The sequence below is a fragment of the Paenibacillus athensensis genome (assembly GCF_004514475.2).
GTDB lineage: Bacteria > Bacillota > Bacilli > Paenibacillales > NBRC-103111 > Paenibacillus_AL > Paenibacillus_AL athensensis.
In genome coordinates, this window is the sequence record NZ_MYFO02000002.1 from 403,701 (window position 1) to 461,152 (window position 57,452).

General features: G+C 57.3%; 54 protein-coding genes (2 of these 54 cut by a window edge). 38 read left to right on the plus strand and 16 right to left on the minus strand.

Annotated elements, in window-relative coordinates; genetic code table 11:
- The 3 genes in view from B5M42_RS05760 to ssuC are tightly spaced (at most 38 nt apart) and all read left to right on the plus strand, a layout consistent with a single transcriptional unit that may run on beyond the window.
- Positions 1-870, plus strand: the 3' portion of a protein-coding gene (locus B5M42_RS05760; protein ID WP_134751915.1) for a sulfonate ABC transporter substrate-binding protein. Its footprint begins 210 nt before the window's first position; the window shows 870 of its 1,080 coding nt (coding positions 211-1,080); its start codon lies beyond the left edge, outside the window; the stop codon is at positions 868-870.
- Positions 871-908: 38 nt separating this feature from the next.
- The gene (ssuD, locus tag B5M42_RS05765) at positions 909-2,108 is read left to right on the plus strand and encodes an FMNH2-dependent alkanesulfonate monooxygenase (protein ID WP_134751917.1); all 1,200 of its coding nucleotides are present in this window, start codon (positions 909-911) and stop codon (positions 2,106-2,108) included.
- The gene (gene ssuC / locus B5M42_RS05770) at positions 2,077-2,859 is read left to right on the plus strand and encodes an aliphatic sulfonate ABC transporter permease SsuC (RefSeq protein ID WP_134751919.1); all 783 of its coding nucleotides are present in this window, start codon (positions 2,077-2,079) and stop codon (positions 2,857-2,859) included. Before ssuD ends, ssuC begins: the two co-directional genes overlap by 32 nt.
- A 320-nt stretch (positions 2,860-3,179) precedes the next feature.
- Here the strand turns inward: ssuC and B5M42_RS05775 are convergent, their stop codons facing one another.
- On the minus strand, positions 3,180-4,226 hold the full coding sequence (locus tag B5M42_RS05775; RefSeq protein ID WP_134752171.1) for an LLM class flavin-dependent oxidoreductase: 1,047 nt from the start codon (positions 4,224-4,226) through the stop codon (positions 3,180-3,182).
- A gap of 424 nt (positions 4,227-4,650) precedes the next feature.
- On the opposite strand from B5M42_RS05775, the gene B5M42_RS05780 reads away from it, so the two are divergent.
- From B5M42_RS05780 to B5M42_RS05800, 5 genes are all read left to right on the plus strand, one after another.
- Positions 4,651-6,804 carry an AMP-binding protein gene (locus B5M42_RS05780; RefSeq protein WP_209280686.1) on the plus strand — a complete coding sequence of 718 codons (2,154 nt, stop codon included), beginning with the start codon at positions 4,651-4,653 and terminating at the stop codon, positions 6,802-6,804.
- A 6-nt stretch (positions 6,805-6,810) separates the two neighbouring features.
- Complete coding sequence (gene lplT, locus B5M42_RS05785; RefSeq protein WP_134751921.1) at positions 6,811-7,980, plus strand: lysophospholipid transporter LplT; 1,170 nt, start codon at positions 6,811-6,813, stop codon at positions 7,978-7,980.
- Between the two features lie 468 nt (positions 7,981-8,448).
- Positions 8,449-9,249, plus strand: a complete 801-nt coding sequence (motA, locus tag B5M42_RS05790) for a flagellar motor stator protein MotA (protein WP_134751923.1) — start codon at positions 8,449-8,451, stop codon at positions 9,247-9,249.
- On the plus strand, positions 9,246-10,082 hold the full coding sequence (locus B5M42_RS05795) for a flagellar motor protein MotB (RefSeq protein ID WP_134751925.1): 837 nt from the start codon (positions 9,246-9,248) through the stop codon (positions 10,080-10,082). Before motA ends, B5M42_RS05795 begins: the two co-directional genes overlap by 4 nt.
- A 118-nt stretch (positions 10,083-10,200) precedes the next feature.
- Complete coding sequence (locus tag B5M42_RS05800) at positions 10,201-11,895, plus strand: methyl-accepting chemotaxis protein (protein WP_134751927.1); 1,695 nt, start codon at positions 10,201-10,203, stop codon at positions 11,893-11,895.
- 134 nt (positions 11,896-12,029) lie between these two features.
- Here the strand turns inward: B5M42_RS05800 and B5M42_RS05805 are convergent, their stop codons facing one another.
- Complete coding sequence (locus B5M42_RS05805; RefSeq protein ID WP_134751929.1) at positions 12,030-13,133, minus strand: aliphatic sulfonate ABC transporter substrate-binding protein; 1,104 nt, start codon at positions 13,131-13,133, stop codon at positions 12,030-12,032.
- Between the two features lie 393 nt (positions 13,134-13,526).
- Between B5M42_RS05805 and B5M42_RS05810 the strand changes: the two genes are divergently transcribed.
- From B5M42_RS05810 to B5M42_RS05825, 4 genes are all read left to right on the plus strand, one after another.
- Positions 13,527-14,744: an LLM class flavin-dependent oxidoreductase gene (locus B5M42_RS05810; protein WP_230632715.1), complete on the plus strand. Its 1,218-nt coding sequence runs from the start codon at positions 13,527-13,529 to the stop codon at positions 14,742-14,744.
- A gap of 385 nt (positions 14,745-15,129) precedes the next feature.
- A complete protein-coding gene (locus B5M42_RS05815; protein WP_230632758.1) occupies positions 15,130-15,939 on the plus strand; it encodes an ABC transporter permease in 810 nt (269 codons plus the stop codon).
- Between the two features lie 23 nt (positions 15,940-15,962).
- Positions 15,963-16,403: an OsmC family protein gene (locus B5M42_RS05820; protein WP_134751933.1), complete on the plus strand. Its 441-nt coding sequence runs from the start codon at positions 15,963-15,965 to the stop codon at positions 16,401-16,403.
- Between the two features lie 103 nt (positions 16,404-16,506).
- Complete coding sequence (locus B5M42_RS05825) at positions 16,507-17,535, plus strand: aldo/keto reductase (RefSeq protein ID WP_134751935.1); 1,029 nt, start codon at positions 16,507-16,509, stop codon at positions 17,533-17,535.
- 178 nt (positions 17,536-17,713) lie between these two features.
- Here the strand turns inward: B5M42_RS05825 and B5M42_RS05830 are convergent, their stop codons facing one another.
- The gene (locus B5M42_RS05830) at positions 17,714-19,165 is read right to left on the minus strand and encodes an MFS transporter (protein ID WP_167689791.1); all 1,452 of its coding nucleotides are present in this window, start codon (positions 19,163-19,165) and stop codon (positions 17,714-17,716) included.
- Between the two features lie 104 nt (positions 19,166-19,269).
- Positions 19,270-19,578: an ArsR/SmtB family transcription factor gene (locus B5M42_RS05835; protein WP_134751939.1), complete on the minus strand. Its 309-nt coding sequence runs from the start codon at positions 19,576-19,578 to the stop codon at positions 19,270-19,272.
- A 231-nt stretch (positions 19,579-19,809) separates the two neighbouring features.
- Here B5M42_RS05835 and B5M42_RS05840 point away from each other — a divergent pair, with 231 nt between their 5' ends.
- Positions 19,810-21,555, plus strand: coding sequence for a methyl-accepting chemotaxis protein (locus B5M42_RS05840; protein ID WP_167689793.1), 1,746 nt, complete (start codon positions 19,810-19,812; stop codon positions 21,553-21,555).
- Between the two features lie 653 nt (positions 21,556-22,208).
- Here the strand turns inward: B5M42_RS05840 and B5M42_RS05845 are convergent.
- Entirely contained in the window at positions 22,209-23,120 is a 912-nt protein-coding gene (locus B5M42_RS05845; protein ID WP_134751945.1) for a helix-turn-helix transcriptional regulator, read from the minus strand.
- Positions 23,121-23,220: 100 nt separating this feature from the next.
- On the opposite strand from B5M42_RS05845, the gene B5M42_RS05850 reads away from it, so the two are divergent.
- The 13 genes from B5M42_RS05850 (at position 23,221) to B5M42_RS05910 (ending at position 31,426) form a co-directional block, all read left to right on the plus strand.
- Positions 23,221-23,685, plus strand: a complete 465-nt coding sequence (locus B5M42_RS05850; protein WP_134751947.1) for a VOC family protein — start codon at positions 23,221-23,223, stop codon at positions 23,683-23,685.
- Positions 23,686-23,779: 94 nt separating this feature from the next.
- On the plus strand, positions 23,780-24,349 hold the full coding sequence (locus tag B5M42_RS05855; protein ID WP_134751949.1) for a YdeI/OmpD-associated family protein: 570 nt from the start codon (positions 23,780-23,782) through the stop codon (positions 24,347-24,349).
- Positions 24,350-24,581: 232 nt separating this feature from the next.
- Positions 24,582-24,905: an ArsR/SmtB family transcription factor gene (locus B5M42_RS05860; protein WP_134751951.1), complete on the plus strand. Its 324-nt coding sequence runs from the start codon at positions 24,582-24,584 to the stop codon at positions 24,903-24,905.
- Between the two features lie 77 nt (positions 24,906-24,982).
- Positions 24,983-25,459 carry a phage tail protein gene (locus B5M42_RS05865; RefSeq protein WP_134751953.1) on the plus strand — a complete coding sequence of 159 codons (477 nt, stop codon included), beginning with the start codon at positions 24,983-24,985 and terminating at the stop codon, positions 25,457-25,459.
- A 151-nt stretch (positions 25,460-25,610) separates the two neighbouring features.
- A complete protein-coding gene (locus B5M42_RS05870) occupies positions 25,611-27,362 on the plus strand; it encodes a hypothetical protein (RefSeq protein WP_167689795.1) in 1,752 nt (583 codons plus the stop codon).
- A 15-nt stretch (positions 27,363-27,377) separates the two neighbouring features.
- The gene (locus tag B5M42_RS05875) at positions 27,378-27,806 is read left to right on the plus strand and encodes a hypothetical protein (RefSeq protein WP_134751955.1); all 429 of its coding nucleotides are present in this window, start codon (positions 27,378-27,380) and stop codon (positions 27,804-27,806) included.
- A 140-nt stretch (positions 27,807-27,946) separates the two neighbouring features.
- Positions 27,947-28,144 (plus strand): helix-turn-helix domain-containing protein, encoded by a 198-nt coding sequence (locus B5M42_RS05880; RefSeq protein WP_134751957.1) that lies wholly within the window; start codon positions 27,947-27,949, stop codon positions 28,142-28,144.
- A 71-nt stretch (positions 28,145-28,215) separates the two neighbouring features.
- Positions 28,216-28,434: a helix-turn-helix domain-containing protein gene (locus B5M42_RS05885; RefSeq protein WP_134751959.1), complete on the plus strand. Its 219-nt coding sequence runs from the start codon at positions 28,216-28,218 to the stop codon at positions 28,432-28,434.
- Between the two features lie 18 nt (positions 28,435-28,452).
- Complete coding sequence (locus B5M42_RS05890) at positions 28,453-28,590, plus strand: hypothetical protein (RefSeq protein ID WP_167689797.1); 138 nt, start codon at positions 28,453-28,455, stop codon at positions 28,588-28,590.
- 240 nt (positions 28,591-28,830) lie between these two features.
- Positions 28,831-29,577 (plus strand): hypothetical protein, encoded by a 747-nt coding sequence (locus B5M42_RS05895; RefSeq protein ID WP_134751961.1) that lies wholly within the window; start codon positions 28,831-28,833, stop codon positions 29,575-29,577.
- Positions 29,574-29,864 carry a hypothetical protein gene (locus B5M42_RS05900; protein WP_134751963.1) on the plus strand — a complete coding sequence of 97 codons (291 nt, stop codon included), beginning with the start codon at positions 29,574-29,576 and terminating at the stop codon, positions 29,862-29,864. The genes B5M42_RS05895 and B5M42_RS05900 overlap by 4 nt, the downstream gene beginning before the upstream one ends.
- Positions 29,865-29,896: 32 nt before the next feature.
- A complete protein-coding gene (locus tag B5M42_RS05905; protein ID WP_167689799.1) occupies positions 29,897-30,343 on the plus strand; it encodes a GNAT family N-acetyltransferase in 447 nt (148 codons plus the stop codon).
- Positions 30,344-30,511: 168 nt separating this feature from the next.
- Complete coding sequence (locus tag B5M42_RS05910) at positions 30,512-31,426, plus strand: AraC family transcriptional regulator (protein ID WP_230632717.1); 915 nt, start codon at positions 30,512-30,514, stop codon at positions 31,424-31,426.
- 85 nt (positions 31,427-31,511) lie between these two features.
- Here B5M42_RS05910 and B5M42_RS05915 read toward each other — a convergent pair whose 3' ends face one another.
- Positions 31,512-34,223, minus strand: a complete 2,712-nt coding sequence (locus B5M42_RS05915; RefSeq protein WP_134751967.1) for a discoidin domain-containing protein — start codon at positions 34,221-34,223, stop codon at positions 31,512-31,514.
- A gap of 425 nt (positions 34,224-34,648) precedes the next feature.
- Between B5M42_RS05915 and B5M42_RS05920 the strand changes: the two genes are divergently transcribed.
- The 5 genes from B5M42_RS05920 to B5M42_RS05940 all read left to right on the plus strand — a co-directional run bounded on the left by B5M42_RS05920 (position 34,649) and on the right by B5M42_RS05940 (position 40,210).
- The gene (locus tag B5M42_RS05920) at positions 34,649-36,247 is read left to right on the plus strand and encodes a DEAD/DEAH box helicase (protein WP_134751969.1); all 1,599 of its coding nucleotides are present in this window, start codon (positions 34,649-34,651) and stop codon (positions 36,245-36,247) included.
- 271 nt (positions 36,248-36,518) lie between these two features.
- Positions 36,519-36,854, plus strand: coding sequence for an ArsR/SmtB family transcription factor (locus B5M42_RS05925; protein WP_134751971.1), 336 nt, complete (start codon positions 36,519-36,521; stop codon positions 36,852-36,854).
- Positions 36,855-36,870: 16 nt separating this feature from the next.
- A complete protein-coding gene (locus B5M42_RS05930) occupies positions 36,871-37,353 on the plus strand; it encodes an SRPBCC family protein (RefSeq protein ID WP_134751973.1) in 483 nt (160 codons plus the stop codon).
- 149 nt (positions 37,354-37,502) lie between these two features.
- On the plus strand, positions 37,503-38,420 hold the full coding sequence (locus B5M42_RS05935; RefSeq protein ID WP_134751975.1) for a DUF4180 domain-containing protein: 918 nt from the start codon (positions 37,503-37,505) through the stop codon (positions 38,418-38,420).
- A 449-nt stretch (positions 38,421-38,869) separates the two neighbouring features.
- Positions 38,870-40,210, plus strand: coding sequence for a glycoside hydrolase family 30 protein (locus tag B5M42_RS05940; protein ID WP_134751977.1), 1,341 nt, complete (start codon positions 38,870-38,872; stop codon positions 40,208-40,210).
- A gap of 277 nt (positions 40,211-40,487) precedes the next feature.
- Here the strand turns inward: B5M42_RS05940 and B5M42_RS05945 are convergent, their stop codons facing one another.
- Positions 40,488-41,393 carry a LysR family transcriptional regulator gene (locus tag B5M42_RS05945; RefSeq protein WP_134751979.1) on the minus strand — a complete coding sequence of 302 codons (906 nt, stop codon included), beginning with the start codon at positions 41,391-41,393 and terminating at the stop codon, positions 40,488-40,490.
- Positions 41,394-41,519: 126 nt separating this feature from the next.
- On the opposite strand from B5M42_RS05945, the gene B5M42_RS05950 reads away from it, so the two are divergent.
- Positions 41,520-42,596 carry a branched-chain amino acid aminotransferase gene (locus B5M42_RS05950; protein ID WP_134751981.1) on the plus strand — a complete coding sequence of 359 codons (1,077 nt, stop codon included), beginning with the start codon at positions 41,520-41,522 and terminating at the stop codon, positions 42,594-42,596.
- 156 nt (positions 42,597-42,752) lie between these two features.
- Here the strand turns inward: B5M42_RS05950 and B5M42_RS05955 are convergent, their stop codons facing one another.
- From B5M42_RS05955 to B5M42_RS05970, 4 genes are all read right to left on the minus strand, one after another.
- On the minus strand, positions 42,753-43,439 hold the full coding sequence (locus B5M42_RS05955; protein ID WP_134751983.1) for a class I SAM-dependent methyltransferase: 687 nt from the start codon (positions 43,437-43,439) through the stop codon (positions 42,753-42,755).
- An 82-nt stretch (positions 43,440-43,521) separates the two neighbouring features.
- On the minus strand, positions 43,522-44,568 hold the full coding sequence (locus B5M42_RS05960) for a MerR family transcriptional regulator (protein WP_134751985.1): 1,047 nt from the start codon (positions 44,566-44,568) through the stop codon (positions 43,522-43,524).
- Between the two features lie 139 nt (positions 44,569-44,707).
- Positions 44,708-45,598 (minus strand): alpha/beta hydrolase, encoded by an 891-nt coding sequence (locus B5M42_RS05965; protein WP_230632719.1) that lies wholly within the window; start codon positions 45,596-45,598, stop codon positions 44,708-44,710.
- A gap of 144 nt (positions 45,599-45,742) precedes the next feature.
- A complete protein-coding gene (locus B5M42_RS05970; RefSeq protein WP_167689801.1) occupies positions 45,743-47,740 on the minus strand; it encodes an ABC transporter ATP-binding protein in 1,998 nt (665 codons plus the stop codon).
- Positions 47,741-47,845: 105 nt separating this feature from the next.
- Here B5M42_RS05970 and B5M42_RS05975 point away from each other — a divergent pair, with 105 nt between their 5' ends.
- From B5M42_RS05975 to B5M42_RS05980, 3 genes are read left to right on the plus strand one after another with little or no spacing between them, the layout of a single operon-like run.
- The gene (locus B5M42_RS05975) at positions 47,846-48,835 is read left to right on the plus strand and encodes a helix-turn-helix transcriptional regulator (RefSeq protein WP_134751989.1); all 990 of its coding nucleotides are present in this window, start codon (positions 47,846-47,848) and stop codon (positions 48,833-48,835) included.
- Entirely contained in the window at positions 48,807-48,932 is a 126-nt protein-coding gene (locus tag B5M42_RS25265) for a hypothetical protein (RefSeq protein ID WP_268999084.1), read from the plus strand. Before B5M42_RS05975 ends, B5M42_RS25265 begins: the two co-directional genes overlap by 29 nt.
- 53 nt (positions 48,933-48,985) lie before the next feature.
- A complete protein-coding gene (locus B5M42_RS05980; protein ID WP_134751991.1) occupies positions 48,986-49,345 on the plus strand; it encodes a hypothetical protein in 360 nt (119 codons plus the stop codon).
- 283 nt (positions 49,346-49,628) lie between these two features.
- Here the strand turns inward: B5M42_RS05980 and B5M42_RS05985 are convergent, their stop codons facing one another.
- The 5 genes from B5M42_RS05985 to B5M42_RS06005 all read right to left on the minus strand — a co-directional run bounded on the left by B5M42_RS05985 (position 49,629) and on the right by B5M42_RS06005 (position 54,208).
- Positions 49,629-50,141, minus strand: a complete 513-nt coding sequence (locus B5M42_RS05985) for a hypothetical protein (RefSeq protein ID WP_134751993.1) — start codon at positions 50,139-50,141, stop codon at positions 49,629-49,631.
- The gene (locus B5M42_RS05990) at positions 50,131-50,790 is read right to left on the minus strand and encodes a DUF3990 domain-containing protein (protein ID WP_167689803.1); all 660 of its coding nucleotides are present in this window, start codon (positions 50,788-50,790) and stop codon (positions 50,131-50,133) included. Before B5M42_RS05990 ends, B5M42_RS05985 begins: the two co-directional genes overlap by 11 nt.
- Positions 50,791-51,193: 403 nt before the next feature.
- Entirely contained in the window at positions 51,194-52,123 is a 930-nt protein-coding gene (locus B5M42_RS05995) for an ABC transporter ATP-binding protein (protein WP_134751997.1), read from the minus strand.
- A 19-nt stretch (positions 52,124-52,142) separates the two neighbouring features.
- Positions 52,143-53,204, minus strand: coding sequence for a FecCD family ABC transporter permease (locus B5M42_RS06000; protein ID WP_134751999.1), 1,062 nt, complete (start codon positions 53,202-53,204; stop codon positions 52,143-52,145).
- Entirely contained in the window at positions 53,201-54,208 is a 1,008-nt protein-coding gene (locus B5M42_RS06005) for a FecCD family ABC transporter permease (RefSeq protein ID WP_134752001.1), read from the minus strand. The genes B5M42_RS06000 and B5M42_RS06005 overlap by 4 nt, the downstream gene beginning before the upstream one ends.
- A gap of 226 nt (positions 54,209-54,434) precedes the next feature.
- Here B5M42_RS06005 and B5M42_RS06010 point away from each other — a divergent pair, with 226 nt between their 5' ends.
- From B5M42_RS06010 to B5M42_RS06020, 3 genes are all read left to right on the plus strand, one after another.
- The gene (locus B5M42_RS06010; protein WP_230632721.1) at positions 54,435-55,436 is read left to right on the plus strand and encodes an ABC transporter substrate-binding protein; all 1,002 of its coding nucleotides are present in this window, start codon (positions 54,435-54,437) and stop codon (positions 55,434-55,436) included.
- 388 nt (positions 55,437-55,824) lie between these two features.
- Positions 55,825-57,189, plus strand: coding sequence for a diaminobutyrate--2-oxoglutarate transaminase (locus B5M42_RS06015; protein WP_134752003.1), 1,365 nt, complete (start codon positions 55,825-55,827; stop codon positions 57,187-57,189).
- Positions 57,186-57,452 carry the 5' portion of a pyridoxal phosphate-dependent decarboxylase family protein gene (locus B5M42_RS06020; protein WP_134752005.1) on the plus strand. 1,269 nt of this gene lie beyond the right edge of the window, so the window shows 267 of its 1,536 coding nt (coding positions 1-267); the start codon lies at positions 57,186-57,188; its stop codon lies off the right edge, out of view. The genes B5M42_RS06015 and B5M42_RS06020 overlap by 4 nt, the downstream gene beginning before the upstream one ends.

Consider the following 57,452-nt stretch of genomic DNA (forward strand, 5'->3'; position numbering starts at 1 on the left):
ACGGTGCGTATCGGCTTTCAGAAATACGGCACGATGAATTTCCTCAAAGCGAACGGAGAGCTGGACAAAGCGCTGCAGGCCAAGGGCTATGCCGTGCAATGGACCGAATTTCCCGGCGGTCCGCAGTTATTGGAAGCGATGAACGTTGGCAGTGTCGATATCGGGCATACGGGCGAAGCGCCGCCGATTTTTGCCCAAGCCGCCGGAACGCCGCTTGTTTACTTGGCTCACGAGCCGGCCAGTCCCGAGAGCGAAGCGATTCTGGTGCCCGCAACCTCGCAGCTCCAAAGCGTAGCGGAACTCAAGGGGAAGAAGGTCGCGCTCAACAAGGGCTCCAATGTTCACTATTTGCTGGTGAAGCAGCTGGAAAAAGCCGGGCTGAAATATGAGGATATCCAGCCGGTATTTTTGCCGCCGGCCGATGCACGGGCCGCCTTCGAGCGCGGCAGCGTCGACGCTTGGGTGATCTGGGATCCGTTTTTTGCCGCTGCTCAATCGGCGACGAAGGCGCGGGTGCTTGCTGACGGTAAGGATGCCGTAGCCAATCATGAATTTTATTTGGCCAGCCGCGCGTTTGCCGAAGCGAATCCGGTTGTGATCCAGACTTTGCTGGAGCAGCTCGGTCGCGTCGATACGTGGGCCAAGGATCATAACAAGGAGCTGGCTGAAACGCTGTCGCCGCAATTGGGCATTGACGTTCCTTCGCTGGAAACGGCGGCGAAGCGCCGGGCTTACGGCGTCGTGCCGATCGATGACGAAGTGCTGGCGGCGCAGCAGCAAATTGCCGATACCTTTCATCGCCTGGGGCTCATTCCCAAGCCAATTTCCGTTAAGGACGCCCGGCTGAAAACAGACGCGGCTGCGAAATAACATACTTTATCCTGCAGAGGCAAAGGAGCTGGATCATCATGGAGGTTTTCTGGTTTATTCCGACCCACGGCGACGGCCGATATTTGGGCACAAGTAAAGGGGCGCGAGCAGTCAACTATGCCTATGTGCGGCAAATTGCCCAAGCCGCCGACGAGCTGGGCTTTGGCGGCGTGCTGCTGCCGACCGGGCGCTCCTGCGAGGACGCTTGGGTGGTGGCATCGTCACTGATTCCGGTGACGGAGCGGCTCAAGTTTCTCGTTGCCATCCGTCCCGGCCTGATGTCGCCGACGCTTGCGGCGCGCATGGCAGCAAGCTTCGACCGCTTATCCGGCGGACGGCTGCTCGTCAACGTTGTAACTGGCGGCGATCCGCAGGAAATGGAAGCGGACGGCTTGTTCCTCAATCATGACGAGCGATATGCGCTGACCGACGAGTTTCTGGACATATGGCGTCGGGAGTTGTCCGGCGAGCAGGTCGACCATGAGGGCGAGCATTTGCGCATCAAGGGCGGCAAGGTGTTGTATCCGCCGCTGCAAAGCCCGTATCCGCCCTTGTATTTTGGCGGCTCGTCGCCTGCGGCGATGGACGTAGCGGCTTCCCATATCGACGTGTATTTGACGTGGGGCGAACCCCCGGCGTTGGTTGCGGACAAAATCGCGCGGATGCGCAAGCGGGCGGCGGAGCAGGGACGCATGCTGCGCTTCGGCATCCGGCTGCACGTCATTATTCGCGAGACAGCGGAAGCGGCTTGGCTTGCAGCCGATGAATTGATCTCGCAGCTCGACGACGCAACGATTGCGGCCGCGCAGCAGATTTTTGCCCGGATGGACTCGGAGGGACAGCGGCGTATGGCCGAGCTGCATAACGGCGACCGTTCGAAGCTGGAGATCAGTCCGAATTTGTGGGCCGGCATCGGGCTGGTGCGGGGAGGAGCCGGGACTGCGCTGGTCGGCGATCCGCAGACGGTAGCGGCACGGATGAAGGAATACGCCGAGCTTGGCATCGAGACGTTCATTCTTTCCGGATATCCGCATCTGGAAGAGGCTTACCGCACAGCAGAGCTGCTGTTCCCGCATTTGCCGCTGGCTCAGCCGCACGGCAAGACGGCTGCCGGCAGCGGTTCGGGGGAAACGACCTTCATCAGCCCGTTTGGCGAGCTGGTGGCGAACACCGAGCTGCCCAAGGCGCAGAAAGCGGGGCTGGCCCATGACCACGAGACGGCCCAAGCGGCTTTATAACCAGTTGCTGCCCTGGGCGCTGCCGGCCGTTATCATTGTCGTGTGGCAGTTGCTCGGTCAATATGGCTTCATCTCCACGCGGATTTTGCCAACGCCGTTGTCCGTAGTCAGGGCTGCATGGCATCTGGCGCAAAAAGGCACGCTGCTGACCTACATCGGCATCAGCACGAAGCGGGCGTTCATCGGCTTTGCCATTGGCGGCGGGATCGGCTTTGCGATCGGCCTGGTCAACGGCTTGCTGCCGATCGCCGAGAAATTGACCGATACCTCCATGCAAATGCTGCGCAACATTCCGCATCTGGCGATGATTCCGCTGGTCATCCTCTGGTTCGGCATCGGCGAGGAAGCGAAGCTGTTTCTGGTGGCGCTTGGCGTATCGTTTCCCATTTACCTCAACACGTTCCACGGCATCCGCTCGGTCGATCCGGGGCTGGTGGAAATGGGCAAGGTGTACGGCCTGCGCGGTCTGCGCCTGTTCTGGAAGGTGATTCTGCCCGGCGCGTTGCCGTCGATTCTGATCGGCGTCCGCTTCGCGCTTGGCATTATGTGGATTACGCTGATCGTCGCCGAGACGATTTCGGCCGATTCCGGCATCGGCTATATGGCGATGAATGCGCGCGAATTTATGCAGATGGACGTCGTCGTGCTTGGCATCGTCATCTATGCGCTGCTCGGCAAGCTGTCCGATTACATGGCCAAGGTGCTGGAGCGGCGCTGGCTCGGCTGGCATCCGAATTATTTAAACCAATAGGCGGCTTTGAAAAAAACAAACAAACACGGCTCGGCGGTTGTATCTTCCGCTCGTGCCGTGTTTGTTTGTTTCAAAGCGGCATGCCTGCCGCTGCCTGGCTGCCGTTCGCCAGCGGCTTGGCTTGTCGGATGCCGGACTGCCGCTCTGTTGACGCTCGATTGTCGCTTGGCTTACCGGATTGTTCTCGATTGTCGCTTGGCGTACAACCTGCCGCTCGCCTGTCGCTCGAACGTCACTAACTACCTTCTTGCTTGCGACCTGCTACTGCCCCATACGGCCCGACTTCGGCTGTTCGCTTGAGCAGAGATGCAAGGCGAGATTCAGGCCCGCGCGGCCCGCTCCAGCTCCTTGCGCACAATAGGCGCGACCTTGGTGCCGAGCAGCTCAATGGCGCGCAGCACCTCGCGGTGCGGCATCGTGCCGACGTTGATGTGGAGAAAAAAGCGCGTCACGCCGAGGTTTTGGCGCAGCAGCACGATTTTCTCCGCGACAAACTCGGGATCGCCGACATACAGCGCGCCGCGCAGACTTCGCGCCGCGTCGAAGGCGCTGCGGTCGTAAGGTGGCCAGCCGCGCTCGCGGCCGATCACGTTCATCTGCGCCTGCATCGGCGGCCAGAACAGCTCCGCGGCCCGTTCGCTAGTCTCGCCGACGAAACCGTGCGAATGCGTGGCGATTTGCAGCTTGGCCGGATCGTGACCAGCCTTGACCGCCGCTTTCTTGTACAGCTCGACGAGCGGCGCAAAGCGCTCCGGCATGCCGCCGATAATCGCAAAAGCGATCGGCAGGCCAAGCATCCCGGCGCGCACCGCCGACTCCGGATTGCCGCCGCTGGCAATCCAGACCGGCAGCGGGCTTTGTACGGGACGCGGGTACACGCCGAGATCGCGGAACGCCGGACGGTGACCGCCGCGCCAGCTCACGCGCTCGGACGCCTGCAAGGCGAGCAGCAGCTCCAGCTTTTCCTCGAACAGCTCATCGTAGTCGTCCAGACTGTAGCCGAACAGCGGAAACGATTCGATGAACGAGCCTCGCCCGGCCATAATTTCCGCACGTCCGTTGGACAGCCCGTCCAGCGTCGAGAACGCTTGATACACGCGCACCGGATCGTCCGAAGACAGCACCGTCACCGCGCTCGTCAGGCGAATGCGCTTCGTTTGCGTCGCGGCTGCGGCCAGCACAACCGCCGGGGCGCTGGCCGCATAGTCGGCGCGATGATGCTCGCCGATGCCGTACACATCGAGCCCGACCTGATCGGCGAGCACGATTTCCTCGACCGCATCTCGCAGCCGCTCGGCGTGGCTGATGGCCTGCCCTGTCGCCGGATCAGGCGTTGCTTCCAAAAAAGTGCTGATGCCAATTTCCATCGCTGCAGCCGGAGCTTGCATGGTGGAACGCCTCCTTTGCGTCATTTGCTTATTTTTTTAAAGTATATCATGAATAGTAAGTAAAGGGAAGCGTGTGCAGGAGGAGGTCTTGGCGGGTGGGGCTGCGGAGGGGTTCTCCTGATTTGGACAACAACTTGACAGAAAGGCCATAAGGTTTGTCCACACGGATACGCAGTCCTGTGCGAGCACAAAATTAGCTTTTCCATCAGATTTTTACTTGTTACGGATTCCAACTCAGCTTTGCTCCCGTCCCCAAGCACCCCGCAGGGTGCTTATTTGTTTGCCCACGCCATACAGTGGTACTACAAGAAGTTAGTACTAGGGCCGATCGGCCGATCCGCATACAATACATTTAGGAGCAGGTATTAAGAGAAGCTGCTGCTAAACAGGAGGTAACGCCGTTATGCGAACGAAGCTGCTGCGTTTATGGATCACCGGAATGGCCGCTTTGCTGCGGCCGCTTTTGTGCGCGCTGTTCCGCCTGCGGATCAGCGGGCTGGAGAAGCTGGATTTCTCCCGCCCCGCGGTGCTGATTCCCAACCACGTTTCGCTGCTGGATGCGCTGCTGCTGGCGCTTTATTTGCCGCAGGAGGTCGCATTTGTCATCAATACGCAAATGGCCCGGCGCATCCGTTGGGTCGGCTATCTGCGAAAGCTGATCCCGGTCGATCCACTGAACCCGTATGCGGTGCGGACGATGCTGAAAACGGTCGTGAAAGGCACGCCGCTGGTCGTATTTCCCGAAGGGCGGGTCACAACGACGGGCAGCATGATGAAGGTGTACACTGGGATCGGCTACATCGCGTTAAAATCGCAGGCGCAGCTGTTCCCCGTAGCCATCGACGGGCTGGAACGCTCCCGGCTCTCTTATATGAAGGGCAAGCTGCGGCAGGTAGGGTTCCCGCGCACGCGCATCGCCATCGGCACGCCGTTTCAGGTCGAGAAACGGGAAGGGGTTTCGATGCGCGTGCAAAAAGAGCAAGCGACCGATGTCATCCGCAGCCGGATGACGGAGCACCTGCTTGCGAGCCGCCTCCCGCTACAGCTCAATTTGTACAATGAGCTGCGCGACGCGGCCGGCCGTTACGGCCGCTCGTTTGTCGTCTGCGAGGACGCAGTCGCGCAGACGAAGCTGACCTACAAGCAGCTGCTGCTCGCTGCTTGCGTGCTCGCGGAGCGGCTGGCCGCCGAGCTCCGCGGCGAGCGCCGGGCAGCCGTGCTGCTGCCCAATACCGCGGCCCATGTCGTCACCTTGTTCGCCATGTTCCGCAAGGGCCTGACGCCGGCGCTGCTTAACTACTCCGCCGGCGCTCAAACGATGCTCGACGCCTGCGAGACGGCGTCGGCGACCACGATCGTCACGTCGCGGACGTTCGTGGACAAGGCGCAGCTCGGCGATTTCATCGCCGCCGCCGCTGCGCGCAACCAGCGCATCGTCTATCTCGAAGACGTGCGCAAGCAGCTCGCGCCGGCCGACAAGCTGCGCGGCTGGCTCGCTTACGCGCTGCGCCGCGGCGGCCCGCTGGAGGACAATGAGGTGATCCTGTTCACCTCGGGCAGCGAAAGCAAGCCCAAGGGCGTCGTGCTGACGCACCGCAGCTTGTATGCCAACGTTCAGCAGGCGCGGCTGGTCATTGCTTTTAACCAGACGGATTCGCTGCTCGGCGCGATGCCGATGTTCCACTCCTTCGGGCTGACGGCGGGTACGCTGCTGCCGCTATTGTCCGGGATGAAGGTTGTGCTGTATCCGAATCCGCTTCATTATAAAGTCATTCCCGAGCTGACGTATGACCGCAACATTACGATTTTGTTCGGCACATCGACGTTTCTGGCGGCTTATGGCCGCACCGCGCATCCGTATGATTTTGCCCATTCGCTCAAATATGTCGTGGCCGGGGCCGAGCGGCTGAAGGACGAGGTGCGTCAGCTGTGGATGGACAAATTCGGCATCCGCATTCTGGAGGGCTACGGCACGACGGAAACCGCGCCGGTCATTTCGCTGAACACGCCGATGTATGCCAAGCGCGGTTCGGTGGGCCGCCTGCTGCCGGGCATCGCGTACAAGCTGGAGCCGGTGGAGGGCATCGCTGAAGGCGGCAGCCTGCTAGTCAAGGGGCCGAATGTGATGAAGGGCTACCTGCTGCACGGCAAAGGCTTCGAGCCTTGTCCGGAGTGGTATGCGACCGGCGATATTGTGCGGATCGACGAACGCGGCTTCCTGACGATTCAGGGCCGGGCGCAGGCATTTGCCAAAATCGGCGGGGAAAAAATTTCCCTGACCGTCGTCGAGGAATTGGCCGCCTCGGTCATGCCGCAGGCGCTTTGCGCAGCTGTCGCTGTTAGCGACAAGCGCAAGGGCGAGCGCATCGTGCTTTATCATAATGCTCCGGCCGCGTCGCTCGCCGCGATCAAGGACGCCGTCCGGCAGGCCGGACATTCTCCGCTCTATGCGCCGTCGGCGCTGCGTTATCTCGACAAGCTGCCGCTGCTGGGCAGCGGTAAAATCGACTATCCGGCCTTAAAATCCATCGCCCAACGGGCGGACGAAGAGGAGTGAAGCCGCATGAAGCCGCTTCAAACGTTATATTTTACCCAGTTTATTTCCGCTTTTGCCGATAATATGATTTTGTTTATTACGCTCGCCCTCATTCAAAACAAGCAGCTGCCGGACATGTACATCGGCGTCGTGCAGGCGTGCTTTCTTGTCGCCTTTGTCGTGCTTGCGCCGTTCGTCGGCGCGTTTGCCGACAAACATAGCAAGTCCAACGTGCTGCTGATCGGCAACGCAGTCAAAGCCGTGGGCATCGCGATGCTGCTGCTCGGGCTTGATCCGGCAGTCAGCTACGCGGTCGTTGGCATCGGCGCGGCGCTGTATTCGCCGGCGAAATACGGCATTCTCCCGGCGCTGACCCACGACGAGCATGAACTGCTGCGGGCGAACGCGCGCATTGAGGGCTACACGATTTTTGCGATCCTGCTCGGCTCGGTGGCCGGAGGGCTGCTGGCGAAATGGTCGCTGCTCGGCTCAATGGCCGTCTGCCTTGTTTTTTACCTGTTATCTCTTGCGTTGACGCTGCGCATTCCCCGTATGGCGGGAAACAGCTCCATCCGCTACGGCCGCGAAATGAGGCGCTTTTTCCTCGATTTCGCCCGCCTGCTGAGCGATCGCACCACGCGATTCTCGCTGATCGGCACAGGCTCGTTCTGGATGACCTCGGCCGTAGTGCGGCTCGCCGTGCTCGCGTGGATTCCCGCCCATCTTGGCTTGACCTCTGTGGATCAAATTTCGCTGCTCGTCGCTGTGATCGGCATCGGCATTATGCTCGGCGCGTTCCTGACGCCCAAGCTGCTGCCCGCGGGCAAATATTACAATTCGCTCGTATTCGGTCTGTTGCTGCTGCTGACGCTGCTTGCGTTCCCGCTCGTATCGAGCCTGCCGGTGACCGTAGCGCTGCTGCTCGTGGTCGGCTTCTGCGGCGGTGTGTTCATCGTCCCGATGAATACCGTGCTGCAGGATGAAGGGCAGCGCAAGGTCGGCGCGGGCAAAACGATTGCGATTCAAAATTTCGTGGAAAATCTGCTGATGCTGCTCGGCGTCGGCGGCTACACGCAAATCTCGGCGCACGGCTTTTCGACAGACGGCTCGCTGATCGCGATTGCTCTGATTCTCGCGTTGTTCGTCGGCTATCTGGCGCTGCAGCGGCGCAGGCTGCTCGGCGGCGCAGCGGCATAGGGCAAGGGAGCGCCGCCGGCCGGAGCCGGGGTCGTCATCTTCCTCAATGCGGTCCGAGGTCAGGACGCTGCGGCAGGCGCGCTTTATTTTCACACACTGGCTTATCGGAAGCACAACGCGTATCGCGACGATGCGCGTTTTTTGCTTTGCCACCGCCAATCCTGCTGTCATCTCCGCGCGCCCCCGGAGCCCATCCTTCAGGCGGCATTCCACGGCCAGCCGGAGCACCCATCGCTCCGGTCATGCCCGGACCGCGCATCTTCTCGCCGGTCGCTGCCCGACTGTCCGACTGCCATCCATTTTTTGTCCGTTGCCGCAAAGGAAGCGCGCGTTTTATGATGAAAGCGCATAGCTATTTTTTTCGACAAGCGGGACTGTTGTTGTTCCGTGTCGGGTACATAGCCAACGCGAGGCAGCGCGTTTGACGGGGGACGCCGCGTGTATTTTACGGGAAGAGGGGCTGGACAAATGGAAAAATCTTCGATTATCGGCATCGTGCTGGCTGTCGTCTCAATCGGCGTCGGGATGGTGCTCAAGGGGGCGAGCCTGGCGGCGCTGCTCAATCCGGCAGCGTTTCTGATCATTTTCGGGGGGACGGCGGCGGCGCTGTTCATTGCGTTTTCGATGGAAGAGATGAAGCGGTTTCCGAAGCTGATGACGATTGTATTCACCCAGCAAAAGCTGGCCACCAAAAAAGAGCTGATCGACATGTTCGTCGACTGGATTTCAATTACCCGCCGCGAGGGGCTGCTGTCGCTGGAGGCCAAGGCCGAGGAGCTGACCGATCCGTTTCTCAAAAGCGGCATGCGGCTGATCATCGACGGCAACGACCACGAATTCGTGCGCGATGTGCTGCTGGAGGACATCTCGGAGATGGAGGAGCGGCACCGCAAGGGCGCGCTTATCTTTACCCAGGCGGGTACATACGCACCAACGCTTGGCGTGCTTGGGGCGGTGGTCGGGCTGATCGCGGCGCTTGGCAATCTCAACGAGATCGAGAAGCTCGGTCATTTGATTTCAGCGGCTTTCGTGGCGACGCTGCTGGGGATTTTTAGCGGCTATGTGCTGTGGCATCCGATTGCCAACAAGCTGAAGATGAAGTCGAAGCGCGAGGTGGAAATCAAGCTGATGATGGTCGAGGGGCTGCTGTCGATTCAATCCGGCGTGTCGGCCAATTCGGTCCGGCAAAAGCTGCTGATTTTCATTCCTAACGCCAAACGAGCTGAATATAGCGATACGCCGCCTGCCAAGGACGGTGGGGACCAGTGAGCAAGTCCAAAAAACACGATCATGAAGAGCATATCGACGAGTCCTGGCTGATCCCGTACGCCGATCTGCTGACGTTGCTGCTGGCGTTGTTCATTATTTTGTTCGCTTCGAGCCAGATTGACGCCAAAAAATACGACACGGTGATGAAATCGCTTAACGCGGCGTTCACCGGCGGGGCCGATCCGTTCGAAACGTCGACGCTTGTGCCGATCAACGATGAAGCGAACATGACGACGAAGGCGAGCAGCAAGCCGGACGGCTCGCAGAAGCAGACGGGGACGGGCAGCGGGGCAGCGGCGGGCAGCGCCGGCACGGGTGCTGCGACGGATGCGGCAGAAGCGCAGCGCCGGAAGGAAGAGGAGGATTTGAGCCGGCTCAAGGTCAGTCTGGATCGTTTTATTGCCGACAATGGGCTCAGCGGCCAGTTGACGACGAATTTGTCGAGCGAAAAGCTGATGGTGACGATCAGCGACCGTGCGTTGTTCGATTCCGGCTCGGCGACCGTGAAGACGAATGCCAAGGCGCTGGCGCAAGCGATGGCCGGCATGCTCGGCGAATATCCGGGCTACCGGATCGAGGTGGCCGGGCATACGGACAATCAGCCGATCCGCAACGCCGAGTTCGATACGAATTGGGATTTGAGCGCGAAGCGGGCGCTGAATTTTATGAAAATTTTGCTGGATAAAGGGAAGATCGATCCGTCGCTGTTCTACTCCGTCGGCTACGGCGAATATCATCCGGTGGCCGATAACGGCACGGCCGAAGGACGCGCGGCGAATCGGCGCGTGGAAGTCAGCATTTTACGCCATCTTTCCGCAAAAGAAGGCGGCTGACAGCCGCCGCACGGTCGGCCTTGCGCTGTTGCAGTCGCACGGGCCGAGAACTCCTTATCGCAGATTTTGTCGAATTGTGGTATATTTTGTGGAAATACATCTGCAGGGAGTGGACATCTTGAAATTGAAAACGCGGGTGATTGTTTGTTTTACCGCCAGTATTGTGTTGATGATGATTGCCGGGGCTGTAGCTATGGTATCGAATCATCAAATGCGCACTCATTACGAAAGCATCGTACAAAAGGATGAGAACGTCCGCTTTTTACTGAAATCCATACAATTCCGTTTGGCCGGCTTGTCTAACGACGAGCGCGGTTACCTGTTGACTGGCGATGCAACGTTTACCGGGGAGATGGACAGCAAGAGGGCCGATATCGACAGTTATTTGAAAACGCTCGCTGCGCTGCCGCTGTCGCCGGAGGAGCTGAAAATCAAGGAAACGATCGACGCGAATTACAGCGCTTACGTGCAGGCGAGCGAGCTGGCGCTGCAGCTGTATGCGCAAGGCGCCAAGGCGGAGGCGCAGCAGCAGCATCTCGGTCCGGAGCGAACGGCGCGCAAGGCGCTGGACCCGCTGATCACCGCATATCTCCAGCAGCAGGAGCAGCGGCTGAACGGCGATGTGGCGTCGATTGAGCGCGAGGCGTCGCGCAGCAACTACGTGCTGGAGGGCTTGATGGCGCTGACGCTGATCGCAGGGGTAGCGATGGGCTTTGTGCTGCTGCGCTCGCTGCGTCCGTTGACGGGCATCAACCGCCAGCTCAAGGAAATCGCCGAAGGCAGCGCCGATTTGACGCGGGAGATCGTGGTCAAGTCAAAGGACGAGATTCGCCAGCTCGCCGACAGCTTCAACGCGATGCTCCGCAATTTGCGCGGCGTGATTGGCGAAGCGCAGGGCTCGGCGCTGCATGTGGCGTCGTCTGCGGAGCAGCTGGCCGCAGGCGCGCTGCAGGTGCGGCGCTCGGCCGAGCAGATCGCGGCGCGCAGCCAGATGCTGGCTGAAGGCGCGGAGCAGCAGCTGGCCGAGACGGAGCAAAGCGCCGATATCATCGGCCGGATGAATGAGGGGCTCGGCCAGCTCGGCGCAAGCAGCCGCGATGTGAAGCGGCTGGCCGGCGACGCCTCCGAAGCGGCGTCGCAGGGCGGCGAAGCGCTGGTTGAGGCGCTGGAGCGCATGGAAGACGCCGACCGTTATGTGCAGAGCGGCTTTACGCTCGTGCAGAAGCTGAGCTCGCGCTCGGAAGAGATCGGCGGCATTGCCGGGATGATTCAGGGGCTGGCGAATCAGACGAATCTGCTCGCGCTGAATGCGGCGATTGAAGCGGCGCGCGCCGGGGAATCCGGTCGCGGCTTTCAGGTCGTGGCGCAGGAGGTGCGCAAGCTGGCCGAGCAGTCGCTGCTCTCGGCCGGTCAGATTAGCGAGCTGATCGAAGAGGTGCGCCAAGCGACGGCGGAAGCGGTTGAAGCGATGCAGCTCGGCAGCGGTGAAGTCCGCACGAGCGTTGGGCAGACGCGGCGCGTCAATGATATTTTTGAAGGGCTGCAAGCGCTGTTTGGCGAAGTGTCGGGCAAAATCGGCGAGGTTTCCGATTCCATCGCTTTGCTTGGAGAAGGCAGCGGCTTGATCGGCCGAATGTCGCAGGAGCTGAGCGGGCAGGCCAAAGCCGGGGCGGCGGCAAGCCAGGAGATGTCTTCCTCCAGTCAGGAGCAGCTGGCTTCGATGGAGGAAATGATGACGTCGATTCAATCGATGGCGGATACGGCCGACAAGCTGTCGGCGTTGCTCAGGGAGTTTAAAACCGGCGGGCGTTAAGCCTTCCAGACACAGCAAATCCCTCCTGTCGGCGGCTGCCGGGGAGGGATTTTTTTGTCGGATGCACGTGGTAGCGTGCAGGGGCGGACAGCCGGCTTGCATCCTGTGGCGTTGTGACGAACGTGGATTAAGCGTTACGGTTGGCCCCCCAGCTCCTTGAGGGCTTGCTCGACGAACGTATTGTCCAGGACTTTGGAGGTGTCGAGCTGCTTGTTGATAGCGCCGGCTTTGTAGAGGAAGTCGGCTTGCTCCTGATGAGCCTTGGCAAATTCCGGCGTTGTGGGCGAGAGGATCGGGTCGGCGTTTTTCAGGACGGTCGTAATGATTTGCTTGTCGAGCTTTTGCGTTTGCACCAGCTCATTGGCGACCTCGTCTTGATGCGCGACATAGTAACGGCGAGCTTCTTCATAGGTTTTCAGGAACAGCACGGTCAAATCGGGATGCTCATGCGTGAATTTGGTGCGGGCGATCAGGAAGCCCGGCGCGTTGATGTTCAGGTCTTCGCCGGAGACGAGAATTTTCGCGCCGGCCTGGAAGACGGCGGTGGTAGCGTAAGGCTCCCAAATCGACCAAGCGTCGACGGCGCCGCTATCGAGCGCGGGGCGGGCTTCGTCGGGCTGAAGCTGGATGACTTTGACGTCATCGCCCTTCAGACCCGCTTTGTCGATGGCCAGATAGAGGAAGTTGTAGGCGCTGCTGCCTTTGGCCACGGCGACCTTCTTGCCCTTGAGGTCTTTAAGCTCCTTGATCGGGCTGGTCTTGGGAATCACGATCATATTGCCTTTGCGGCCGTCGCTGGTAACGGCGATTGCGCGAAAATCAACGCCGCCGACCTGACCGGCGACGACGGGCGTGCCGCCGGTGCCGCCAAAATCAAGCCGGCCGGCAGCCAATGCTTCAAAATGCGGCGGGCCGCTGGCGAATTCGTTCCATTTGACCTCGGCGCCGACGGCTGCGAACGCTTTTTCAAAGTAACCTTTTTCCCGGGCGTAGACGAGGATGCCGGTTTTGCCCTGTACACCGATGTTGACGACAACTTTGTCTTTGGCAGCAGCCGGGGAAGCCGGGGGGGACGCTTCGGCTGCCGATGCGGTCTGCGCGGCGGCGGGAGAAGCTCCGGCCGGGGCGGCCGAGCCGGCTTGGCTGCAAGCGGTGAGGATGCCAAGCAGCAGGATTGCCAGCAGGGCGGGTAAGACGGAGAAAACGGATAAGGGCGTGTACAACGTGTTTCTTTTCATGGGTGATGCCTCCTTTGGGATATGCAGGTTGTTTGCGTCAGCGCTTGGCAAGCCGGGGAACGAAAAAAGACTCCGCGAGCCTACCGGAATGGAGTCCGGCAGCCGGGAGCCTTTGGTGAACCAATGGGCGCTGTAGCTGTTTGATTAGTCATGTTAGCATGTTTAATCCGACTATTCAAGTGGGTATAGTGAATTATGAATCGGTTTTTTTTGCCAAGTGAGGGTTGACGAGGAAAAAAACAGGTGCTATGATCGTTCTATATCCGAGTAATTCGGTTTGTATTATTGGTTTTATTTCGTCTACCGGTTCACTGGAGACTTTCTTTTTGTCCGCGAGGGATGAGAAGAAGGTCTTTTTTGCTTATCCAAAATGGAGTGAGGAGCTGATTGCAGGTGGCAGAGCAGCGCAAGCAAGCGGGAGATGTGGATCATGAGGTGGAGTTCGGCTGGTTTATTCCAACGACGGGCGACGGCAAATACATCGGCGTGCCGCCGGAGCGGGAATCGACGAGCGCGTATATGATTGAGGTTGCGCAAGCGGCTGAGCGGGCGGGCTTTACATTCGCGCTGATTCCGACGGGCGGCAATTGCATCGATGCGTGGATCGTCGGCTCGACGATTGCGTCGCATACGAAGACGCTGAAGCCGCTGGTGGCGATGCGGCCCGGGCTGATTGCTCCGGTGCTGGCGGCGCGGATGGCCGCTTCGCTGGATTATGTCAGCGGCGGGCGGGCGCTGATTAATGTGGTGACCGGGGGCAGCCCCGGCGATTTGACGGCGACCGGCGATCCACTGGCGCATGCGCATGATGAGCGGTATGAGCGGACGCGCGAGTTTTTGCAGATCGTCAAGCAGGTCTGGACGAATGCGCAGGGAAAAACCGCGAAGTTCCTGGCCGGGAACCAGACGTATGCCGATACGGAGAAGGTGCATTTTCACGGAAAATATTACGATATCGAAGGCGGGGCCAGCTTCCCGGCTCCAGTTCAGCAGCCGCATCCGCCGCTGTATTTTGGCGGAAGTTCGCCTGCGGGCAAGCGAACGGCTGCGGAGACGGCCGATGTGTACCTGCTGTGGGCCGAGCCGCTGGACTGGATCTCCGGGCAAATCGCCGAGCTGGAGCAGCTGCGCGCCGAGCTGAAGCGCGATCAGGGGCTTGACCGTCAGCTGCGATACGGTCTGCGGGCTCAGGTGCTCGTTCGGGAGACCGAAGAGGAGGCTTGGCGCGAGGCGTGGGACATCATCAGCAGGGTGGACCGCGAGGCGCTGGAGTATTCCGGACAGCGCTTTACGCAGACGGATGCGACGAACCAGAAGCGGCAAAATGAGCTGCGCGAGCTATCCCGGTCGAATGATTATGTGCTGGCGCCGAATCTGTGGGCCGGTCTATCGATTGTTCGCGGCGGCGGCTCGATGCTGCTGGTCGGCACGCCGGAGCAGGTATCGGATCGGCTGCTGGAATACGTCGATTTGGGCATTTCATCGTTTGTGCTGTCCGGTTATCCGAATCTGGAGGAGTCGCAGTATACCGGCGAGCTGCTGCTGCCGCTTGTGAAGCGGAAGCTGGCCGAGCGCAAGCAGCTGCGGGCGGCAGCTGGCAGTACAGTTTAGGTTAAGCGAATAGGTGACCCGATAAACCGCCATGCGGATATAAAGGAGATATGAGATGAGTCCATCAGAGGTGATTACGGGAAGCCAGCCGGTGGCAGCTGCGGCGCGCAGGCCGGCTGCAGCGCCGCAATCTGCGACAGACGCCGAAGCAGCGGCTGCGAGCGGAGCGTTGAGCAGGCCGGACGACGGGGAATCGGAGAAGACGGGCGTCTTGGCCGAGCGTGCGCAAGAACAAGCGGAACGAAAAGAAGCGAGGGAGTCCGGTGGTTCGGCGCAACAGGTGGAGGTGCGGGCAGAGCGAAGAGAAACAGAGCAATCCGGTGTCTTGCGGGAGCGCTTGGAAAAGCGCCCAGAGCCAAGGCGGGCGAAGGAGTCCGCCGTCCCGGTGGAGCGCGCGGAAGAACGCGTCGAGCCGCGCAAGGCGGGAGCAGACAGCCGATGGGCGGCGATAGCACGCGGTGCAGTGCTGCCGATCGTCGTAGTCGCAGTGTGGCAGGCGTTAGGCACGCTTGGCGTTGTATCCTCGACGATTTTGCCGACGCCGCTGGATATTGCGCGCGCTTTCTACGATTTGACCGTCAGCGGGGACATTTTCAAGCATTTGCGCATCAGCTTGTGGCGGGCCGCAATCGGTTTTGCGCTAGGCGGCAGTCTGGGTCTGCTTTTTGGCGTGTTGGTCGGTCTTTTTCGCAGATTCGAGCAGTCGTTGGATCCTTCCGTGCAGATGCTGCGCACGATTCCGCATTTGGCGGTGACACCGCTGTTTATTTTGTGGTTCGGATTTGGTGAATTTTCTAAAATTTTACTGATAGCCAAGGGAGCTTTTTTCCCTTTGTATGTGCAGACGTTTCTCGGCATCCGCAGCGTCGACGCGAAGCTGTTTGACGTGGCCCGGGTGCTGCAGTTCAGCCGCTTGCAGCAGATTACGAAGCTGGTGTTGCCGGCGGCGCTGCCGAATATTTTGCTTGGACTGCGGTTGTCGATCGGGGTAGCCTGGTTGGGGCTTGTCGTCGCGGAGCTGATGGGCTCCAGCGAGGGTGTCGGTTATTTGATTCTCGATGCCCGGCAATTCTCGCAAACGGCGATTGTGTTTGTCGGGATTGTGATTTTTGCCGTCGTGGGCAAGGGCTCGGATTCGCTGGTGCGGTATTTGGAGAAGCGGCTGTTACAGTGGCGTGACAGCTTTAACGGATAACGGAAAGGGATGGTGGGAGCGAAATGAAGATTGCGGTCCATTCGATCGGGAAGAAAAGTGTGCTGGCCGTGGCCGGCACACACAGCGTCGTGCTCGACCAAGGCGTGGAGCGGGGCGGCGAGAATATCGGCTTTCGGCCGACGGAGCTGTGGCTGATCGGCGCAGCCGCCTGCGCGCAAGGGACGCTCAAGCATCGAGCCGTCAAGCTGGGCTATGAGGTTTCGGAGGTGCGGATTCAAGCGGAGGATCGGCTCGATGAGGCCGGGCGAATTGCGGCAGTGGAGTTTCGCGTGTTGTTCGAAGGCGAGGCGCTGATCGATCAGCGGCAGGAGCTGCTTGCGTATGTACGTGAGCATTGCAAGGTGGTGCGGACGATTCATCCTTCGATTGCCGTTACGTTCGTTGATGTGCGGGAGGAGCTGGAAGAGTTGCCGGCGGCGGTCGCAGACGAAGGCGCGGCTTGAAGCAGGAGCTTGTGTGGCTTGAGGTGCTGTGACCAAGGCCGCTGACGCGCCTTCGGGATCAGGTGATACTCGTATAATTATATAGAAGAGAGGCGTTGGAGATATGGCAATTGGATATAGAAGATTGGGCAGAACGGGACTCAAGGTGTCGGAGATCAGTTTGGGTACGATGGCGTTTGGCCGTTGGATTGATGAACGGCAATCGGCAGCGGTGCTGGACGCGGCGCTGGAGGCAGGTATTACGCTGATTGATACGGCCGACGTGTACGGCTCGGGCATGGACCGCAGCAATCCGCTGGCCACGGGCGAATCGGAGGCGATTCTGGGCAAGCTGCTCGGCAGCCGCCGCGAGCAGCTGGTGCTGGCGACCAAGGTGCACGGGCGCGTCGGTCTCGGCGTCAACGATGCCGGGCAAAGTCGCTATCATATTGCGCGGGCGGTTGAAGCCAGCTTGAAACGGCTGCAGACGGATTATATCGATTTGTATCAGGTGCATCGTTTCGATGAAGAGACGCCGCTGGAGGAGACGCTGCGCGCGCTCGACGATCTTGTGCGGCAGGGCAAGGTGCGCTATGTGGGCTGCTCGAACTATGCCGCTTGGCAAATTGCCAAAGCGCACGGTATTTCGGCGCGGCTGGGCTTGCACCGATTCGAAAGCGTGCAGCCGGAATACAGCCTGCTTGCGCGCGATATTGAACGTGAACTGCTGCCGCTGGCTGCTTCCGAGGGTGTCGGGGTCCTCGTGTACAGCCCGCTCGGGCGCGGTTTGCTGACGGGCAAATACAGCTTCGGAGAAGCGGCCCCGGAGGGTACGCGCGGCGCGGCCGGCGAGCAGCGGCTGCAGGCGCTGCTTGAGCAGGAACGGCACTTCCGCATCGTGGAAGGGCTGAAGCCGGTCGCCGCGCGCAAGGGGTTGACGCTCGGCCAGCTGGCGCTCGCCTGGGTGCTGTCGCAGCCCGCGGTCACGTCGGCGATTCTCGGCGCATCGAGGCCGCAGCACGTGAGCGAAGCGGCGCAGATCGCCGGCGCGCGGCTGGATTCGGCTGAGCTGGCCGAGCTCGACGCGGTTGTACGCGCAGCGGAGCAGCCCGGCGTTGCGGCGTCGGCGCCGGTCGCTGCTGCACGGGGCTGACCGCCGCGAACGTGGCTGGCTCCCCGCTGAGAGCGCCGCTTGGCGGTGAGCTGCCGAAACACTCACAGCGGGCTTCTCTTCTCCCATGAGACGGCAGGCATCTATACGGCAGCAGCAAAAAGGCGGCCCCAAACGCATATTCGCGATGCGTTTGGGGCCGCCGTTTCTTTTTATCCGCTTAGTGCGATTTGAGGACTTCGCCGTTTTTGCTTTTGCGGAAATAGGACATGACCGCTGCGACGATCAGCAGAGCCGCCATTGAGTAGAACACGATATGCAGGCCGTGAATGAAGCCGCTCATCGATGCGGCTGCGCCGTCGAGACCAACCATTGTGCCAGAGAAAATCGCCATCATCGCGTCTTTGGGAATGTTGCTCGTAATGATCGGCATGACGAGGGCGATGCTGAAAATCATCCCGACGTTTTGCAGCAGCGACAGGATGCCGGACGCTTCACCGCGGTAATTCGGCCCTGCGGCATTCATAACGCTGCCGGTGTTCGGCGAGTTGAACAGGCCGGAGCCGATGCTGATGACGATCATCCAGATCGCTTGGTACACATATGAGCTGTCGGCGTTGGCGTTCATGGTCAAGCCGACCAGTCCGCCCATGCTGATGATCAGGCCAAGGGTCGCCGGAACGACTTCACCGAAGCGGTCGCCGATCCAGCCGGAAATCGGAGCGAAAATCAGCATGCCGACGGCAAGCGGAATGAGCAAAATGCCTGCTTTTAACGCATCGTACGCCATGACGCCCTGATAATAGAAGATGAGCATAAACATAATGGCCATCCGCACAAGCGCGTTCAGCGCCCCGGAATAAACGCCCATCGAGAAGGTGCGATACAACAGCAGCGGAATGTGCAGCAGCGCCGACGGGTGCTTGCGTTCGATCAGGATGAAGATCGGGAAGCAGATCAGGAAAGCGGCTGCGGACAGCCAGACGATGGGGGAGTTCCACGTTTGCAGCGGTCCCCAGGTGAGCGTGAGCAACAGGCCCGTGACGGACAGCACGTAGGTGATCAGGCCGCCGAGATCGAATTTTTTCGCTTCGGATGCGACTTTTTCTTTGGCAAAGCCCATCGCCCACAAGCCCCACAGCACGGAAATGACGCCAAACGGCACGTTAAACCAGAAGGTCCACTCCCAGCCGTAGGCGGTGGTCAGCCAGCCGCCAAGCACGGGGCCAATGATTTGCCCGATCGCCACGATGGTGATGTTGATGCCGAGCGCGCGGCCCAGCTCTTTTTTAGGAAAGGCGTCGGCGACAATTGCTGTGCTGAGCGCAATCAGAATCGCGCCGCTGCCGCCTTGCAGAATCCGCCAGATGATCAGCATCGAGGCGCTGCCGGCGAAGCCGCTGACGAACGAAACGATTGTAAACATAATCATGCCGAGCATGTAGAGGCGTTTGCGGCCGACGCGGTCGGCGATGCTGCCGGCCAGCAGCACGACAACGGTTTGTGCAACCATGTAGGCGAGCATAATCCACATCGCTTGAAAAACCGTGGCGTGCAAGCCGCGAATCAATTCGGGCAGGGCTATAATCAAGGTGCTGAAATTCAGCGAGGACAGCAGCGCGCCCAAGCTGGTAACCGATAAAATCCACCATTTTCGTTGATCCTGTGCCAAGTTTTCCACTTCCTTTTCCGATTTCTCTCTTTGGTATTTCGATATCTATGTAAATATAGAAATATCAAGCGCAAAAGCAGCTGACTTGATTTCCATACAGGTTTTTAACCGCCGGTTGGTTCGGTTTCGCCGTGGTCTGGCGCGATGGCTGGCGCATATTGGCGCAGCATCTGTTCTTGCAGGCTGTAGTAGTGGTAGGTGCCTTCCTTGCGCAGCGCGAGCAGATCGCAATCGAGCAAAAGCCGCAAGTGATGCGAAACGGTTGAACCTGCCGATAGCTGGAGACGTTCGAGCAGCTCCATGCAGCTGAGCTCCCCGTGCCGGCCCAACAACTGGACGATGCGCAGGCGGGTTGGCTCGCCGAGCGCTTTATATATTTTGACGCAGGTCTGAAAGCTTTTGTGATCGTTCATTGGCAGCCCTCCTCATTCCGCTAGTATACGCCTGCGGGTAGCTGCTGTCTAGCCGTTTTATGAGTATAATGGATTTATCCGGCGATTGGATGCCTGCTTGGGCAACGTGCAGTCTTCATGCCGCATTTAGCAGGGCTTTCGCGAAATGTGTCGAATTTATTTTGCAAAGGTATGGGTTGGCCACTGAACGATAGAAAGGGCTTGATGGTACAGATGAAGGGAAACGTTTGGATGAGACAACAGCTGGCGCTGCGCATTGGCGCGGTGGTGATGATCGTGATGCTGCTTTTGACCGCGGGTTATATTTGGCTGCAGGTGGGGAGCGCCAAGACGGCGGCGCAAAATGCCATAACGACATACGGCGTGCGCTTGGCCACAAGCTATGCGCAGCAGATGGATGTGGAGCGGCTGGGCGGATTTTTGCAGGCTCCGGCCGAGAACGAGACGTATTGGGCGATTCGCGGAGAGCTTGACCGCTATCGCACGCAGATCGGGGCGTTGTATGTGTATGTCGTGCGGATTGACGAGGCTGGCCGGCCGCTGATCATCATTGACGGACAGCCTAAGGATTCGGATGCCGCTTCGCCGATCAATGAAGTGACCGATATTCCGGCGGATGCGATTGCCCTGTTGCTTCAGGGGGAAAAAGCCTACTCCCCGGTCATTGATAATCCCGAGTATGGCAAATACGTGTCGTCCTATGCTCCGATCAAGACGAAGGACGGCAAGGTGCTCGGCGTCCTCGGCATTGATACGGAGGCCGGAGCGATCGACAGCATCGCCGGCAGCGTCGTGCGCAGTAGCGTTCCGATGTTTGCTGTCATTCTGGCATTGACGCTGCTGGGCCTTGCGTTCATCATTTGGGTGTTGCTGCGCGCGCTCAGTCCGCTGAAGCGCATTGTGGCAGGCGCGGAGCGGATTGCGCTGGGCGAGTTTGCCGAAGCGAACCGGCTGCTTCAGGCGCAGCCTGTGCGGTCCTCAGATGAGGTCGGCGCTTTGTATAAGGCGGTGGCGCACATGTCGGAGAGCCTGAACGCGATTGTCGGGCAAATCGTCGCGAACATCGCTTCAGCGTCAGAGCAGCTCGTCGGGGCGTCGGAGCGTTTGGCCGGCGATGCCCGCCACGTGCTGGAGATGAACACGCGCGTGGATGCGGCGGCGCAGCAGGTGGCGAGCGGCTCGCTGGCCCAGCGCAGCAGCTCGGAGGAAAGCGCGCGGGCGATGGAGGAGATGACGCTGACGATTCAGCGCGTCTCCGAGGCGTCGTCGTCGGTGTCCGACGCGTCCGTGCAGGCGCTGGAGAGCGCCGAGGCCGGCAAGACGACGCTCGGCCGGATGAACGCGCAAATCCGCACGATTGCGACGTCGGCCGAGGAAGCGGCCCAGCGCGTTGGCGTGCTGCGCGGCCATTCGCGCGAGATCGAAGGGGCGCTGTCGGCGATCAGCGACATTGCCGAGCAGACGAAGCTGCTGGCGCTGAACGCTTCGATTGAAGCGGCGCGGGCGGGCGAGCACGGCACTGGCTTTGCCGTGGTGGCCGGCGAGGTGCGCAAGCTGGCCGACGACGCGACGGCATCGACGCGCCAGATCGCGGCCCTGCTGCAAAACGTCAAAACCGAAACCCAGCGCATCAGCGAAGCGATGGAATCGGGAGTGACGGAGGTGCGCACGGGCACGCAGCTGTCGGCGGAGGCGGAGCGTTCTTTTGCCGATGTCGTCGAGATGTTCCGGCTCGTCAGCGGGCAGATCGTCGACATCTCGGCCGCAACCGAGCAAATGTCGGCCGGCTCGCAGGAGGTTTCGGCTTCGGTGCTGGAAATCGCCGGCATCGCCAAGGTGTCGTCCGACCAGACGCAGCATATCCGCAGCTTGAGCGAGCAGCAGCTTGGCAGTGTGCGGCAGATTGCCAGCGCAGCGGCTGAGCTGAGCGCGATGACGCTGCGGCTGCGGGAAGCGGTGGAGCGGGTGAAGGTGTAGAAGGATAGGAGGAAGGCCGCTCGGGGACGGGCGGTTTTTCGTGTTATCAGGTTATCCAGAGATTACGGGGTAGCCTTTTTACGTCAGACGGTTTGGTGCGGGTGGAATATAAGGACGGGAGATGGCGATAGCGTCACATATGTCAGAACGCCGTCAGTCATGGTATAATAATATGTATAGGATTCATAAAATTAATTGATACGATACCTGAACAAGATGCGGCTGAAGTGCTTGATTTTATTGGTTATTTGAAAATGAAGCGGGAACGTGATTCATTCCGTGATCTTGAAACAGCAAGTACAACAAGCACTGAATTCTGGAACAACCCGATTGATGACGAGGTTTGGAATAATGTATAAGCAAGGCGATATCCTGCAGATTCCTTTTCCATTCAGTGATCTGTCCTCCACTAAGCAACGCCGGTACTTGTTCTATCCAATTAAGATTTATACGTTATCGAAACAAATCGTGGTCAAGAAATTTGGCCGAGTCAACCAAACGATTGTAAGTCAGGTCAAGGAAAAATACAAGAATTGCTAACTGAGTAGTCGGGACCAACGAAACCTCCAGCAGATATGCAGACCGTTCACTTGAGCGGTCTTTTTTAATTGATAAGAGAAAAATGGGCGATGGAACCGTCAGATTTGCCAATTTCACACGTATTTCCTCGCAATTTCGTTTACATAATGATGAAACTCCTCCACATAATTCGCCGGGCCTACTATCTCCAATTCCGCACCAAAGCTCAGTAAAAAGCGAAATCCAATAGGGTTTCGAGGAATCTGGATATTGGACAGGAAATATTCGGCATTATACGCCTCCATGCTTTTTCTCCCGAATCGTTCAATGAATTGATCTTTGATAGCGGGTGAAAGTAATACCGTTATCGTAACAAGCTGTGGTTGAAAGTCGGCTTCCGGCTCTTGTTGCGCGCCATCATGGCGAGGGAGGAAGGTTGCTTCTTCCATCTGTAGCTGATCGATTCTGGATAATTTAAAAGTTCTGTATTCCTGACGCTGCAAACAAAACCCCTTCAAATACCAGCTTGATTCGCTAAAATGAAGCTGATACGGCTCGATGAGCCTGTTCGTCGTGTTGCCGTGCTTATCTATATAATCGTAAGCAATCAGTCTTAACTTCGCGATGGCTTCCTGGCAGATTTGCAGCGTGTAAAGAAGCTCGGATCGGCCTGCCCAATCATAGAAGGAAAAGTGGATGGATCGTTTGGGGAACGCCGGGCTAACCATTGCTTCTATTTTTTTGAGCGTTACTTTCACTTCTTCAGTCAGAAGAATTTGCTCGAATCCGCTTAGCGCAGTCAGGATGTTCTCCAGGTCTGCACTGTTTAAAAGTCGTTTATCGACCTTGTACGCGTCCAAGATGCCATAACCGCCATGAATCCCATGAATCGCATAGATGGGGATGTTGGATAAACTTAGGGTTTCCATATCACGGAGAATCGTTCTTTTGGAAACATGAAACAATTGGGCAAATTCCGTGGCCGAAACGAGATCTTTTTTCAGCAAAATCATGATAATCGAGATTAGTCGCTCGACCTTCTCCATAGGTTTTTCTCCTTGATGAATTTTTTTAAAAAAGGTGACAGACATATGTCATCGCTTATTTATTATACTTTCTTTATCACAAGAAGGGGGTATAATATTTATGGCAGCTATTGCTTATGTTAATTTTGATGGAATGGCAGATCAGGCGATTGATTTTTATTCGGAGGCGTTGCAGGCGCACACGGTTAAAAAGGTCAGATTCGGCGATTGTTCGCAAGATCCTGCATATCCCATGCCGGAAAATGAATTGAAAATGATCATGGAGTCTTCGATTGAATTTGCAGGAGGCAAGCTTATGATGTCAGATGTCCCGCCTTCCATGCAGAAAGTAACGGGCGAGTTGGTGCGGGGCAATCAAATCCAGATCAGTCTCGTTATCGATGATAAGCAGGCGCTGCAGACGTATTTTACGCAATTGTCTGTCGGCGGTTATGTGATTATGCCGTTATCGGCCGTTCCGTGGTCTTCTTGCTTCGGCCTGCTGGTGGACCGATACGGCATCGCTTGGAAATTCAACAGTGACGCCGATTTGTTCCTGGATCAAGTCATGTCCGGCAAGGCGTAACGGATCGCCAATCGTGGTCTTCTTTAAAAAAGAAGGCCATTTTTTAATTTCATTTGCCTGATCACCCCCCTGAAAGGAACAGGTGACCCTAAAGATGAACGTGGATAAGGTGATTCCTGCACAATCGAGAGAAGATTTAAGAACTTGGCTGCACAATCATTCCGCTACAGAAGCGTGCTGCTGGGTTGTGGTGAGCATGAAGCCCGTCCCCGGTGTGCTGCTTTATCTGGACGCGGTTGAGGAAGCGTTGTGCTTCGGATGGATCGATGGGATCAAAAAGAATGTGTCCGGGACAGAGCTGGCCCAGCGGCTGTCGCCCCGCAGCAAAAAAAGCTCATGGACCGAATTGAATAAAGAGCGCGTCCGCCGCCTTGAACGCTTGGGGCTGATGACGGATGCGGGAAGACGGGTGCTTCCTGACATGGACTCTGAATCTTTCGTGATGGATCGCGAGATCAAGCTGCGGCTGCAAGCGGACGAGCAAGCGTATGCACACTTCATAGTGTTCCCCAAGCTGTATCAACGGGTGCGGATTGACACGATTCAGAGCGTCAGGAATCAGCCGGAGGTTTTCGAAAGCAGATTGGAGAAATTTCTGGCCAACACACGGGCCAATCGCATGTACGGTCAATGGAACGATAACGGACGTCTTCTGGAGACGTAGCTTTCGGCGGACCCGGCCGCGCTGCTGCGAGGGAAGCAGGCTCAGCCATAACAAGTCTTGTATAATTCCTGTTGACATGACACCAAAAAGTGTCCTATAATCAAAGTGACACCAAGAGGTGTCCGATTGCAATTTTGACAATACAGGCTGTCACCGCATACGCCGGGGCGGCTTGCGTGCGCGCTGGTGAAATTTGCCGCCTATTTATGGGAACTATATAGGAGAGGGTGTTGTGAGCGAAAACGATCCGTTACGCGATGTGTTTGACGCGATTGCCGATCCCACGAGACGTCAGCTGATTCGTCTGCTGGCCGAGGCCGAGGAGCTGCCGCTCCATGAATTAACGGCGCAATTCCCGATGGGCCGGACTGCGGTGTCCAAGCATTTGACGGTGTTAAAGGAAGCGGGCCTGGTGCTGGAACGCAAGGTCGGCCGGGAAACGCGATTCAGGCTGAACGCTGCGCCGCTGCAAGAGATTCTCGATTGGCTGGCGTTTTACAGCAGGTTCTGGAGCACGAACATGTTGCGCTTGAACCGGCTGCTGGATGAGGAGTAAAAGAAAACCCGATGCGGTTAAACAACAAGGGCAAAGAGAAAGTTCGGACTTGTGCCCGAATATAAGGAGGAACAACAATGGCTTATCAGGTTGATTTCAAAAATGTATCTACAGTAGGTCTGGAATCTTCGCCGGTGGCGGAGGCGCTGGCGGGGCTGCGCGCCAATGAAGCCCGTTACTTCATGAACAAATACGAGCACGCGTTTACGGTTGTACCGGCCAGTGAAAGCCAGGACATTCTCGATTATGTGCATCGCATTCTCAAGGAAGAGCGCAATATTGAGTTTGCAGCCAAGCCGCTGGAAACGTCACAATTTCAAGTGGAAAATATCAAATGGACCTATGTGTTCTACGAGGACGGTCTGTCGGTCAACGTCTTGTATCCGCTGGACGAGCCCAAGAAGCGGGCTGTGGGCTTCAAGCTGTCCGAGGGGATGGACATTCCCAAGGAGCTGGAGGAGAAGTTTAAATTTGCCCGCCAGAAGTCGAAGTTGGCCGGAACGATTCGCGGTTCGTTTTTTGTGATCAAAGGGGAATATGAAGCAAACGAATGAAACTCTTGTAAGGATGCTCCAGTGCCATACGGATGGCTAAAGGGCATCCTTTTTTTTATGCTTATCTTACAAATTGCGATAACTTTTTCCATTTTATGATATGATGTAGACAAAGAAACAGGTGATCCATGAATAGGAGGCGTGCGTGCCGATGGTCCGTTTAGCGTCGCAAAGAAAGAGCCATTCTCAAGCTTCTGTCGGTCAAAGGTCTGCGGTTGAATCTCGCGGCAGCCAGTCGGCTGAAACGATACCTTCGCTGCAATTGACGCCTGACAAGGCTTCGTTTCTGCAGCGGACCATTGGCAATCGCGCCGTCGCCCAGTTGTTCAGATCGGCCGTTCCTTCGGCATCGCCGGCATTACGTCGCTCCAAGGTGCCGTCGATCACGGCTCGCGGGGGCTCGACGGGTTCACTGTCCGTGCAACGAAAATACGATCCCAAGGATATTCCATACAAAACAGAGGAAAGCTTGATCGAGAAGGCGAATCAGCTGTATCAGCGTCGTGAAAAGATGATTGATGACGGAGATGTTTCCGGTGTTTTTATCATCGGCGGGGATTTCGAGGAGCTTAGGGAAATTGCTCGCGCTAACGGCTGGCTGAAGGCTTATCAGCTGCTTATTAAATGGGGTGAAATGGCGCCGTTCGATAAAGAGGAAAAGATCGAAGCCAAGCTCATGCAACAAATCGACGAGTTGAAAGAGGAAATCAAGGGTCTGGATTTGGATAACGTGAAGGATCAGGCAAGGGCTGAGGATATTCAAACCGAGCTGGAATTTATTGAACGCCGTGCGGGCAAATACGGCTGGAATCATATTATCCGCTATGCGCGTCTCGTCGGGAACCATCCTCCGTTTAAAAAGGTTGTTTACGCCAATCCGGATAAGGAAATAACGAATGGCATCGATTCGGATGCGCTGGATTATTTCATCAAGTCCGATGTGCCGAACCCTGTGGATGCGCTGGGCATTGTAAAGCTTTTGAAACAGCTTACGTCCGAATCCAAAAAAGAACCGCTGATCAAGGCCGTCGGCGATATGGAAAGTGTGATTGTGGACAACTCCAAGCTCCAGACGAAAGAAGAAGCGAATATCCTCAAGTCGTTTATCAATACGTATAAAGTCGCTCAGGACAAAAAATTTAATCTCCAGCTTACTGTTAAAATGCTGTCAGGCGTAGTGACGACAGGTCTTAAACGGCGGACGCAAAGCCCGGAGATCAATGTGACCGGAGTTCCTTTTAACCCTAAGATGCCCGAAAAGCAAGATTTTACAGGCATTCATATGACGGAAGTGGAAAATCAATACGATGTGCTGGCGCGCAAGTCGGGTTCGCCGGAAAAGGACGGTTCGTTGATTCCCGGGGCTGTGCATGAGGTTGATCTGGCCTTCCTGAACGGGATGCGGGGTATTCCTGACTATCGGGCGACGTTGACGGACAAGGAGCCGCAGATCGGGGGAGGAGACGGCGGCGGTGAGAAGGTCTACGCGCTGGGTCATACCGGAGCTATCAACTTTGAGGGCGAGCTGTCCAACCGCGGCGGGGCGAGATTGTATGGCGTCATGTTCCCGAAAGGCTTTATGGACAAGTATGGTCTGGACTTGCGTACCCAGGGTATTAGCGGCAAATCGGCGCAAACGCCGGTGGATCAGGATTTTGCTCAGGGTTATATGTACGACGACAAGGAGCAGACGCATCGGGTGGATATTCCGAGTACGAAGGCGTTTGCGATTCGCGCCGAGGATAATACCCCGGATGGACAAGCCCATATCCATTTCGGACGTTCCAATATGAAGGTTCATGGCAAAAAGATGTCCCAGCTTGATTTCATGCGCTCCTTTGTCACGGGCGTGGTGGAGTTCAATATGCAGGGGTTCGTGATCAATATCAAATATTTTAGCTGAAAGGAATGAGTGAGCATGAAGGAAACGGTTATCGACGCGTTGCTGCATCCGAAGGAATCTTTTGAACGAACCGAGGCCTTGCGCGAATGTGCAGCCGATTTGGGCGAGAACCCTTCCGGCACGCTGCCGGCTGTAGCAGTCGAATTTTTGAACAGCTACCAGACCGAGGATCAGGTGCAGGCCGCCTTAATCGGGATCGCGCTGCATCGTCTTGCGCGCAGCCGGACGCCGCAAATCGGGGTGCTGGCGAGGCTTTTTCCCGCGTTATTTATGGACTGGGAGCCGCATATCCGCAAAGAGGCAGAGGCAATTTTTGCCGGGCTTTCGACCAAAGACGTTTTCGGACAGCTGACGGAGATGGTGGGCATGGAGGAAGGAACCGAAGTTGATCGTTACTATGCGTTTAATGTCATCAGCACTGTGGATTATGATGATTTAACCTGATGGTGATTAGCAAACGCCGCCTTTTGTCGGATCGGCGCACGAAGAGGCTGTCCAGCAGTCAGTATTGACTGACTTGCTATGCTCCCCTTTAAGTAGACAGGTTTAATAAATAAACCGACTACTTGGAGGGGAGTTTTTCTATGTCTAAGTCAGACGCTTATTCCGTGCAGGATTATCTGGGTGGCCAATACTCGCAGTATGAATTGATCGAGAAATATAAAATCGCAAGCCGTACGCAGCTCAAACGGTGGATCGACAGGTATAATGGTCATAGCGGCTTGAAATCGTATCATGGGGGAGCAACAGCTATGACCAAAAACAGAACGACCACGTGGTAGGAGCGAATCGATATCGTGCGCTACTGCTTGGCGCATGAGCGCGATTATAGAAGGACAGCAGATTATTTTAAGTGTCCTACGATCAAGTGTATCAGTGGGTGAAGAAATATGAGGATGGGGGCCCGCTTAGGCTGCAGGATGGTCGGGGACGGAAGAAGACCCCCGAGGAACTTTTCGAAGCCGAGCAGCAGAAGCTTGCCATGAAGCAACTGGAGGCTGAAAATGACAAACTTAGAGCGAAAGTCGCATTCTTAAAAAAGTTACGGGAATTGCAAGGGAGGCGAATTTAAGCGGACACACACAAGCCCATGTCTATATGGCTATTCAAGCTGTTCAGCGATGATCAGGTCGGGATGGAGGGCCATGATTTTCTCCAGATCGATCTGGTCGCCGAGATCGGCGATCCGGCCGTCTTTCAGGAACGGTTCATAGACGCTAAAATCTAGCCCTTCGGTTGCTTCAATTAATAGATAAATTATTCAAGTCCTAGGGGAGATTTCTCCGTTTTTATATTTGTTTTGTAATACTTTTGCCCTTTTAAAGAAAATATGAAATCAGCATAATTATAACGTTAATGAGGAGAGCATTTATTTGAAAAAGGCTATGAAAGCGTTAAATAAAAGTTGTGTCTGTAAAAACGGTTGTGTAATTTTATTTTAACCGTCAGAAAGAGAGCTGTGGAGACAATGACAAGACTAGAGTATAGCTTGGAAATTCGTCATTTTGGATTCTGTGGAGGAAATTTTGAAAAGCAGCGAAAAGAATATTATTTTCAAATGCTGGATTCGATTCCTGATTCTTATTCACACTTTAATATTGAACGTGAAGGCATAGTTTGTACTATTGATGTCGATTGGTCACAGACCATGAGAGATTATAAGCAACATCATACACACAGTTGCTCTTTAGAAGAGACATTAAATAATTACGAAGTAGTGAAAGACCAGTATGATTCACTCGATCAATATGTCCGTGAAATCGTTAAACATTTACCTCAAGGAAGTACGATAACCATCCAAGTACATACAGAATCGGATGAAGTTCTGCTTGTTGAACAAATAGTCATGAATTTTATTTATCATATTTATCTCGCTCTTAATCTGTCTTGTCCCGGTTTTCTGGATCTATACGCTGCAACTTTAAGTGGAAGAAATACGGAGAAGATTACAATTAGCAATTACTATTTTTCAGAGTGTTGGGCGGACGACAGCTGGCCGTCAGTTTCTTATATACCTGTCGAAAAAGTTCGATATTGGTACGATAGTCTGGAACTATGGGGACTCGGCTTAGGAAAAAGCAGATTAGTAAAATGCCTCTTTGCTTTGTTGCATTTTTGTTCGGAAGATAAGATCAGTCCAAGTAAACAGTTTGGCTTGCCCATGCGATTGAAGCTATTTATGAACTCCCGCAAGCAGCTATTCTCCAAACGATGAAGGAACGAATGCTGTTGGTCCTTTCGGATCACGAAAACCATAATCAAAAAGAAATTATAAAAAAATTAAATGATTTTTATCAATATCGAAGTAATTTTGTACATGGAAATTTGGATATCTATATACCATCAGAGTTGATTTTGGAAAGAGAGGAACATGAAAGCTATGCGAAAAAACTTATGCAAACGGAAGAATTAGCATTCAAAGTTTTGATAGCTACCCTTCAAAAAATGATAAACGAAGGCTGGCATAGCTTTAATTTTACAACCACATTTCATGGAAAATAGCTGTTTAGATAAAATACATGGAGGAGGCCTGTATGTCTAATATTAGACCCATCAACCTGAACCTTCTCGCCCCCTGCGCCGAACTGTTCGCCGAAGTGTTCAACCAGCCGCCCTGGAACGATCAGTGGACGTTCGAAACCGCTACCGCCAGATTGCAAGTGATGTATCAAACGCCGCATTTTTACGGATTGGCGTACGAAGAGGAGGGACGGCTGCTCGGATTGGTTATGGGTAACAGCGAGGTTTGGTACAACGGGATGCACTTCAAGATCGTGGAGTTTTGTGTCGCCGGTGGCCAGCAGCGTAAAGGGATCGGCAGCCAGCTGCTTCAGGCGCTTGAAGCGGAGCTGCAGCAGCGGGACGTCACGCAAATCTATTTCATCACGGGAAAAGGCGGCGATGCGGAAGCGTTTTATCGCAAGCATGGCTACACGGTGCATAGCGGGCTGGTCGTCATGACAAAGCGACTTTGCGAGTGAAAGGAGCACTGGCCGTGGCGTCCGCCTCCTCTGGCTTTTTTACATTGCATGTCCGTCAGGCTGTCTGACCGCAAAATTTCACGCTCTGCTCCTTCCTGGCAGGAATTGCGCCTACGGGCATGGAACCTAGACACCAACTGCCTACTACCTGCATAGAGGAGCGTTTGTGTGAACAAAAATGAGCGGCTGCGCCAGCATATGATCATGCCCGACTATTCATTTCCGATTAAAATGTACCGTTTTACCTGCGAGCAGCTGCAGTTTGTCCTGTTCGAGCCGCACTGGCACGAGCATATCGAGCTGCTGTATTTCGTTCGCGGCAGCGCCCGGGTGGAATGCGGCTCGGCCACGTATGACGTGCAGGGCGGCGATGTAATCGTGATCAACAGCAACGAGCTGCACAACGGGGTGTGTACGTCAACGGATCTGATTTATTATGTGCTGATTTTTGATCCTGCGCTGCTGCACAGCTCCAGCGTTGATGCGATTGAGACGAAATACATGATCCCGATTACGCAAAATCGGATTCTGTTCCGCAATCATATCGTTGGCGACCCGCCGTTTGGCCTATGCATCGAAGAGATTGCCGAAGAGATCAAAAGCAAGAGTGAAGGCTATGAGCTGGCAATCAAATCGCATCTCTACAAGCTGATGACCTTGCTGATCCGGCGGTACATCGCCTCCTCCAGTGATCTGGACAGCTATCGACTGCAGCTTCAACGCATGAAGCAGCTGGAGCCGGTGCTGCGCTACATCGACGAGCATTATAACGAGCCGCTTTCGGTGGACCACATGGCGGAGCTGGCTGGAATCAGCCGGTTTCATTTTAGCCGCGTGTTTAAAAAGCTGACCGATAAAACGCTGACGGAATACGTGCATTTCATCCGGATCAACCGCTCGGCCGATCTGCTGCGCAAAACGCAGATGACGGTTTCCGAGGTGGCGCTGCGCGTCGGGTACAACGATATTTATTATTTTAGCCGCACGTTCAAAAAGCTGAAAAACGCCTCTCCGACAGAATGGCGCAATTTTGTCCCCGACCCGGCCAATCGGGTGGGCGACGAGGATGTAGAGGCGCTGTAAAAACAAAAGCTCCGAATTCGCCGGGTGGCGGAATTCGGAGCTTTTTTGGCCGCTATGATGGCAACTATGCTGCGGCGGCGCGGGATTAATAAATTTGCAGCTCGGACACCTGACCGGAGGTGGCTCCGCTGTTGGCGGTAAACTGCACCCGAATGTGACGGGTACTGGTAGCAGCAAATGTAATCGTCACGGTATTGGCGTTCGGATTAAACGTATAGGTGGCCGACGGCACGATCGTCGTGTAGCTGGAGCCGTCGCTACTGCCGAGAATCGAAAGCGTCTGCGTTCTGGAGCCCCAACCGACAGGCAGCTGCAGGACGACCTTGCTGACCGTTTGGACGCTGCCCAGATTGACGTTCAGCCAGCTCGGGTACGCATTGGCTGCGCCTTCCCAATAGGTTGTTTGATTGCCGTCATTGGCGTTGCTTGCGCCGTAGACTTGCGTGTGGCTGCTTTCTGTGATTGTTTTGCCCAGCGCCAGGTTAGTAGTGCCCGGGGTTGGTGTTGGTGTTGGCGTCGGTGTTGCAGTTGGTGCAGGCGTTGGTGTCGGCGTCGGCGTTGGAGTTGGAGTTGGAGTTGGCGTCGAAGAGCCACCGCCGGACACGGTCAGGTTATCGATATTGACCACACCGGAAGCCGAAGATTCGTATTTGTAAGCGATGGTGTTGCTGCCTGCTTGCAAGGCGAGCGTTTCGCTTTTCGTACTCCAGGTATCCCAGTTGGCCAGGTTGGCGAGCGTTGTCGTTTTCACTTTGGCGCCGTTGACAAAAATGCTCAGCGTCTGGGCCGCGCCGTTGGAGTTGCCGAATTTCAGCGTTGCTGTATAATTGCCGGCCGCGGCGGCATTAACGTTAAATTGCGTTGTTGCGCCGACGTTCCAGTAGCCGTCTACGAAGCCGCTGCCTGTATAGCCTGGATGATCGTTATTGTATTTGGCCCCGCCGGACAATGCCGCCGATTCCGCTTCATAGGTGCTGCTGCCGCCCGGAGCCGGCGTTGGCGTCGGTGTTGGCGTAGGAGTAGGCGTAGCCGTCGGCGACGTGCTGCCGGCCCAGCCGCTGTTGCCGGAACCGACATTGATCGTAAAGCCGCCGGATTGGTCGGACCAGCCGCCAGACGGCGTATTGCTTGTCGACGTGTTGCTGATGGTCGCGTTACCATTGGCACCGGACATTTCGACGATGCCGTAGCCCTGACCGCGCAGACCGGTCCGGTTGATGTTAACTTGATCGATGGCGATGCCGGTCATGCTGCTGCCGGCGCTTTGGAACTGAATGCCATTAGAGATCGTGTCGGTAATGTTCAGGTTGTTGACGTTGACGCTGCTGACCGGGAAGTTCTGTCCGACGAATTGCAGAGCGCCGCGCCAGCTCCAGCCGTGGTCGTTGCCGCCTGCGCGGATGATATCATTGCGCTGCACAGTCGTTGTACCGCTGAAGCCGCGGCCCGGGAACGTGCTGCTGACGAGCACGCCGGCGCCGTAAGGGATGTCCTGGAACACGCTGTCTTCGACGCGGTTGCTTTCTCCGCCGTAAACCGAAGCGCCGTGCGCGAGCCAAGGCGTCTGTACGGTGACGTGCGAGATTACGTTGAGTCCCGGAGCATTGCTTTCCGCTTGGTACGTGGCCGGCCAGAAGGCAAAGGCATCGTCGCCGGTGTTGCGGGCGGTGGAATTGTAGATGGTCGTGTTTCTCATGCCGACACAGGCGTTGATGCCGTCCGCAATCGTGTTGCGCAGGCGCATGCCTTCAAAGCGCATGCCGTAGGAGTTCGTGACCCAAGCGCCAACCTTGGTATGCTCGACCCAGATGTTGCGGACCAGCGAGTTGGTGCCGAACGAGCCGACAATGCCGTCGTTGGCTTCATCGTCGTTGCGGTACGTGAGCTTGCCGATGATGGCAAAATCGGACAAGGTCACGTTGCTGCCGACCCCGTTTATGCGGATACGGTTGGCGTCAGTATAGTTGTTATCCCCGATGAACGTCGTGTGCCACATGCCGGCGCCCTGAATGGTCACGTCGCTGACATTAATCGTGCCGCGCAGATTGTAGTCGCCGGGCGGGAGCCAGACCGTTTTGCCTTGCGATTTGGCGGCGTTGATCGTATTGATCAGCGCGCCGGTATCGTCGCCGCCGTCGCCTGAGACTGCGCCATAGCTGGTAATGGACAGCGAGTTGGAAGGCTGGGAAAGAGCGGGAGCCACATTTTCCAAATCGACAAAATCGATGGTGTAGTAGGCGGCGCCGTCGCCGGAATCTTTTTGCAGCTTGATCACATCGCCGGGATTGATCGTGCCGAGCTTCACGCGGGCTTCATCGTAAAAGTTGCGGGGCGAGCCGCTGCTTGGGCTGTTCGACCACGGATATGCGCCATACAGCTTGGAGTATTTGGAAGTGACGTTGATCTTTTGTACAAATGTGCCGTTTTTGTACAGGCTGATTGTCGAATCCTGACCGCCTCCACCGGAGGAATCCGGGATGCTGTAGCGAACGACCAGCGAGTTGGCCGTGCTGTTGGCGGTGAATTGCACGTATTTGCCGCTGGCGTCGAGCTTGACCGCCTTTTGGCCGGAGGCTTCCGTTTCCTCATTGTAAGGATCGTATTTGGGCCCGATGACGGTACCGTTGGTGCTCATGTTTTCCGCTTCATACGTGGTCCACGGAATTTCCGCGCCGCGCGATGGTACGGCGGCTTGCGCATTCTGGACGGGTACGATGGCTGCAGGCAGCATACCGGCCAATAAAGCCAGCGGCATCACATAACGCGTCGCTTGTTTGACGTGCAGTTTTTTCAACATGTAGGGTCAGCCTCCTTATGTACTTGTGACTCGTGTGCTGCCGACAAAATGGAACCGTTTACATGATTCAGGCACAGTGGGCTTGAAGCAGCGCCACTTGTAGAATCTACCTCTTGATCATACAGTCCCAGACGGGAAATGATCCATGAAAGCGCTTGCTAAATGTTTGTACAATTATGCTATCCAACGGCGGAAAACGATTTATTTCGACAAGTTTTGCGGGTATATCGATGCAGAAGCGTAGGACTTGGGGCAGGGAAGAAGCGGATTAACCGGGCAGTAGCCGACCGTAGTGCAGGGGAGCGGTATCTTCTTTTTTTTCCTTTTCTATGGTATCCTTATACGTCGCGACTTTGATCTGGCAGGCCTTGTCGATGTTCGCTTCAGCAGATACAATCAAACGCTTATATATAAAGGGAGATTCTATGAACTTTCAAGACTTAAAGCTGGCTCCGGCCATTCTCAAGGCGCTGGACAAAGAACAATATACCCGGCCGACGCCAATTCAGGAACAGGCGATTCCCCCCGTATTGGAGGGCAGGGATCTGCTCGGCTGCGCGCAGACGGGCACCGGCAAAACGGCGGCTTTTGCGCTGCCGATTATTCACCGGCTGCTTGCACAGCCGGCCAAGCCTCGCGGACCGCGCCGCATCCGGTCGCTGATTGTGACGCCGACGCGCGAGCTGGCGATTCAAATTATGGAGAACGTGCAGGCGTACGCCCAATTCACCGACCTGCGCTGCGTCGCCATTGTCGGCGGCGTTTCGCAAAGAGCGCAGGAAATGGAGCTGGCTAAAGGCACCGACCTGCTGGTCGCTACGCCGGGACGGCTGCTGGATCTGATGCATCAGCAACACGTCGATGTGCAGCATGTGCAGATGTTCGTGCTCGACGAAGCCGATCGTATGCTCGATATGGGCTTTATTCACGATGTGAAAAAAATTATTGCCAAGCTGCCTCCGAAAAAGCAAACGCTGCTGTTCTCAGCCACCATGCCGCCGGAAATCGCCAAGCTCGTCGAAAGCCTGCTGGTCGAGCCGGTTTATGTGGAAATTACGCCGGTGTCGTCGACGGCGGAGCGGATCGAGCAGTCGCTGTATTTTGTCGACAAGGAAAACAAGCAAAATTTGTTGACCTATCTGCTGCAAAAGCACGCGATATCTTCCGCGCTCGTTTTCACCCGCACGAAACACGGCGCAGACCGCGTCGCGCGCGGGCTGACTAAAGCGAATATTACCGCGCAGGCGATTCACGGCAACAAGTCGCAAAACGCCAGACAAGCAGCGCTGAACAATTTCAAAAGCGGCGCGACCCGTGTGCTTGTTGCGACGGATATTGCTGCGCGCGGCATCGATATTGACGAGCTGCCGTACGTGATCAACTTCAACCTGCCGAATATCCCCGAAACGTATGTTCACCGGATCGGGCGGACAGGTCGGGCAGGGATGAGCGGCACGGCCATTTCGTTCTGCGAGGCCGAGGAGCTGCCGTATTTGAAGGATATCGAGAAGCTGATCAAAAAAACGGTGCCGCGCGTTGAGGATCATCCGTATCCGATGCAACTCGCTGTGCCGCCGCAAGCGGCAGCTGCGCCGGTGCCGGCCCGCGCCAACGACGGCGGGCGCGGAGTGCGCCAGGGCGGCGGAGCGGGCCGAGGCGGCGAAGCGCGCCAGGGCGGCGAAGCGCGCCAGGGCGGCGAAGCGCGTCAGGGCGGCGGAGCGCGTCAAGGCGGCGAAGCGCGTCGAGGCGGCGAAGCGCGCCAGGGCGGCGAAGCGCGTCAGGGCGGCGGAGCGCGTCAAGGCGGCGGAGCGCGTCAGGGAGGCGGAGCGCGTCAAGGCGGCGAAGCGCGCCAGGGCGGCGAAGCGCGTCAGGGCGGCGGGAGCCAGCGAGGCGCGCAAGCCGGTTCGGCGCGGACTGCCGTCGCAGCACCGCGCGCAGCCGCGGCTGCGCAGCCGTCCGGCGACGACCAGCCGCCTAAGCGGAAGCGCCGCCGGCGTCGCCCGCAAAGCCCGGCCAACGTGTAACGCCGTCGCGACGGGCTTTATAGAAGGCCAAGCGGCACAGAATCGCTTGGCTTTCCAAAACAAAAGGCTGTACCGACGTTTGCGGAGCTTATGCGCTCCCTTGCGTCAGTACAGCCTTTTTGGCTGTGCGCTCGTGCGCCTGCCGGAACTACAACGGATTGGGACGTGGCTGAAAAGCAATGCATAGCAGCCCAAGTACAGCACGTCGATTTTATATAGCTTTATTTTTATATAACTTTACAGACATATAACTAGATGGTAATATAAAAGCATGATTAACGATAAACTATTTGAAGCATTGGCCGAGCCGCACCGGCGACAAATTCTTGACTACCTGCGACTCAAGGAGCGTACCGTGGGTGAACTGGTAGAGCTGTTTGCGTTAAGCCAGCCGGGTATTTCCAAGCATTTGCGGATACTACGCGAAGCGGGGCTGGTCCGGATTCGCAAGGAAGCGCAAAAGCACATTTATGCGCTGAATGCCCGGCCGCTGCGGGACATCGATACGTGGTTCGAGCCGTACCGCGAATTTTGGTCGAACAAGCTGGACGATCTGGAACGGCATCTGGACGAGCAAGCGGCCATTGATGCCAACAAACGCCATTAAACAAGGAGGGAAATCGATGCTGGCGGTAATCGAGCGCGACGGGAACGGGTATATCGCCCGTTTTGAGCGTCGTTACAAGCATGCCGTGGACAAGGTTTGGGCCGCGCTAACCGACAATGAACAGCTGGGTAAATGGTTCCCGGAGCTGAGCGTCGAGGATTTGCGTACGGGAGGGCGAATCCGTTTTGACATGCGCGACGGGACATTCGTCGATATGAATATTTTGGACTGTAAGCCGTTGAAAGCTCTGGAGTATACGTGGGGTTCCGACACCGTACGCTTCGAGCTGTATCCCGATGGCGCCGGCTGCCGACTGCTGCTGCTGGAGCGGTTGAACGGGCTGACCGACCATACGCCCAAGGATTTGGCCGGCTGGCACGTCTGCCTGGATGTAATTACGGTGATTCTCGACGGAAGCGAGCCGCAAGGGCGTAAAGCAAACTGGGAAATTCAATTTGCAGCCTATCAGCAGCTCTTGGCGGCTTATCGCCAGCTATGAGGGGGGCGGGATTCATGTCCCGTCAGCGCCCGAGGCCGCATGAAGCAAGCTCCGGCACCTGATTTGCAGGTGCGGGGCTTTTTTTAATTTCGCAAATACATTAACCTATGTTATTATTACCATAGGATACTGATAACGAGGTGAACGTGATGTCGATTCATTTTGCGCTGCTGGGGCTGCTCAGCTGCCGACCGCTGACCGGGTACGATTTGAAAAAAATCATCCAGGAATCCCCGTTCATGTACTGGTCGGGCAACAACAATCAAATCTATAAAGCGCTGGTGGAGCTGCTTGACGAAGGACAGGTGACCTGCGAGGTACAGCAACAGGAAAGTGCACCGCCGAAAAAAGTGTACACGATCACATCTTCGGGCCTGTCCGAGCTGAAAAAGGGGGTGTTGGCCCCGCCCGAGCCGCCGGAAATGAAGAAAACCTTCCTGCTTCAGCTGGCTTGGTCCGATCTGCTGGATGCAGCCGAGTGGGAAGGCTTGTTGTCGGCTTATGAGCAGGAGGTCCGCATGCGCCTTTTACTGGGGCAGGAGCAGCGCCGCCGCGGCAGCGCGTTTGCTCCGGGCCGAACGCCGCGCGAGCAGCGGTTATGGTCAATGATTGACGACAATATCGAGGCATTTTATCGCCATGAATTACAGTGGGTCCAGCAGCTGCGAGAGGAGTTTGGCAGTTCGGACAACAAGGAGGACAAGAAAATGAATGTGGAGCACAAGCAATATCAAGGCGCTGCGTATATCGTCTATACACCCGAGGCCGCGCCGCTCGCGACCGAGCAAGATGTGCTCGACCTGATTGCCGTTTGCATGGAGACCGACGTATGGCGGGTTTTGCTGCCGGCTGAAGCGTTGGCCGACGATTTTTTCAAGCTGCGTACGGGGCTGGCCGGGTATATGCTGCAGAAATTCGCCAACTATCGGGTCAGAGGGGCTCTCGTAATCACTGACGAGTCAAAGCTCAAGGGCAAAATGAAGGAGCTGGTCGCAGAGCTGAATCGCGGCGGCGAGTTCCGCGTCTTCAACGATCGGGGAGAAGCGGAGGTTTGGTTGGTGGGCTGAGAGTACAGCACCCGCTTCATTGAAGAAACGTCGGTTCACGTTATTACGACGAGAGCTGGCATTTGCTTGTAGTCGTCAAGTTAAAGCTTTCGATTCGCTGCTGAGCGTAGTCGTAGGTATCATCCAGACTACCGTCGACGTATTGCGGATAATGCTGTTCGAAAGTCGGCAGGTATTCGTATTGTGCGTGCAGGCTGTTGAGGGGCTGCAGCGAAGGAGATTCGGCGCTGGCTACCGACGAGAAGGCCACAAATACTAGGGATCATGGCCATCCAGATCCCTATGACTTGCTTGTTCTTCATCATTATTCCTTCTTTTTTGAGTAAGCATAGCCGATCCAAAAATGCGACAACCTGAAAACTATACAAGAAAACCAAAAGTTTGTTCAATAGACAAACTAACCTCGCCGTGCTACGCTGTTTGCATAGCAAACGTTGGAGGGAATTTCGATGCAAACATCACGAGTAAGATGGGTATCCAGTACGCCGGATGCGCCTTGGCAGGAGCGGGAAGCGGCGGTTGTGTCGGTTGAAAAGCCGGATTTGACGGTGACGGAGGAGCTTTTTCAACGGGTGGAAGGGTTCGGGGGCTGCTTTAATGAGTTGGGGTATGTCGCCCTGCAAAAGCTGTCCTCTGCAGACCGCGCTGCGGTGCTGCATGCGTTGTTTCATCCCGAAGGGGAGCAGCGGTTCGATATCTGCCGGCTGCCGATTGGCGCGAGCGATTATGCGCTCGATTGGTACAGCTTGAACGAGACGGACGGCGATCTGGCGATGGAGCATTTCTCCATTGAGCGCGACCGCCAGCTGCTTATTCCTTACATCAAGGAAGCGCTGGCGCTGAACCCGGAGCTGAAGCTGTTTGCTTCGCCGTGGAGTCCGCCGACGTGGATGAAGCATCCTCGGGCATACAACTATGGAACGCTGCGCTGGGAGCCGGAGATTTTGCAGGCCTATGCGCTGTATTTTGTGAAATTTGTGCAGGCTTACCGCGAGGAAGGCATTACGATCCATCAGGTTCATGTGCAAAATGAAGTCGTCGCCGATCAGAAATTTCCATCGTGCGTGTGGACCGGCGAGCAGCTGCGCGATTTTATCCGCGATTATTTGGGGCCCGCCTTCGAGCGGCACGGTTTGGATACGGAAATCTGGCTGGGCACGATCAATGCGCCGGAGCCGTGGGACGAATGGCAGAAAAAGAAAGCGACCGGCCACGACGCTTACGCCCATACGGTGCTCAGCGACCCGGAAGCGTATCGGTATGTCAAAGGCGTCGGCTACCAGTGGGCCGGCAAATACGGTATTCAGCGCACGGTGCAAAGCTATCCGGAGCTGCGGTACATGCAGACGGAAAACGAATGCGGCGACGGCGAAAATACGTGGTTTTACGCGCAATATGTGTTCAGCCTCTTTCAGCATTACTTTACGAACGGCGTCAATGCCTATATTTACTGGAACATGGTGCTGGAGCCGACAGGGCGCAGTACGTGGGGCTGGGAGCAAAATTCGATGTTGACCGTCGATCCGGCGAATGCCGCGTTAAAGCGCAACCCGGAGTATTATGTAATGAAGCATTTTGCGCATTTTGTGGCGCCGGGGGCGCAGCGGCTCGGGCTGCAGGGCCCGTGGACGGGCGATGCCGTCGCGTTCGCTGCTCCGGATGGCCGACGTGTTGTCGTGCTCGCCAATCCGTTCAAAGAGACGCGGACGGTGCATCTGGCCGAGCGTTCAGGGACGTACCGGCTGGAGCTGGCCGCGGATTCCTTTAATACGATTGTATTCGAGGCATAGGCGCGTTTACGGGTCCCCGCTGCCGGCGAAGCCCTTTTGGGGTAAAATAGCTCGACGCTACCGCTGCACACGGCAACGATCAGCTCGCCGGACAGCGTTGTGCGGCGCGGACCAGACGGATGCCCTGCGGCTCGCTCCGCTATCCGTCTGTCCAATGAACGAAAACAGGCCCGTCTGCAGGGCGCTTCCCGAGTTCACGCCCGTCCGGCGTGGCGAGGAGCCTTGCCAAGCGGCCTGTTTTTACTGTTTTCCGGCAGAGGGAGCGGGGGGGAGGCCGCTAGGGCTGAAAGCTGTCGATAAAGCGACGGGCGCTGGTCGACAAGTAGCGGTCGGCCAACCAGACGAGACCCGCTTGCGATTCAAACTGCGCATCGGCAATGTCCAGCAAGCGGATGCCGGCTAGCGGGAAGGACGAGGTGACCGATTTGGGCAGCACGGTAGCGCCGATACCGGCGGCGACGAAGGAGAGGATGACCGCAACGCTGGAGCATTCGCAAAGCACGTGCGGCGCAAGTGAGCTTTGGCGAAACTCGTTCATCACCTGTTCGTGCATCAAGAAGGTATGGTCGGTTTTCAAGGTTAAAAAAGGATGCCGAGCCAGCTCCTTCAGGCTGATAGCGGCGGTATCGCCGTTGTTGGCTGGAGCCGGAGGACCCCAATCCTGCGGCAGCAGCGCGACGAACGGATCGGAAGGCAGCTTCAGCTCGGCGTATCGCTCGGCGCCGGAAGCGGCCTCGAAGGGCAGGCGGGTGACGACCAGCTCGATTTGACGCTGCTCCAGCAGTTCGCCGAGCAGGAAATGATCGCCCTCCTGAATTTTGAACGACACGCGGGGATATTGCTCGCCGAAGCGGCGGATTTTGTCCGGCAGCAGCGAAATACAGGAAACGGCGGTGCCGATGGACAACACGCCTTGTACGCCGGCATCCAGCTCCTTAACCTCCTGCACCGTTTCGTGGAATTGGCGCAGCAGCGTTTCGGCCCGAACGCGCAAAAGCGCGCCCGCCTGCGTGAGCTTGAGCCGGTTGCCGCTGCGGTCGAACAGCTGCACGCCCAGCTCCTGCTCCATCAGCTTGAGCTGGCGGCTCAGCGGCGGCTGCTCCATATTGAGCAGCTTGGCTGCCCCGGTTACCTGACCTTCCTCGGCAACGGTCAGAAAGTAGCGCAATTGGCGTAAATCCATTAAAAATGGCTCCTTGCTTACCATACCTTGCGGATATGGAAAATGTATAAAACAGATATTATTAATATACATCGCTTACTGGTATCATTCAATTAACAACATCACGCTGAAAGGACGGAGCAGGCAATGACATTTGAAATTCCTGTGGAGCGTACGCTCCAGCCCAAAACCAAGCCGGCCGAGGACAAGCTCGGATTCGGCAAATATTTTACCGATCATATGCTGATCATGGATTACGAGGAGGGAGCGGGCTGGCACGCGCCGCGCATTATCCCTTACCAGCCGATTACGCTGGACCCGGCAGCCAAGGTGTTTCACTACGGACAGACCGTTTTTGAAGGATTAAAAGCCTACCGGACCGCCGACGATAAAGTCCTGATGTTCCGTCCGCAGATGAACCTGAGCCGGCTGAATGCATCGAATCGCCGCTTGAGCATTCCCGAGATCGATGAAGCTTTGGCATTGGAAGCGCTTAAAAAGACGGTGTGGGCCGACCGCGACTGGATCCCGGCTGCACCGGGCACGTCGCTTTATGTTCGACCGTTCATCATCGCTACAGAGCCGCTGCTGGGCGTTTCGCCGTCGCTGAAATACCGCTTTATGATCATCATGTCGCCGGTAGGCGCTTATTATTCCGAAGGGATCAACCCGGTCAGCATTCATGTCGAAGCCGAATATGTGCGGGCGGTGGCCGGAGGCGTGGGCGAGGCCAAAACCGCCGGCAACTACGCCGCCGGTCTGAAAGCACAGCAGGAGGCGTCGGGCCGCGGCTACTCGCAGGTGCTGTGGCTGGATGGCGTGCATCGCGAATACATCGAAGAGGTCGGGAGCATGAACGTGTTTTTCCGCATCGGCGACCGCGTGGTGACACCTGCGCTCAACGGCAGCTTGCTGGCCGGCGTGACGCGCGATTCCGTGCTCAAGCTGCTGCGGCATTGGGGAGTTCCGGTCGAGGAGCGCGCAGTATCGATTACCGAGATCGCCGACGCGCATCGCGACGGCACGCTGCACGAAGCGTTCGGCACCGGCACCGCAGCGGTTGTGTCGCCGATTGGCGAGCTGAGCTGGCAGGGCGAGGCTATGACCATCGGCGGCGGCTGGATGGGCGAGCTGGCGCAGCGGCTCTACGACACGCTGACCGGGATTCAGACCGGCAGGCTGGCCGACGAGTTCGGCTGGCGGGTGGAGCTGGGCGAGGGCTAGGCGGATACGTTTTAAGGATAAAAAATGCGCTCAAGATTGTCTTGAGCGTATTTTTTTGTCATGCAGACAGAATAGTTTGCGAAGCAATTTTTGTCGCTTGCCGCCTGCTGTTCACTGCTAGGGCCGCTTGGCGTGGGCGAAGAGGGCTTATCTTACTCAAAATCGCCGCCACCATAGGCCGGCGCACTCCGGCAAGACGGTCAAGCGGTTCGTGCGCACCTCTTTCGCCAGTTCTTCGCCGAAGAAGAAGCCGCACAACCTTGCCGCTTCTTCCACATCGGCAAAGTGATAGTCGAGTCTTTGCCATCTACGACTGAATCCGTAGCGTTGCTCAAGTAAAGCAAAGTAACCTGTTAAAAAATCCGGCGGCGACGGTTCCGTATAGCCAGTACCCAATGTTTCGAAAATAATCGCAATGGCTCCCGGACGTAAAACGCGGCGGATTTCTTGCATAGCCACGTCGAGCCGGGACTCCCAGCCGCTTGAAGTTGAACTGGCAGAGTAGCAAAGGCTCCATCCGGCGACGACCAGATCGGCACTTGAAGACGGAGCAGCAATCCGGGCCATGTCGCATACGGCGGTGCGCCAAACAGCGGAGCCCCCCGCTGCACGTAGCTTGCATTTTGCGATCTCCAGCATTGCAGCGGAGGCGTCCAGCGCCAGCAAGGAGCGCCCCTCTTGTGCCAGAGGTATCGTCAGTCGGCCTGTACCTGCGCCCAAGTCGATGATGTCGAGCCCATGCGGATCGCAAATCTCGCGTATGGCGGGAAGCAGCGAAGGTTGCCGGGAGATTAATGCCTCATAGATTTCCGGCGCGTAACGATAAATATCGTCGTGGTTCATTTCATCACTCCTGTCGATAACTTCGGTTACAGCATAAACGTTAACGCAGGGTGAAGGTCAATATCGGAACCGGCTTTTTGATTTAACGGATCGGTACAGCGGCTACCACGTGTACCAGTTCGGAGAGCGCCCTATGTTTGGTCATATAGCCGTGCTGCTCCAGCCATTCCAGAACCAGCGCAAGCGACGTCATTGGCTTGTCGGTCAAACATTCCAACAGATCGCTACGACCCTCCCGCTGCAATTGGCGGTAATAATGCTCCTGCGCTTGACGATCGGTGAACATAAAGCCTGCAAAACCGATACGTCCTTTTGGCCTTAGCACCCGCTGAATTTCTGTTAAAGCTAGCAGCGTTTGCTCATCATTCAGATGATGGAGGGCGAAGCTCGATACGACAAAATCAAATTGCCCATCCATAAACGGAAGAGCCAACAGGTTGCCGCGCCGGGCCTCGATGTGCGGGAATTTGCTACCAAAGGCCGCCAGCATCGCTGGAGATTGATCAACGGCATACAGGGTACAGCCGCTCTCCAGCAATTTCGCTGTCAGATTACCCGTACCCGTACCTGCATCCAGCCCGCTTTCGGAGGCAGCGGGGCGAATCCAATCGCACAACGTGCGAAGCGCGGGGCCGTAATCGGCAAATAGCTCCGAATTTTGTTGGATAACATCATCCAGATGAGCAGCCATGTGGTCAAAGTTCCACACATCGTGCCATGAAGTTCGAGTTTCGCGGAGCTTTTTTGCCCCTGCAGCCAGTTCACAAATTTGCTGCAGCGGCACTGTTTGCTCTTTTTTCAGCAAACTGATCATGCTCTCGGTTGTTTGAACTTGCTGTTTATAGGCCAGCAAGGCGACGTACATAATGGAGCGCTGCATTTCCAGATAGGCAAGCAATTCCTTTTTGCGGTCGGAATCGACATGTTCTAAAGCACATTTGATCTGTTCCAGCGACATCCCTGCTTCACGTAGCGCCGTGATCGTCTGCAGCCGCCAGAGGTCCTGTTCTGTAAAGATCCGGTACTGGTTACCCGATTGTTTAGCGGGAGAGATGAGTCCTTTTTGTTCGTAAAGACGAATAGCCCGCGGAGAAATGTTCAGTTTTTGAGCAGCTTCCTGGATCAGCATGATGCTATCCTCCCATGAATCCGTTGAACCTTATCGCAGTGTCAAGGTCAGCGTTCTCATTATAAAAAACCCGCAGTTCCGCTCAGAGAGCAAACGCAGGCGTAAAAATAAATTCTAGCAGGCTGCAAACAACGCCTGCTTATTCCACACCGGCATAGAACAGCAGGTAATTCTGGCTGTTTTGCGTCCAGTAGTCCCCTTCGTGACGACCGGCGTTCAGATGAAGCTGGGACGGCAAGCCCCGGCTTTCCAGCACCTCTTGAAGCTTGCGGCTGCCTTCATAAAATTTATACTCGTCCTCCAGTCCGCAATCGAGGTAGACTTGAATCCCGCTCAGGTCCTGCGTTTGCGCCAGCTGAATCGGGTCGCGTTCCTTGCGTTTTTCGTCGGACGGATACAGCATATAGCGAATGGAGCTGCCCTTGCTCCAGTCGTCGAGCCAAAGCGCCGGGCTATGGCCGCCGGCTTTGGCGAACAACTCGGGGTGGGCGAACGCCAGATGCAGGCTGATAAAGCCGCCCATCGACAATCCCCCGATATACCGGCCAGGTTTTTCAGCAATCGTCCGGTAATGACTGTCGACGTAGCCGATAACGTCGTTGATCAGGTAATCCTCGTACATGTCGGTCGGTGAGGTGTTTAGCCCGTAGCTGTTGTCCACGTCGGGACACACGATGATCAGTGGAGCGATGCGGCCCGCGTTGATCAGCTCATCGGCTTTACGGTCCAGATGCATGTCGTTAAACCAGGAGCCTTCGTTGCCGCCATAGCCGTGGATCATGTAGAGCACCGGATAGGTACGGCTGCCGTCGTAGCCCTTGGGCAGATAGACTCGCATAGCCATATCCCGATCCAGCGCGGTACTGTGCAGGACTACGTTGGAAACCTCGGAAGCGGCCAAGGGCGCGGCGGGGCTTGGGGCAGGCGTTGCTGCCGGAGCTGTAGTTGATGGCACGCCGGTTGCCGGGCTGGTGCAGGAGGTGATGGCAAACGCCATCATCAGCAGGGCGATGATTTTGCTCATTTTCATGGGATTCCTTCCTTGATCCACCTTTGCGCGAACTTGCGGCTGCAGATCTTGTCCCCGGCCGCTTGTACTTGTATTCGTGGAAAATAGCGGAAACCCTGCCGCTTTGGCAAAAAAGATCCGCCCTTCCGGACGGCTTGCGCAACCTTATGCAAACTGCGTCCGGTACAGTCTGGCATACAAGCCGTCGCGCTCCAGCAGCTCCTCGTGCGTGCCTGATTCGGCTACGCGGCCGTGGTTCAACACGAGAATGCGGTCGGCGGACAAAATCGTCGAAAGACGATGGGCGATGACGAGTGTGGTACGCCCTTTCATGAGGGTCTCCAGCGCAGCCTGCACTTGGGCTTCGGATTCGGAATCGAGGTGCGAGGTTGCTTCGTCCAGCACAAGGATGCGGGGGTTCTTGAGCATGGCCCGAGCGATGGCGATGCGCTGTTTTTCCCCGCCGGAGAGCCGGTGACCGCGCTCGCCGACGACGGTTTCATAGCCGTCCGGCAAGGCGGCGATGAAGTCGTGGATGCAGGCTTGGCGGCAGGCCTGCTCCAGCTCTTGCCGGCTGGCGTCTTCCCGCGCCAGCCGAAGGTTGTCGGCGATGGTGGCATGCAGCAGGAACGGCTCCTGCGTGACGTATGCGAGCTGACTGCGCAAGGAAGCGAGCGTAACGCGGCGAACGTCGTACCCGTCGATGAGGACATCGCCATGTGTCGGATCGTGCAGCCGCGCGAGCATGCCGATCAGCGTGGTTTTGCCGGCTCCGCTCGGGCCGACGAGCGCCAGCATGCCGCCGGCCGGCAGCCGGAAGCTGATATCGGCGAGCGCCGGAGTGCCGGAAGCGTAGGCGTAGGAGACGCTGCGGAATTCGACGTCGCCGCGCACAAGCGGGAGCGGAGCGGCGTCATGCTGTTCAGCCATTTCTGCCGGCAGATCGGTAAATTCGAAGATGCGCTGCATGGTGCCCAGCGAGGAAGCCATGTCCAGATGGGCGTTAAACAGCGTCGATATCGGATCGTACAGGCGGCCGGTCAAGGAGACGAATGCAATCAGATCGCCGAGCGACATGCGTCCGCTCATCACGCTCCAGCCGCCGAACAAATAGATCACGGCAGCGCCAAGCGGGCTGGAGATCGCGCTCATCATTCCCGACCAGCGCCCGATCAGCCGCAGCTTCAGCTCCAGCTGCATCGCCTGCTTGTTCAGGGCAAAAAAGCGATCGGCTTCGGCCGTTTCGCGCCCGAACAGCCGCGTGAGCAGCGCGCCGGATACGCCGAAGCTTTCGGCGAGCTGCGACGACATCCGGCCGTACAAAGCTTGCGTTTCGCGGCGCATGGCGGTGCGGCGGTGCGAGACGCGGCGGGCCGGCCAGATGAGCAGCGGCAGCGCGACAAAGGCAACAAGTGTCAGTCGCCAGTCGAGGTGCAGCAGGATGACGATGGAGATGACAATCTGCACGCTTTGCGTAACCCATGAGACGATCGTTCCGGTGACTGTGCCTTGAACGGACTGGACGTCGCTGATGACGCGCTGGATGATGTCGCCGATTTTCGTATGGGTAAAAAAGCTCATCGATTGCCGCTGCACGTTTCGGAAGATGGCGCGGCGCAGGTCGTAAGTGACGCTTTGGCTGATTTTGTTGTTCATATGGTTCTGCCAGACGTTGATGGAGCCCTTGAGCACGGGGCTTGCGACCATCACGGCAGCAAACAGGGCGAGCAGTTTAAAATCGCGCTGCGGTATCGCTATGTCGACGATCGCACGCATCGCAAGCGGCGTACCGAGACCGATCAGCGTCGCGGCCAGCGCCAGCAGCACGATGACGGCAAGCCGCCGCCAATAAGGACGGAACAAGCGCAGCACGCGTCCCCACGGCACAGCAGCTTTCGCGTCGGCCGGCGCCGGGGCGTCGGCGGCGCGGCCCGCGCGTGGCAGGCGGCTCTGCGCGTTGGAACGATGCGCAAAGCTGTCCGCCGGACCGGAAGACGGACGGGGAGCTGTGCCGCCGCCGATTGCGCTTGAAGCGTCGGCCGCGCGTTTACGCCTGCCGACTTCGGACGGCTGCACATCAGCTGCCGGTGAACCTGCTACGGGTGAAGGCGGCTCGGTTTCTTTTTGACCCTTATATCGTTCTGATTCAGCTTTGGACTTCATGGGAAGAACCTCCTGCATGTGTACGGTTTTGCTCTTATTCTATCGCTTGTATAAGACATCAATTGTCATATACAATAAAAATACGAGCAAGAGGAGGGATGGCAAGTGAAGGCGGACCGACTGCTAAGCCTGCTGCTGTTGCTGCAAAATCACGGCAAAATGACGACCCGCGAGCTGGCTGCCCGACTGGAGGTCACGCCGCGCACGGTATGTCGCGATATGGAGGCGCTGAGCGCAGCGGGTATTCCGGTTTATGCCGAGCGCGGTCCGCATGGAGGCTGGACGATGACGGAGGGCTACCGCACGAAGCTGACGGGGTTGCGCCCGCAAGAGGTGATGGCGCTGCTGCTGAACAAGCCGTCGAGCCTTTTACGCGACTTGGGCATTGGCCCGGATTTCGATCTGGCCTATCAGAAGCTGGTGGCGTCGTCGCCCGCTCATTTGCGTCATTATGCCGGGGAACTGCAGAATCGGCTGCATATCGACGGCAATGCCTGGTTTAAGGCGCTGGAGTCGTATCCGTTTTTGGCGACGGTACAAGAGGCGGTCTGGAGCTGCCGCAAGCTATGGATGAAGTATCCGCTGCCGCGGGGACCGTACGAAGGGATCGTCGAACCCTTGGGTCTGGTGGCCAAAAGAAATGTGTGGTATTTTGTTGCCGGACTGGAGGGGGAGCTGGCGTTTTTTCGCGTATCGCGGCTAGAGGAGGCGGAGCTGCTGGAGGATACCTTCCAGCGGCCTGACGATTTTGATCTGTCGGCGTATTGGGAGCGTGCCAGCACCGCGTATGTCAACGGACGGCTGGCGTATCGGTTGAAGGCCCGGCTACGCGAGGAAGCGTTCAGCTTGCTGCCTCCTGGGCAAAAAGCCCGGCTGCATGCCACCGTCTGCGAGCTTGACGGCTGGCTGACGTCAGAGCTGGAGTTCCGCTCTTACGATGCAGCGCTCGCTGCGATGCTGAGTCTTGGCAACAGGGTGGAGGTGCTGGAGCCTGCGGAGCTGCGGGAGGGGCTGCGGGCTGCGGCACTAAGTGTCGCGGCGTTGTACGGTACGGGGGAGCCAGCGGATGCACACCGAGGTCCAGCGAACGCGTAGATCAGTGAGGCTTGAAGATGCGCTGCCTGCTGCGCTGGAGCAAAGCAAGCCGACGGACGTTGTCCGCGCTGCGGGCAGCGGCAGCCAAGGCGAGTGAGCCGGGGATTTTACGCAAAACCATCTATTGAAAGAAAACAGGGGAGCTTAGCGGTGGCAGATTGGATTAGAAGCGGTAAAGCCGTACTGGCGGGATATATAATCGGCGTTGTGTTGATCCTTGTGTTCAGCTGGGGGTGGGGGTTGCTCGGGTTGGCCGGCACGCCGCTCGCCGGCGTGCTGACGCTGGTCGTCTCGGCCGGTATCGGCGGGTTTGCAGCGGCACGGGTTACGCAGCGTTTTCGAATCGTAACGGCAGCGATTGTCGGCGCGGTGATGATCGTATGGGCGCTTTATACGGCCAAGTCCGCAGCGCTAAGCTGGGTACAGCTGCTGCCTATTGCAGCAGCCGCTGTCGGCGGCTGGCTTGCGGTGCGCAGCAAGCCGGTCGTCCGCGACAACGAGCGAATCTGAGCCGCTGCCGCTTTGAAACTTCCAGCCGAGCACTGTGCCGACACCGAGAAGGGCAAGAGCAGCGACGATTAACCTGAATTTTTTCAATAAACCCGTCTCCTTGTAAATTACGCGCCAATGCGGTCGTTCACCCGAACGACAGCTTGCGGCAAAGTCAAAAAAAGCGTTCGCTCGTGCTCATCGCACAGGCGGGCGCTTTGCTCTTGCATAGGGTGGAGCGGTAAGGGTAGTGAACCTGCTGCTTCCGGCATAGAGAGGCGTGTTGCTTGGCAAACGGGCCAAGCTACTGGACAGGCTTTACCTTGCGGGACCCTCTGATCGGCTCTGCAGGTCCGGCGTCGCCGACAGACGAGCTTTCTCTGGGAAGGAATCTGCCGGTTGCCGAATCTCTGCGAAGCGGCTGTTTGGCAGCTTGTTTCCTTTGCTTGGCGGCTTTTTGCCGCGCCAGATTAACCAGAGTAGCCGGCGGGTTGCTGCGAATGGCCGGAGAAGCGCCATTGACCACAGTGACCGTAATAGCGGCTTTTGCGGCAGGCATCGTGGGCGATGCGAGCTTGCTGCTGTATTTTTGCCGGGTTTTGCGGATATGTTCGATCCAAGCTTCCGGCCGGATGCCGTCCTTATGGGCCTTATAGATTCGTTCGGCTTGCACTTTGGCTGCATCGTGATCGTCCTGCAGCTCGCGGATGACCGGCAGATACACGTTCATTATGCGCTCGGCCAGCTCCTTGCCACACAGGTTGTGCAGATGACGGAGGATGATTTCTTCAAATCGGTCCAATGTGCTATGCATCATGCTCTACCCACTCCTCTCGGTTCTCATCGTACGTAAAGTAGCTGATTAAGGATAAGAGTTCGTTCATTCCTTCGTCGCAAAAGGCGATTTGGTTGCCGAGCTGCAGCGCGTCCAAGCGGCGCCCGTGTTTGTCTCGGGTCATGCGTTCATAAAAAAACGAATATTTATCCATTATTTGTGTTTGGTTGCGGTCATATTCATCCTTGACGATATCCATTTTGTTATCGGCCATCTGACCGATGACAATAGCCGGATGCGCCGGACCGCAAGGATCGCTCCCGCGTTCGTCGCATTCGTAGCGGTGGTCGACAATAAACTGCGTCCACAAGGGATTCGTGTCGCCCAAGAATGCTAGAACATTGTTGAAGCCGGAATACCGTTCCGGGAAGCATTGAATTTTGACAATGCATCCGATTTCGCCGATTTGCTTCTCCTCCGCCTTGCTTGCCCAGCTCGCAGCTTGCTCAAAGCTGATCGTGGTGTAAAAAGCAGGTCCAAAATCACGGTCGGTCGCACGCCAATAGGCACGGCTGAGCAGACGCTCCTTCAATGGAGCGATACAGCTGGCAACGGTCGCGTGATACACATAGCGGGGGAAAATGAACGGCCCGTTCAAACCATTATGAAGCTGAACATATTTATTATTCAAAAGGGAGTCCACCTCTATCATATCATACATATATCCGGTCATTCGAACGTCATTTTACCCGATAGATCGCTGCAGCCTGCTCAAAAGCGAGCTTGGCGAGCAAGACGATGGGAATTTCTTACCTTTTCGTGAGAATGCTTGCAGGAGACCAGAAAGCGTAAATAATTTTTATACAAAAAATACAATTTAAGTATAAAACATACAGTCGGATTGCGCCAGAAATTTCTTCATGCAACGCCTGTCCGCCTTCAGGGAAAGCTTTGGATGAAAAAGGAGCTGCGGTCCCGAACGAAAAAAAGCTTCCCACCCTTCTGCGGTGGCGAAGCTTTTTGCTGTCTCCAAGGGAAGCCGAAGCGCCGGCCATCCGGTCGTTCGCTTCAGCCGAAGCGCACGGCCTGCCGGTTCACGCTTGCAGCGGCAGACGCTGGCGCGCCGTTTCCGGCTGGTTGCCCGGTCCGGTTGCCGCCGGATGGTCCCGGCCGTTCTTGGCGCCAAAGCCTGCAGCCTCGCCGGACGAGCCGGATGCGTCGGACGCCCCGCTCCCGGGACCGCGTCCCTTGCCGTAAGGGATGCATAGCGGCGTACCGAGCAGCGGATCGACGATCATTTGGCATTTGAGCTGAAAAACCGACTCCACCATTTCGGCGGTGACGATATCCTCCGGCGGCCCCTCGGCGGCAATGCGCTTGTCTTTGATCGCGACGATATGATGGGCGTAACGGCAGGCAAGATTGATATCGTGCAGCACCATAACGACGGTGCGTCCGTGCCGCTGATTCAGCTCGTACAAGAGATCGAGTACTTCAATCTGATGCGCCATATCGAGGTAGGTCGTCGGCTCATCGAGCAGCAGCGCGTCCGTTCCCTGAGCCAGCGTCATCGCGATCCAGGCCCGCTGGCGCTGGCCGCCGGACAAAGCGTCTACCGGATGGTCGGCCCACGCGGTCAGCCGCGTAGCTTCAAGCGCCTCCAGCACCATGCGTTCGTCTTCTGCCGACCACTGCCGCGCCCAGCTCTGATAAGGGAAGCGGCCCTGCTTGACGAGCTGCAGGACGCTGAGTCCTTCAGGAGCAACCGGCCCTTGCGGCAAAATCGACAGCTGCTTGGCAATCTCCTTGGTCGGCAGCTTGGCGATGTCCCGGCCGCTTAGCAGCACGGAGCCGCCGGACGGCTTCAGCAGGCGGGCCAAAGCCCGCAGCAGCGTCGATTTGCCGCAGCCGTTGGCTCCGATAAACACCGTAATTTTCCCCTCCGGTATCGAGACGTTCAGCTTGTCGTAAACAAAGCTCTCTCCATAGGCGAGCGTCAAATCCTTGGCTTCCAATGTAATCACGCGAGCTCCATCCTTTCTTCTACTGGTGACGGTTGCGATACAGCAGGTAGATAAAATACGGCGCGCCGACGGTGGCGATAAAAACGCCGCAAGGCACGTCAAACGGCGGGAACGCCGTGCGGCCGAGCAGATCGGCGAGCATAACCAGCACGGCGCCGATGCAGGCCGATGCCGGCAGCAGCCCGCCGTGCGCGCCGCCAACGAGCCTGCGCGCGATATGCGGCGCCATCAGGCCGACGAAGCCAATGCCGCCGGCAAAGGCGACGGCTGAGCCGGCCAGCCCGATGCTGACGAGCAGCATCCACAGCCGCTCGCGCTCCAGCGCGCCGCCAACGCTGACGGCGGTATCGTCGCCAAGCCGGTGCACGTTCAGCCGGCGCGCCAGAAGGAAGGCCGCCGGCAGCAGCACGGCTGTCCACGGCAGCAAAAGCCGGACCTTCGTCCACGTCGACGAGTAGATGCTGCCGGTCATCCAGATGTACGCTTCGTTGGCGGCGTAAACGCTGGGGCTTTTGACCAGCAGCATCGTTGTTAGCGAGCTCATGCCCGCGGCGACGCCGATGCCGATCAGCACAAGCCGCAGCGGCGTAATGCCACGCTTCCAGGCGAGCGCGTACACGGCCAGCCCGACGAGCAGCGCGCCGCAAAAGGCGGCCGGCGGCAGCCAGGCGATGCTGACGGACAGCGAGTAGCTCAAGTCCTCGCGCGTGAAAAAAGCGAGGAAGCCGACCGCTGCTGCCGTAGCGCCGCCGGTGACGCCGAGCATATCCGGCGATGCCAGCGGATTGCGGATCATGCCTTGCAGAATCGCGCCGGAGACAGCCAGCGAGGAGCCGACCAGCAGGCCGATGACCAGGCGCGGCAGCCGGAAGGAATACAATACGAGATGGTCGCCCTTGGAGCCTTGTCCGAACAGGGCTTTGATCACATTCCAGGGCGCGATCAGCGTCGATCCGGTGCCGGCGCTGACCAGAAAGACGACAGCGACGAGCGCGACCAGCCACACAACGACCCGCATCGCGCGGCGCTCCAGCAGAAAGGAGAACCTTCCGAGCCTCCATGTCCAATAGCGCTTGTTCATTTGACTACCCCCTTGCGGACGATGGCGATGAGGAACGGCACGCCGATCAGCGCGGTCATCGCCCCGACGGGGACCTCCTCGGGAAAGGCGATGAAGCGGCAGGCCACGTCGGCGAGGATCAGCAGCACCGCGCCGAGCAGCGCCGAGAACGGCAGCGTCCAGCGGTGGTCGGTACCGACGAGCAGGCGCGCGAGGTTCGGCACGACGAGCCCGACGAACTGCACGGGACCGGCTACGGCCACAGCGCCGCCGGCCAGCAGAATCGTCGCCAGCACCGCACCGAGCTTGACCAGCGCAATTCGCTGGCCGAGTCCACGCGCGACGTCGTCGCCCATCATCAGCGTGTTCAGCGGTCCGGCGAGCAGCGCAGCCAGCAAGAGGCCGGCGCCGAGGTAGGGCAGCATGCCCTGCAGCAGGTCGAGCTTGCGACCGGCGACCGAGCCGGCCAGCCAGAACATCACCTCGCCGAGCGCGCGCTGATTCAGCACCAGCATCCCTTGCGTCAGCGAAACGAACAGCGCGGTGATGGCTGTACCGGCGAGCGTGAGCTTGATCGGCGTCATTCCTTCGCGGCCAAGCGAGCCGAGCGCATAGATGAACAGCGCGCTGAGGGCCGCGCCGGCAAAGGCGATGCCGGCCGATTGCTGCACCGTTGCCGCCGGCAGCAGCACAACGACGAGCACGAGGCAAAACGCTGCGCCGGCATTGATGCCGAACAAGCCGGGCGAAGCCAGCTTGTTTTTGGTCAGCGACTGCATCAGCGCGCCGGCCACGGCGAGGCAGGCGCCGACAGCAGCGGCGATCAGCGCACGCGGCACGCGCGTCGTGCGGATTACAACATGCGCTTGACTGCCGTCATATTGAAGCAAAGCGTTCAAAGCGGTACTCCAGCTCGTTTGCGTATATCCGTAAACGATGCTGATGCAGACCGAAACGAGCAGCAGCAATACGCCGAGGACGAGTAAGGACGCCTTGAACACGGAAGAGCGAATCAACGGGGTCATCGATAGTAAACTCCTTGCGAAAAATTGGGGATCAAGCGATGCCAGACCAGACTGGGCCAAGCCTGCAGACGGGTGGCTACGTTGTTCAGTTTAGAGAAAAACAGTCTTTGTGTCAATGAATTTGATAATCATTCTCAAATGAACTATTGACAAAACGTTCCATGCCCCCTACAATACAATCGATAATGAAAATCATTATCATAGATAAAAGGAGGGTTTCATACATATGCAAGCTTTTACCGGATTCATGAACAAAAAAGGGATGATCGGCTTTTTGCTGCTGGCCGTTCTCCTGCTCGTAAGCGCCTGCTCATCCGCACCGGAGGCATCGCCGTCCGCAACGGCCGCGCCGACGACCGAAGCGTCTGCGGCTCCTGCTGCCGATAAGCCGCGCGTGATCGAGCATGCGATGGGTACAACGGAAATTACCGGCACGCCGAAACGCGTTGTTGTTTTGACGAATGACGGTTCTGATACAACGATTGCTCTGGGCATCAAGCCAGTAGGCGCAGTCCGCCACTGGGTCGGTAACCCGGACTGGTACGATTTTCTGAAAGCCGACATGGACGGCGTTGTGATGGTCGGTGAAGAGACGCAGCCGAATCTGGAGGAAATCGCCAAGCTGCAGCCGGATCTGATTCTGGGCAGCAAAATTCGTCATGAAAAAATCTACGAGCAGCTCAAGGCAATCGCGCCGACGGTGATGACGGAAACCGTAGGTACGACGTGGAAGGAAAACCTGATTCTGTACGCCAAGGCGCTGAATCTGGAGGATAAGGAAAAGCAAATCCTCGGCGATTGGGACAAACGCGTAGCCGATTTCAAATCCAAAATGGGCGACAAGCTGGCAACGAAGGTGTCGATTGTCCGCTTCCAGCCGACTGAAGCGCGCATTTACTATCAGGGCTTCCCGGGCACGATAATTAAAGAGGTCGGTCTGGACCGCCCCGACAAGCAAAAAAATACCGATAAAGTGGTGCAAAACCTGACGCTTGAGCAAATTCCTGAAATGGACGGCGACGTGATGTTCTATTTCATTGCCTCCAACGAGGAAAAAGCGAAAACTACTTATCAGGAGTGGACCTCCAATGAGCTGTGGAAAAACCTGAGCGTCGTCAAGGCGAACAAAGTATTCCAAGTGGATGAAGTGTTCTGGAATATGTCCGGCGGCATTCAAGGGGCTAACCATATGCTGAACGATTTGTACAAGTTTTTTGAAATTCAATAAAACGATGGACGCGGGGCTGCCGTCTTCTTCGGAAGCGGCAGCTTTTTTACTGCTTCGCCTTTAATGGCGCCTTTCGCTTGGCTTGCAAACGGAATGGCGTTTTTTTCCGACTGGATCGAATGTCACCGCTATCCTGAAGCATCCCCCCGATTTCCTCCTTCTCACCGGCTCGGCGCAGGCAAGCGCGCAGGTCGGATGCTTGTTTGCCTCCATGATTTTTTCACAAAACTTCTCCAAAACTTCATTTTTTTAACGTTTGTTCACAATTCATTCATAATTTGGCGATCTTTTTGCTATTGAACTGATAATGATTATCATTTACAATGGGCGTGTCCAAAAATAACAATAAATTCGCGATACTGGGGGAAATGGAAGGGAGATAGCGTTTATGACCAAGGGCAACGCGCTTTATCTGCAAAGTCAGGAGCGGCGCGAATCGAATGCGCGCACGTATCCGCGCAAGCTTCCGCTGGCGCTCGTCGAAGCGCACGGCATTCGCGTCAAGGACGCCGACGGAAACAGCTATTACGACTGTTTATCCGGCGCAGGCACGCTTGCGCTCGGCCATAATCATCCGGCTGTGCTGGAGGCGATGCAGCGCGTGCTGGCGAGCGGCTTGCCTTTACATACGCTTGATTTGACGACGCCGGTCAAGGAGCGGTTTGTTGATGAATTGTTTGCGCTGCTGCCGGAGGACTTCGCCCGCCGGGCCAAAATCCAGTTCTGCGGACCGACCGGAGCAGACGCCGTCGAAGCCGCAGTCAAGCTGGTCAAGACGGCGACGGGCCGCCGGTCCATGCTCAGTTTTCAGGGCGGTTATCACGGCATGACGAACGGAGCGCTAAGCCTGACGGGCAATCTGCAGCCCAAGCAGCAGGTCGCTGGATTGATGGCGGAGGTACAGTTTTTGCCTTATCCGTATGCGTACCGCTGTCCATTTGGCGTAGGCGGCGAGGAGGGCGTACGCATTGGCGGGCATTATATCGAGCGGCTGCTTGACGATCCCGAAAGCGGCGTGGTTACTCCCGCAGGTCTGATTCTGGAGGTTGTGCAGGGCGAGGGCGGCGTTATTCCCGCGCCAGACGAGTGGCTGCGCCGACTGAGGGCGGCGACGCGTGAGCGGGGCATTCCGCTGCTCGTCGACGAGGTGCAGACCGGCTTTGGCCGGACCGGCTCGATGTTCGCCTTCGAGCGCTCGGGCATTATGCCCGATGTGCTGATTCTCTCGAAGGCGCTTGGCGGCGGCTTGCCGCTGTCGGTCGTCGTCTACGACGAGTCGCTCGATGTGTGGCAGCCGGGCGCGCACGCGGGCACGTTCCGCGGCAATCAGCTGGCGATGGCTGCCGGGACGGCGACGCTGCAGACGATCTGCGAGCTGCGGCTGGACCGCCACGCCGCCGTCGCCGGGGAGCGGCTGCTCGCGCTGCTGCGCCAGGTGCAGCGGGGCACCGGCTGCATCGGCGAGGTACGCGGCCGGGGGCTGATGCTCGGCGCGGAGATCGTCGACAAGCGGCGCGACGCCGACCGCTTGAGCAGCTACCCCGCGTTCCCGGAGCTGGCGCGGGAGATCCAGCGCCAATGTCTGACGCGCGGGCTGATTCTGGAGCTGGGCGGACGGCACGGCAGCGTCGTCCGCTTCCTGCCTCCGCTCATTGTGACGGAGGCTGAGCTGGACCACATCGCCGGGATTTTCGGCGATGCGGTGACGGCCGCCGAGCGCGTATGCGGCGTGGCGGCGGAGGTGCGCGGATGACGGAGCGCGCACCGGGGTTTGACGCCGCGTTTCTCGGAGAAAGCGCGGCGAGCCAGCGGGCGTACCGCGACTTGCTGGCGCGGACGTCCGAGGTGCTGCTCCGCGAGTACGCTTCCTCCTGGAAGCCGTATAGCGGAGCGTTGCCGCAGCAGCTGCGGGAGCTGCTGCAAAGCCGCCCGGTATGCCCGGAGGAATCGGGCATACCGCTGGGCGAGCTGCTCGACGGCGTCGGAGCGGCGGTGCTGCGCCATTCGGCGGTTGTG

Bases quoted from the DNA above. Each gene is read 5' to 3' on its own strand.
- B5M42_RS05905 (WP_167689799.1), top strand. From the start codon at position 29,897: ATGTCTAATATTAGACCCATCAACCTGAACCTTCTCGCCCCCTGCGCC.
- B5M42_RS05850 (WP_134751947.1), top strand. From the start codon at position 23,221: ATGGCAGCTATTGCTTATGTTAATTTTGATGGAATGGCAGATCAGGCG.
- B5M42_RS05960 (WP_134751985.1), bottom strand. From the start codon at position 44,568: ATGCTGATCCAGGAAGCTGCTCAAAAACTGAACATTTCTCCGCGGGCT.
- ssuD (WP_134751917.1), top strand. From the start codon at position 909: ATGGAGGTTTTCTGGTTTATTCCGACCCACGGCGACGGCCGATATTTG.
- B5M42_RS05870 (WP_167689795.1), top strand. From the start codon at position 25,611: ATGGTCCGTTTAGCGTCGCAAAGAAAGAGCCATTCTCAAGCTTCTGTC.
- B5M42_RS05935 (WP_134751975.1), top strand. From the start codon at position 37,503: ATGTCGATTCATTTTGCGCTGCTGGGGCTGCTCAGCTGCCGACCGCTG.
- B5M42_RS05915 (WP_134751967.1), bottom strand. From the start codon at position 34,223: ATGTTGAAAAAACTGCACGTCAAACAAGCGACGCGTTATGTGATGCCG.
- B5M42_RS05855 (WP_134751949.1), top strand. From the start codon at position 23,780: ATGAACGTGGATAAGGTGATTCCTGCACAATCGAGAGAAGATTTAAGA.
- B5M42_RS06010 (WP_230632721.1), top strand. From the start codon at position 54,435: ATGCAAGCTTTTACCGGATTCATGAACAAAAAAGGGATGATCGGCTTT.
- ssuC (WP_134751919.1), top strand. From the start codon at position 2,077: ATGACCACGAGACGGCCCAAGCGGCTTTATAACCAGTTGCTGCCCTGG.
- B5M42_RS05970 (WP_167689801.1), bottom strand. From the start codon at position 47,740: ATGAAGTCCAAAGCTGAATCAGAACGATATAAGGGTCAAAAAGAAACC.
- B5M42_RS05775 (WP_134752171.1), bottom strand. From the start codon at position 4,226: ATGGAAATTGGCATCAGCACTTTTTTGGAAGCAACGCCTGATCCGGCG.
- B5M42_RS05880 (WP_134751957.1), top strand. From the start codon at position 27,947: ATGTCTAAGTCAGACGCTTATTCCGTGCAGGATTATCTGGGTGGCCAA.
- B5M42_RS05920 (WP_134751969.1), top strand. From the start codon at position 34,649: ATGAACTTTCAAGACTTAAAGCTGGCTCCGGCCATTCTCAAGGCGCTG.
- B5M42_RS05950 (WP_134751981.1), top strand. From the start codon at position 41,520: ATGACATTTGAAATTCCTGTGGAGCGTACGCTCCAGCCCAAAACCAAG.
- motA (WP_134751923.1), top strand. From the start codon at position 8,449: ATGGAAAAATCTTCGATTATCGGCATCGTGCTGGCTGTCGTCTCAATC.
- B5M42_RS05865 (WP_134751953.1), top strand. From the start codon at position 24,983: ATGGCTTATCAGGTTGATTTCAAAAATGTATCTACAGTAGGTCTGGAA.
- B5M42_RS05875 (WP_134751955.1), top strand. From the start codon at position 27,378: ATGAAGGAAACGGTTATCGACGCGTTGCTGCATCCGAAGGAATCTTTT.
- B5M42_RS05965 (WP_230632719.1), bottom strand. From the start codon at position 45,598: ATGAAAATGAGCAAAATCATCGCCCTGCTGATGATGGCGTTTGCCATC.
- B5M42_RS05895 (WP_134751961.1), top strand. From the start codon at position 28,831: ATGACAAGACTAGAGTATAGCTTGGAAATTCGTCATTTTGGATTCTGT.
- B5M42_RS05835 (WP_134751939.1), bottom strand. From the start codon at position 19,578: ATGAACGATCACAAAAGCTTTCAGACCTGCGTCAAAATATATAAAGCG.
- lplT (WP_134751921.1), top strand. From the start codon at position 6,811: ATGAAGCCGCTTCAAACGTTATATTTTACCCAGTTTATTTCCGCTTTT.
- B5M42_RS05925 (WP_134751971.1), top strand. From the start codon at position 36,519: ATGATTAACGATAAACTATTTGAAGCATTGGCCGAGCCGCACCGGCGA.
- B5M42_RS05940 (WP_134751977.1), top strand. From the start codon at position 38,870: ATGCAAACATCACGAGTAAGATGGGTATCCAGTACGCCGGATGCGCCT.
- B5M42_RS06005 (WP_134752001.1), bottom strand. From the start codon at position 54,208: ATGACCCCGTTGATTCGCTCTTCCGTGTTCAAGGCGTCCTTACTCGTC.
- B5M42_RS05840 (WP_167689793.1), top strand. From the start codon at position 19,810: ATGAGACAACAGCTGGCGCTGCGCATTGGCGCGGTGGTGATGATCGTG.
- B5M42_RS06015 (WP_134752003.1), top strand. From the start codon at position 55,825: ATGACCAAGGGCAACGCGCTTTATCTGCAAAGTCAGGAGCGGCGCGAA.
- B5M42_RS05945 (WP_134751979.1), bottom strand. From the start codon at position 41,393: ATGGATTTACGCCAATTGCGCTACTTTCTGACCGTTGCCGAGGAAGGT.
- B5M42_RS05985 (WP_134751993.1), bottom strand. From the start codon at position 50,141: ATGATGCATAGCACATTGGACCGATTTGAAGAAATCATCCTCCGTCAT.
- B5M42_RS05845 (WP_134751945.1), bottom strand. From the start codon at position 23,120: ATGGAGAAGGTCGAGCGACTAATCTCGATTATCATGATTTTGCTGAAA.
- B5M42_RS05780 (WP_209280686.1), top strand. From the start codon at position 4,651: ATGCGAACGAAGCTGCTGCGTTTATGGATCACCGGAATGGCCGCTTTG.
- B5M42_RS05890 (WP_167689797.1), top strand. From the start codon at position 28,453: ATGTCTATATGGCTATTCAAGCTGTTCAGCGATGATCAGGTCGGGATG.
- B5M42_RS05805 (WP_134751929.1), bottom strand. From the start codon at position 13,133: ATGAAAAGAAACACGTTGTACACGCCCTTATCCGTTTTCTCCGTCTTA.
- B5M42_RS05955 (WP_134751983.1), bottom strand. From the start codon at position 43,439: ATGAACCACGACGATATTTATCGTTACGCGCCGGAAATCTATGAGGCA.
- B5M42_RS05820 (WP_134751933.1), top strand. From the start codon at position 15,963: ATGAAGATTGCGGTCCATTCGATCGGGAAGAAAAGTGTGCTGGCCGTG.
- B5M42_RS06000 (WP_134751999.1), bottom strand. From the start codon at position 53,204: ATGAACAAGCGCTATTGGACATGGAGGCTCGGAAGGTTCTCCTTTCTG.
- B5M42_RS05930 (WP_134751973.1), top strand. From the start codon at position 36,871: ATGCTGGCGGTAATCGAGCGCGACGGGAACGGGTATATCGCCCGTTTT.
- B5M42_RS05825 (WP_134751935.1), top strand. From the start codon at position 16,507: ATGGCAATTGGATATAGAAGATTGGGCAGAACGGGACTCAAGGTGTCG.
- B5M42_RS25265 (WP_268999084.1), top strand. From the start codon at position 48,807: ATGCACACCGAGGTCCAGCGAACGCGTAGATCAGTGAGGCTTGAAGAT.
- B5M42_RS05900 (WP_134751963.1), top strand. From the start codon at position 29,574: ATGAAGGAACGAATGCTGTTGGTCCTTTCGGATCACGAAAACCATAAT.